Source organism: Blautia sp. ZXY-1-C6, assembly GCF_056339875.1.
The window spans coordinates 1-46,193 of record NZ_JBWJVQ010000258.1 but is presented as its reverse complement, the minus strand read 5'-3'; the positions used below and the strand labels follow the sequence as shown (position 1 = coordinate 46,193).

Below are 46,193 nucleotides of genomic sequence, written 5' to 3'. Positions count from 1 at the left end.
ATCTGCTGATCATAGATATTATGATGCCGAAGCTGGATGGCATCCGGGCTACTTTGAAGATAAGGGAAGAGAATCCTCTTCCGATCATTATTCTTTCTGCGAAATCAGAGGATGCAGATAAGATCCTTGGATTAAATGTAGGGGCAGATGATTATGTAACCAAGCCCTTTAATCCCCTGGAACTGGTGGCAAGGGTGAAATCACAGCTTCGAAGATATACAAGGCTGGGAGCAGCAATACCTGTGGAGAATGCTCATATCTACGAGACAGGAGGTCTGAGCATAAACGATGACCTGAAGGAAGTCAGGGTGGACGGTGATGTGGTGAAGCTGACACCTATTGAGTACAATATCCTGTTTCTTCTGATGAAGAATCAGGGAAGGGTATTTTCCATTAATCAGATCTACGAAAACATCTGGAATGAGGAAGCAGTTGCAGCAGATAATACAGTGGCAGTGCATATCCGGCATATCAGAGAAAAAATTGAGATTAATCCAAGGGAGCCAAGATACCTGAAGGTTGTGTGGGGGCTTGGATATAAGGTGGAAAAAATTTAACCAAATCAAGTAAGTCCCCTGCTTCAATTGCGAAAAGCAATAAGCAGTGGGTGGGGACTTGCTTGTATCAGGAGGCGTGCAAGCGCATTCTGATAAACTGCGAAGCAGTTATTTGGTTATGAGCAAGTAGCAAAGCGGATTGCGAATATCCGCTTGACAAAGTAATAAATTAAATAAAAAAGGAAAGGGACAAACATTATGAAGGGAAAAGGATACAGAAGCAGTTCTGTCAAGGCAATCTGGATCGTGATCGCGCATCTGGCAGCAGTTGCAGCAGCAGTCTGTGCAGCTATGTTTGTGATGATCTATCAGACTGGAATCCGCCTGGATGACAGAGGCAAAAGTTACACAGAATCAGAAGCATTTGAGAAACAGGTCAGCAACAGAGGATCAGATATTCTGGTCAGTCTGGCAGCGCAGGATGACATTAACTATCTGAAAAATGCTGGTTCATCGGCAGTGATTGATCTGGCAGAATTTGAGGAAAAAGGAAACACCCGTGATTCCATCAGAGACCTTTCTCTGAAAAATACTTCCGGGCTTGCGTACTCTGTAAGTGATCTTCTGGAGTGGGGAAAAGACTGGGAGGCAAACTATTATGAAGGTGTTTATGACGAAGATTCACAGGTCATAAGATGTGAATCTTCTGACGGAACCAGCCACTATTTTTATCGGACTGACTTTAAAAAGATGGTGGCAGATGGAACACTGAAAATTAATTACAATACAGATTTTCTTGAAGAAGATGATTTCGAATCAAAGACCGAGTCCGAGAAACTGGATACCGTAGCAGATGAACTTTATTACAGATATACCTCACAATCAGAGAATATCGGCAACGTTACGGATACCAGAACAAACACAGAATATCCGGGATGTTTTTTCGTAGAACTGAGTCAGCTGGACGAGAAATTTGCACCACAGGGAGCTGAGAATATCCTGGATGCGGTAAACAAAAGCACGGAATGGAATGGGAGACTGGAGGATGCATATAAGGAGTTATTCACACTTCTGGACTGCATCCGTGCCATACAGTCAGATGAACAGTTCAATGATTATGAAACATCACTGGCATCCGTCTTTCACAGCGTGGGAGACTATACCGAAGGGAGTACCAACCTCACATATCTTTTCGCAGATAAAGAAACACAGACAATCTATACAAATAAAAAAGCGTACAGCAGTTACGCACAGCTGGAGCAGAACCTTGAGAAAATATTTAAGGAAAAAGCATATGCAGTTGTTTACCCGGAATTAAGTGAGTGTGTTACAAATATTCCGGGTGCAGATCTGCAGGTGTGGAATCATACCATTGATCAGAGCTTTGACACAAAGGATTTTGTATTTGCAGTTTCGGTTGATACGAAATTTTCTGTGGCAGATTCCATGGCTGATGAGGCAGAGAACTATGAGACATATTCAAAGCTTATGTTTCCGATGCTGGCAGGAGCAATCTTCGGAAGTGTGCTCTGGCTGATCGGTATGGTGTGGCTGACTGTGACAGCAGGAAGGAGACCAGAGGATGAAGAAATACATCTGAATGGATTTGACAGATGGTATACAGAAATTGCGGCAGGAACAGTAATCGGTATATGGCTGGCAGGAACGATCATATCGGGAACCTTGATCGCCAACTCATCATTGGGTTACAGTCATGTAGTAGTGACAGTGATTGTTATCTGTCTCATATGTGGGACTTATACAATGGCATGGTTTCTGATCGGATATCTCAGCCTGGTAAGAAGAATAAAGGCAGGAACCTTATGGAAAAACAGTCTGATTAGAAAAGTTCTGAAATGGATTGGAAAATGCAGTGGGAAGCTTGCCGATTTTGCCAGAGCTTTTTCCAGAAATACAGCAGAAAAAATAAAAGTTCTGCTTGTGGGAGGTGCATTTTTATTTTTGCAGTTCCTGATCATCGGCTGCGTATTCAGTGGTGCAGGAGTATTCCTGCTGGCATTGATGGCTGTAGATGTGGCTGTTATGATTTTCGCCATCAGAAAAGCAGACGGACTGGATCTTATTATGGATGGTCTGAAAAAAATAAGCGATGGAGAACTGCAATATAAGATCAAAACAGATACACTTACCGGAAAACAGAAGGTGATGGCAGAATATATCAACAATATTGGCAGTGGTCTGGATGCTGCTGTGGAGAACAGCCTGAAAAAAGAAAGGATGCAGACAGAGCTGATCACAAATGTTTCCCATGACCTGAAAACACCTCTGACTTCCATTATCAATTATGTAGATCTGATGAAACGGGAAAATCCGACAGATCCGAAAATACAGGAATATTTACGCATCCTGGATGAGAAATCTCAGAGACTGAAGGTGCTCACAGAGGATGTGGTAGAGGCATCCAAGGCAAGCACCGGAAACATCAAGCTGGAGATGAATGATATTGATTTTGTAGAAATGGTGCAGCAGGTGATCGGAGAATTTGAAGAGAAATTCCAGGAGAAGAACCTGACTATGATGGTACATTTCACAGACGAACCGTCCATTATCTACGCAGACGGTCAGAGAATGTGGCGTGTTCTGGAAAATGTATTCGGCAATGTTGTGAAGTACGCAATGGAAGGCACCAGAGTTTATGCAGAGATCAGCAACAGAAATAAAAAAGTAACCTTTTCCCTGAAAAACATTTCAGCACAGCCTTTGAATATCTCTGCGGATGAACTGACAGAACGATTTATCAGAGGAGATGTGGCGAGAAATACAGAAGGAAGCGGACTGGGACTCTCTATCGCAAAGAGTCTGACAGAGCTGCAGGGAGGTGAGTTTAAGCTATACCTGGATGGGGATCTGTTTAAGGTGATGATCACATTTGTAGCAAAGAATTACAGTAAATAATATAACGTAGAACAAAGATAAGGCATAGGCCAGTTTATAAAAACTGTTTTATGCCTTATATTTTTGGCTTGTTATAATAATAGAAAAGAAGTATATTAAAAAATCATAGCGACATAAGAAAAGGGGACATAAAAAATGAATTACAGTTTTAACAGCAGAGTCAGATACAGTGAGACAGGTGAGAACGGCAAACTGACATTACCGGGTGTTTTGAATTATTTTCAGGATTGCTGTACATTTCATGCGGAGTCGGTCGGGCTTGGAGGAGACGTGCTGAAGGCAAGAGACAGAGCGTGGGTTCTTTCTTCCTGGCAGGTAATTGTGGATGAATATCCTGCTATGGGAACGGAAATCAGGATCACGACAGCACCTTATGATTTCAAAGGATTCATGGGTATGCGTAATTTCACCATAGAAACAATGGATGGGAAGAAGCTTGCCTGGGCGAACTCCAACTGGACACATCTGGCCATCAGTACAGGGATTCCGGTGAGACTGACACCTGCAGATACAGACAATTACATACTCGGCGAAAAGCTGGAAATGGATTATGCACCGAGGAAAATCAAACTTCCGGATGACATGACTTCACAGGAATCATTCACAGTGCAGAAGCATCATCTTGACACTAATCATCATGTAAACAACTGTCAGTATATCTGTATGGCAGAAGATTTCCTGCCGGAAGATTTCAAAGTATACCAGATGCGTGCAGAGTATAAGATGCAGGCAAAACTTGGAGATATAATCTGCCCGAAAGCAAAAGCAGAAACAGGAAAGGTGATTGTATCGCTTGATGATACAGACGGAAAAGCATACGCAATTATAGAATTTCAGCAAAAATAACGGTAAAAATCTTCTGAACAGGATGAATAGCAGGACAGAATTGACAAAGATATTTCGGAATTGATGTGTGGTTTTGTGAGAGATTTTTTGAATAAATTATTTACAAACAACAAGAAACAATATATAATACATTCATAAACAACAAGAAACAATATATTGTTAAAAACAAACAACATAAAACCACAAAAAGCGGAGGGTATATATATTATGAAAATTCTGGAATCTAAATTTGTACAGGGATTTATCAAAATGGCAAATGACGGTTATCTTCAGGGATGGCATGAGAGAAACGGCGGAAACTTAAGCTATCGTCTGAAACCGGAGGAAGTAGAGATGATCCGTCCCCGTCTGAATACACCTGGAGAATGGATACCGATCGGGGTAGAGGTTCCGGGATTAGCAGGAGAGTTTTTCCTTGTAACGGGAAGCGGTAAATATTTCAGAAATATTATCGTGGATCCGGAAGTATGTCTTGCGATCATTGAACTGGATGAGACAGGAACAAATTACAGAATCCGCTGGGGCCTGGTTGAGGGCGGCAGACCTACCAGTGAGCTTCCGACTCATCTGATGAATCATGAAGTGAAGAAGAAACTGACAAACGGAAAACATCGTGTTATTTATCATGCACATACGACAAATACAATTGCTCTGACATTTGTTCTGCCACTGGATGATAAGATCTTTACAAGAGAGTTATGGGAATCTGCTACAGAGTGTCCGGTTGTATTCCCGGACGGCGTAGGTGTTGTCGGCTGGATGGTACCGGGTGGAAGAGAAATTGCCATAAAAACAGCAGAATTAATGAAGAAATATGATGTTGTTATCTGGGCACATCATGGAATGTTCTGCTCAGGTGAAGATTTTGACCTGACATTTGGTCTGCTCCATACGGTAGAAAAATCTGCAGAGATTCTGGTGAAGATTCTTTCTATGACTCCAAATAAACTTCAGACTATTACACCGGACAATTTCCGTTCACTTGCAAAAGATTTCAAGGTAAGTCTGCCTGAAGAGTTTTTGTATGAGAAACAGTAAAATAATCAACATACAAGTTGGTACATGTACCGTACAAGTGCTATAATACAGATATTAAGAGATTTTCCGGGTGGGATATGCAGAAAAAAGCCGGAACATCTGAAAGCTGTTGTAAAAGAATATCTGAAAAGCAAAAGGAGAGGTACGAATCATGCTGGAGAAATTAAAAGAGGAAGTTTACAAAGCAAACATGGATCTTCCAAAATACGGACTTGTTACATTTACATGGGGAAATGTAAGCGGAATCGACAGAGAATCAGGACTTTTTGTCATCAAACCAAGTGGGGTTGATTATGATCTGCTGACACCGGATGATATGGTTGTTGTAGACCTGAATGGAAATAAGGTAGAAGGAAAATACAATCCATCTTCTGATACAGCAACTCATGTAGAACTGTACAAAGCATTCCCGAATATCGGAGGAGTTGTACATACACATTCTTCATGGGCAACAAGCTGGGCACAGGCCGGAAGATCAATCCCATGTTATGGAACCACACATGCAGATTATATTTATGGTGAAGTTCCATGTGCACGCTGCCTGGAAGGCAAGGAATTTGAAGAATATGAGAAAAACACAGGACTTCTGATCGTAGACCTGTTTAAGGACAAAGATTATGAAGCAGTACCTGCAGTACTTTGCAAAAACCATGGACCATTTGCATGGGGCAAGGATGCTCATGAAGCAGTACATAATGCAGTTGTTCTTGAGGAAGTTGCCAAGATGGCATCCCGCTGTGAGCTGATCAATCCACAGGTAAAACCTGCACCACAGGATCTGCAGGATAAGCACTACTTCAGAAAACATGGTGCAAATGCATATTATGGACAGGGAAATAAATAATTGCTGATCTGAAAATAAAAGATATGAACTTGTTAAAGATATAAAAAATCTCCCGGATAAGAGTAAGCGCTTCTCTTATCCGGGAGATTTTTTGTAGCAGAAGAAACAAGGAAAATTCTTCTGCCATATTGCAGAAAGTCCGGGCAATTTTCTGCAACTTTATCGAAGGAGGAGAACGTTTCAGGGCAGACCGTTAGCATGAATGCAAAAGATGTCATGATCCTTGAAAGATAATAACAGCTGAACTTTAATATTGTATGGTTCGTTTAATTTGCAGTAAACGGGACAGCAACATTTTATTTTGCACCTTAACAATTACATATATTTACCTTATAATGAACTCATAAGAAAATGCAAGAAATTAGGTTGATATACCGGAATAGTAACAGTAAGGATTTCAGACAACCGGAGGAAATGCATATGAAAGAGCAGCAGGAAAAAATAAGAGTATTAGATCCACATATAATACTGATATTATTTATATCAGCGTTTGTATTCGGCATAGGAATGCTGATGATTTTCCTGGAAAGAAAGGAAATAAGAACAGAGGGATATGAATTTATAATTTTTAGTGTGGAAATATTAATGTTGCTGTTAATCTTGTATTATATGAGAACTGTTGTGCTGAGCAGAGAAGGCTGTACGGTATCCTGGCTGTTTTGGAAGAGAAATTATAAATGGGAAGAGCTTGCTGTTATCAGAGAGGATGTCTGGTATACATATGGTAAAGGAGGGAGCATACGTTATCAGGGGATTGTATTTTCCAAATATGCAGTAAATAAGAAGAAAAAGAAATATACTACCAGGATGATCGTTGATGCGTTTCCGCTTTCAGATTGTTTTTACATTACTTTTGATGAACATGGCAATGTTTTTTCTTATAAATTAGAAAAAGGAAAAAAGCAAGTTATTAGAAAAATGTACGTAAATGTTCGTGAAAAAATGAAGGAATGGGGAGTGGAGGCAGAAAAAGGAGAGGGAATAAAAGAAGAAGAAAAACAAAGACAATATGATGAAATGATAGAATTGAGGAGGCAACAAAGAAAAAAAATTCAAAGCAAAGGAGCAGACTGTACAAATTTAAAAGAATATCAGCAAGAAGTAATAAAGATCAGAGATTTTTTGCAGATAACCATGGTAATACTTATTACGGTACTGCTTATTTGGACAGGGCTGTCTGCTGAAGAGGGAGAAAGAATTCCAATATTGATTCTTGAGTTTTTGATTGATGCACCATTATTGTTTTTCTCTTCAAAAGTCGTAACATTAAGTAAAGAAGGCTGCAAAATATCGTATCTGTTTTTCAAAAAAATGTATAAATGGGAAGAACTTGAAATTATACGTGAAGATTATTTTCCAAGTTTCCGAGACAGGAGAAGCAGAGGGATTGTTTTTTCTAAAAGAAAAAAGAATAAAGCGGGATATATATATACAACACGGGAAATTGTAGGATCAGGTCATATTTTAGAGTGTTTTTATATTGTTCTTGATGCAGATGGAAATATACATTTATATAAGCGTCTGGCAGCAAAGGATGGCAAAACAAAACTGAGAAAAGTAGCTGTAAATATTCCCCAAAAATTAGCGGAATGGGGAGTAGAAATGGAAAAAATGATGAAATATACAGGAGGAACTTATGATTTATAAGAAGATTGAAATTGCAGTAGACGGATATAAAGAAACTGCAGATTTATACACTTATTTTCTGGATAATTCCATTGAAATGCATATCAACAGAAAGCGTCCGGTAGTTGTGATCTGCCCGGGAGGCGGGTATGCTATGACTTCTGACAGAGAAGCAGAACCGATCGCCATGCAGTATCTGGTAAGGGGATATCATGCAGTGATCCTGCGCTATAGCGTAGAACCTGCCAGATATCCACTGGCACTCTTGCAGCTTGCGAAGTCTGTTGCTTTTTTAAGAAAAAATGCTGCAGAGTTTCATATTGATACGAATAAAATTGTTCTGCAGGGCTTTTCCGCAGGTGGTCATCTGGCAGCAAGTCTTGGCGTTTTCTGGAAGAAAGATTTTATTGCACAGACACTTGGGGTAACTTCTGATATGGTGAAACCAAATGGTATGATCTTAAGTTATCCGGTGATCACTTCCGGTGAGTTTGCACATACAGGTTCCTTTGAATGCTTGCTTGGAGAGGATTATAATGATCTTGATAAGAGAAAAGAACAGTCTCTGGAATTCCAGGTATCTAAAGATACACCAACCACATTCCTGTGGCATACAGTGACAGATGATTGTGTTCCTGTAGAGAATTCTCTGTTGTTCTTCAATGCGTTGCGCAAATTTGAAATTCCGGTAGAAATGCATCTTTATCCGGTTGGCGGACATGGTTTAAGTCTTGCAAACGAAGAGACAAGCCACGAAGACGGCGGCTGTGTACAGAAAGAATGCCAGTCCTGGATAGAACTGGCATGCAAGTGGATGCAGAATATATAATACACGATAAAGAATCTGTCTGAGTGTATGTGAAATCGAGTTGGAATAAAATACATTCTGATCTATAGTGAACAGTAACGTAAAATAAGATAATAAAAAATAATAAGGCGGCATTGTGCCGCCTTTATTATTTATGTTATACTGAAATATAAAGCTAATGTCAGAGGATGATGAAAGTATAGTATATTTTTAATTTTCTTTAAAAAGATACTATCACAACAGAAATGGAGATTATATGATTGAGTTAGGAAAAAAACAGAAATTAACAGTAGTAAAGTCCGTAGATTTTGGTGTATATCTGGGTGAGGATATGCAGGCAGATGCAAAGAACCGTGTTCTTCTTCCGTCCAGACAGGTTCCGGAAGGAACAAAAGAAGGCGACAGCATTGAAGCATTTATCTACAAGGATTCTCAGGATCGTCTTATTGCAACAACAAAAGAACCGAAGCTTCAGGTAGGTCAGACAGCAGTTCTGAAAGTCTCTCAGGTAACAAGGATTGGTGCATTCCTTGACTGGGGACTGGAGAAAGACCTTCTGCTTCCATATCATGAACAGACTCTGAAAGTAAGAGAGGGAGAAGATGTGCTGGTAGCACTCTATATTGACAAGAGCAGTCGTCTCTGCGCAACTATGAAGGTTTATCATTATCTTTCCACCAGAACTCCTTATGTAGTGGGAGATATGGTGAAGGGCCGTGTTTATGAGATCAGCGACAGATTCGGTGTATTTGTGGCAGTTGATGATAAATATTCCGCACTGATCCCTGCAAGAGAAGCCAAGGGAAAATACCGCCCGGGCAAGATCCTTGAGCTGCGTGTCAGCGAAGTAAAAGAAGACGGAAAAATGAACGTCACAGATCGTCAGAAAGCATATCTTCAGATCAATGAGGATGCGGAGAATGTCCTTGAAGTAATCAATGAATTTGCAGGTGTTCTTCCATTTGATGACAAGGCATCACCGGAAGTGATCCAGCGAGAATTTGGTCTGAGTAAGGGAGCATTTAAACGTGCCATTGGCCATCTGATGAAGGAAGGCAAAGTAGAGATTAAGGACAAGAGAATCTACGCGAAATAGTAACAGACAAGCAAGTCCCCACCCAATGATTATTGCTTTTCGCAATTGAAGCATGGGACTTACCTGATTCAGTTAAATTTATAAAAATATGCTGCGATAAAATTGCAGATATTAGAACAGGAGAGAAATAGAGTTGGAGTTTACACATCTTCACGTCCATACAGAATACAGTCTGCTGGATGGTTCCAATAAGATAAAAGAATATGTAGCCCGTGTCAAAGAACTTGGCATGGACAGTGCGGCGATCACAGATCATGGAGTTATGTATGGTGTGATTGATTTTTATCGTGCAGCAAGAGCCGAGGGAATCAATCCGATTCTGGGATGTGAGGTTTATGTAGCCCCCGGCTCCCGATTTGACCGTGAAGCAGGAAGCGGCGAAGACAGATATTACCACCTGGTTCTTCTGGCAGAAAATAATCAGGGGTATGCCAACCTGATGAAGATAGTATCAAAGGGTTTCACAGAAGGTTTCTATTATAAACCTCGAGTAGACCTTGCGGTATTAAAAGAGTACCATGAGGGAATTATCGCATTAAGTGCCTGTCTGGCAGGTGAGGTTGCCAGATATCTTCAGAGAGGCATGTATGAGGATGCAAAGGCAGCAGCTCTTCGTTATCAGGATATTTTTGGAAAAGGCAATTTCTTCCTGGAATTACAGGATCATGGAATTCCTGCGCAGAGACTGGTAAATCAGGAACTTCTCCGTATGCACGAAGAAACAGGGATTGACCTTGTGGCAACCAATGATGTGCATTATACAAGGGCGGAGGATGCTGATCCTCATGATATTCTTCTCTGTCTGCAGACAAACAAGAAACTGGCAGACGAGGACAGAATGCGTTATGAGGGCGGCCAGTATTATGTGAAATCCCCGGAAGAAATGGCAGAACTTTTCCCATATGCTTTGGAGGCCCTGGAGAATACTCATAAGATTGCACAGAGATGTCATGTTGAGATTGAATTTGGCGTGACTAAGCTTCCAAGATTCGATGTGCCGGATGGTCTTACATCCTGGGAATATCTGAACAAGCTATGCTTCGAGGGACTGGAGGAACGTTATCAGCCGGTTACAGAGGAATTAAAAGCTCGTCTGAATTACGAATTATCTACTATAAAAAATATGGGCTACGTGGATTACTTCCTTATAGTATGGGATTTTATTAAATATGCCCGCGATCATGACATTATGGTAGGACCGGGACGTGGCTCTGCAGCGGGAAGTCTGGTTGCTTATACCTTGGGCATCACACAGCTTGATCCTATTCGCTATGATCTGCTCTTTGAGCGATTTCTGAATCCGGAACGAGTATCTATGCCTGATATTGACGTTGACTTCTGCTTCGAAAGAAGGCAGGAGGTTATTGAATATGTCCGCCGTAAATATGGGGATGATTGTGTGGTTCAGATCGTTACTTTTGGTACGCTGGCAGCCCGTGGTGTGATCCGGGATGTGGGCCGTGTACTGGATATGCCTTATGCACAGGTGGATTCCATTGCGAAAATGATCCCGCAGGAATTAAATATTACTATAGATAAAGCCCTTACTATGAACCCTGAGCTGAAAAAAGCATATGAAGAGCAGGATGAAATTCATTATCTGATCGATATGGCAAGACGTCTGGAGGGACTTCCAAGACATACTTCCATGCATGCAGCCGGTGTGGTTATCAGTCAGAAAGATGTTTCTGAATATGTACCGCTTTCCAGAGCGTCGGATGGTTCCATTGTCACACAGTTTACCATGACAACACTGGAAGAATTGGGACTTTTGAAAATGGACTTCCTGGGACTTCGTACCCTGACTGTGATCCAGAATGCAGTAAAGCTGATCCAGAAGGATGCAGGAGTGACTCTGGACATGCAGAAAATCAATTATGATGATAAAAAGGTTTTGGATTCCCTCGGCACCGGTCGTTCTGATGGTGTATTTCAGCTTGAAAGTGCGGGAATGAAAAACTTCATGAAGGAACTGAAGCCTCAGAGCCTGGAAGATGTGATCGCAGGAATTTCTCTTTACCGTCCGGGTCCCATGGATTTTATCCCTCAGTATATCCGGGGCAAAAACCGTCCGGATACCATCCGTTACGACTGCCCTCAGCTGGAGCCAATCCTGAAGCCTACTTATGGGTGTATTGTCTATCAGGAACAGGTTATGCAGATCGTTCGTAACCTGGCAGGTTATACTCTGGGCCGAAGCGACCTGGTGCGCCGTGCAATGTCCAAAAAGAAGGCCTCTGTCATGGAAAAGGAGCGCCAGAACTTTGTTTACGGAAATGAAGCAGAGGGAGTTCCAGGCTGTATTGCAAATGGAATTGATGAGGCAACGGCAAATAAAATCTATGATGAAATGATTGATTTTGCCAAATATGCCTTTAATAAGTCCCATGCAGCAGCCTATGCAGTTGTTTCCTACCAGACAGCCTATCTGAAGTACTATTATCCTGTAGAATTTATGGCTGCACTTATGACATCGGTTATTGATTTTCCCAATAAGGTTGCAGAATATATTTTGGTCTGCAGACAGATGGGGATTAAGATCCTGCCGCCGGATGTGAACTGTGGAATGTACGGATTCTCTGTAGATAATGGTGCGATCCGATATGGTCTGTCCGCTATAAAGAGTGTGGGACGTCCGGTTATTGAAAGCTTGGTAAGAGAGAGGGAAGAGAACGGACAATATCGTTCCCTGAAGGATTTTATGGAACGAAACTCTCCGCAGATGAATAAGCGAGCAGTAGAAAACTTTATCAAAGCAGGTGCGCTGGATTGCCTGGATGGTAACCGCCGCCAGAAAATGCTGGTTTATCAGAAGATTTCAGACAGTATCAGTCAGGATAAGAAGAATTCACTGGCAGGCCAGATGAGCCTTTTTGATCTGGTAAGCGAGGAGGACAAGAAAGAATTTGAAATCCGTATGCCCGATGTGGAGGAATTCGGAAAAGAGGAACTTCTGGGATATGAGAAGGAAGTTCTGGGAATCTACCTCAGTGGTCATCCTCTGGAAAATTACCGGGAAATGATGGAGAAAACCATTTCTGCGAAAACCTCGGATTTTCAGCAGGATGAAGAAACAAATCTTCCGAAAGTCATGGATGGTCAGAAAGTAATTATCGGTGGAATGATTACGGATAAAACCATCAAATATACAAAGAATAATAAGGTTATGGCATTCCTCACAGTGGAGGATCTGGTAGGAACAGTGGAGGTAGTTGTGTTTCCCAGAGATTATGAGAAAAGTCAGCAGTTCCTGAATGAAGAAGGCAGAGTATTTATTCAGGGCAGAGTATCTGCAGAGGACGATCGCGCCAGTAAACTGATCCTTGAAAAAATCCGTCCCTTTGACAATATGCCAAGGGAAATCTGGATACAGTTTGACAATAAAGAAAGCTACACACAGCAATCTCAGGAATTGCTTGCAGACCTCAGACGTTCACCGGGTGACAGTGCTGTTGTGATCTACCTGAAAGACGTAAAGGCCATAAAGAAGCTTCCGGTTGGATATCATGCACAAATTCAGGACTCATGGCTGAACTATATGTACGAAAAATATGGTAAAACCAATGTTAAAGTTGTAGAAAGAGGATTGAAAAACTTATAGAAATGCGCTAAACTATACCCGAATATGTGTATAGTAAAAATGAGATAGATTCAGAAGATGGAGGAAGAAAAGATGGCAGAAAACAAGATAAAAACCATTGGTGTCCTTACCAGCGGTGGTGACGCACCTGGAATGAATGCTGCAATTCGTGCAGTTGTCAGAAGAGGTTTAAGCAATGGATTAAATGTAAAAGGTATTCTGAAAGGATACAATGGTCTGTTAAACGAAGAGATTATTGACATGAGCGCAAAAGATGTATCTGATACAATCGAGCGTGGAGGTACAATCCTTTATACAGCACGTTGTGCAGAATTCCGTACAGAAGAAGGCCAGAAACGTGGAGCAGAGATCTGCAGAAAACATGGAATTGACGGACTTGTTGTCATCGGTGGTGACGGATCCTTCGCAGGTGCTCAGAAGCTTGCGAATCTCGGAATCAATACAATCGGTCTTCCTGGAACAATCGACCTTGACATTGCATGTACAGAATATACCATCGGATTTGATACAGCTGTAAACACAGCAATGGAAGCAATTGATAAAGTACGTGATACTTCCACTTCTCATGAGAGATGCAGTATCATCGAGGTTATGGGACGTGGTGCAGGATATATTGCTCTGTGGTGCGGTATTGCCAACGGTGCTGAGGACGTTCTGGTTCCTGAGAAATATGACTATGATGAGCAGAAGCTGATCAATAACATTATCGAGAGTCGTAAGAAAGGCAAAAAGCATCACATCATCATCAATGCAGAAGGTATCGGTCATTCTGAAGCAATGGCAAAACGTATCGAAGCTGCCACAGGTATCGAAACACGTGCTACAATCCTTGGACACATGCAGCGTGGTGGAAGCCCGACATGTAAAGACCGTGTATATGCATCTATGATGGGTGCTCTGGCTGTAGACCTTCTTATTGCAGGCAAGACATGCCGCGTTGTCGGATATCGTCACGGTGAATTCGTAGACTTCGATATCAATGAAGCACTTGCTATGCAGAAGGGTATCTCTGACTATCAGTGGGAAGTATGCCAGTCACTTTCTCATAACTATGATAAAAACAACAAATAACAAATGAATAAAAAGATGCAGTTATATAACAGACTGCATAAATTAAATACTGCTCAGATAATTACCCTCGGTTTTGCGGGAGTGATTATCTTAGGGGGATTACTTCTGTGGCTGCCGTTTTGTACGGCACCCGGATACCACACATCTTTTACAGATGCCATGTTTACTGCAACCACAAGTATATGTGTAACAGGGCTTGTGACAGTTGTTACGGCAACTCACTGGACTCTGGCAGGCAAGCTTATTATTCTTGTCCTGATCCAGATCGGAGGTGTGGGACTGATTTCCCTGGGCAGTATTATTTTTATAAGTCTGAGAAAGAAAATATCGCTGAGGAACCGGCGTGTTATCCAGGAGTCCTATAATATGGACAGAATGGGTGGAATGGTCAGGCTGGTGAAGAAAGTTCTGATCTGTGTGTTTGGAGCAGAAGGAATCGGTGCAGTGTGTTATGCAGTTCGATTTATTCCGCAGTTCGGTCTGGCAAAAGGTCTGGGATACTCTGTTTTTACGGCAGTATCTGCATTCTGTAATGCTGGTATTGATCTGCTGGGAGAGGATAGCCTGGCTCAGTATGTTGCTGATCCGATCGTAAACTTTACAAGTGTAGGATTGATCATTATGTCAGGTCTTGGGTTTGTGGTCTGGTGGGATATCTGGGATAAGATCAAACGAGTCATCAGAGGGAAACTTCCTGTGGGACGTGTGTTTAAAAATCTCCGTCTTCACAGTAAGATCGTGTTGATGATGACGCTGATACTTGTTGTGGGCGGTACAGTACTGATCTTTCTGTTTGATCATGGAAATCCTGAAAGTATCGGGACATATTCGCCGGGAACGAAGTGGATGGCATCTTTGTTCCAGTCAGTTACCACAAGAACAGCCGGATTTTTCACTGTAAGCCAGGAGAGATTTTCCAATGCAACTTATATGCTGTGCCTGATATTGATGTTGATCGGCGGTTCCCCTATGGGAACAGCAGGTGGAATTAAGACAACAACAGTTGCGGTCCTTCTGCTGAGTCTGAAATCCAATCTTCAGGGAAAACGGGATGTGGAAGTACACCACAGGAGAATCAGAGACAGCTATATCCGTTCTGCCATCGTAGTGACAGGTATGGTACTTACAGTACTTATTCTCATGAGTATGCTGTTGTGTGCAGCCATGCCGGAAGCACCTGTAGAAGATGTTGTTTATGAAATTACATCTGCGGTTGCAACGGTAGGACTTAGCAGAGGGCTGACACCCTGCCTGAATACAGCAGGCAAATGGATCGTGATCCTGACTATGTATCTGGGAAGAATCGGTCCGCTGACTCTGGGAACTGCAGTGACTGTACGTGTACAGAAAATGCCGGCAGATTCACATCTGGCAGAAGAAGATATTATGATTGGATAGTAACGGTTTGGCAGTCAGGCGGATATTCGCAGAGGATAACGAATACATGTTCAGAAAGAGAAATGAGGAAGAAAATGAAGAACAAATCTTATGCAGTGATCGGTCTTGGGCAGTTCGGGATGACGGTAGCCCTTACTCTGGCAGAGGCGAACTGCGATGTACTTGCCATTGACGATAAAGATGATAATGTGCAGGATATCGCAGAGAAAGTTTCCTATGCTGTCAAGGCAGATGTGCGTGATCCGGGAATTTTGGAATCGCTTGGAGTTCAGAACGTAGATGTTGCGGTCATCGCAGTAGCCGAGAATATGGAGGCCAGTATTACAGCAACGATGCAGGTGAAAGAACTTGGAGTTCCTTTTGTCATGGCGAAGGCAATGAATCCTCTTCATGGCAGGATACTGGAGAAAATAGGGGCAGATAAGGTGATTTATCCTGAACATTCCATGGGTATCAGAGTTGCAAGAAATCTTCTCTCCAGTGGATTTGTCGATATGTTTGAGCTTTCTTCTGATTTCAGTATGGCAGAATTTAAGATCCCGCGGGAATGGATAGGAAAAACACTTCGGGAGCTGAAGGTCAGGGAAAAGTATAACATCAATCTGATCGGTCTGAAGCATGGCGATAAGATGAATATGAATGTGGCGCCGGATGAAGTGTTTCCGGCAGACTGCACAGTTGTTGCAGCAGGAGCAAACAGTGACCTGAATAAGGTTTCGGAAAATTGAGGATAAGATATGATCACCAGTGTAAATAACGGACAGGTAAAAAATATCATACAGCTGAACCAGAAAACAAAAGCCCGCAGAGAACAAGGGCTTTTTGTTGCAGAAGGAAGAAAAATGTTCGGCGAAGCACCTAGGGATTGGATTTCGAAGGTGTATGTATCAGAAGCTCTCAGCGGTGATGCAGAACTGATGGCTCAGGTGGAGAAACTTCCATATGAAATAGTAACAGATTCTGTTTTTCGACAGATGAGCGATACGCAGACGCCGCAGGGAATTATGACAGTGCTTAAGAAACCTTCCTATATAATGGAAGATATTCTCGGCGGGAAAAATCCGCTGGTTATGATCCTGGAAGACCTGCAGGATCCGGGAAATGCGGGAACTATTCTCCGTACAGGAGAAGGCGCCGGAGTAAGCGGAGTTCTTCTGACAAAGACCTGCGTGGATATCACAAACCCGAAGGTTATACGATCAACCATGGGTTCTGTCTACAGAATGCCTTTCCTATATGTGGAAAGTGTGGTATCATTAGCACAGGAACTGAAAGACAGAAATATCCGCACATTTGCAGCGCATCTGCATGGTAAGAACTCTTATGATCAGGAATCCTACACAGGAGGAACTGCTTTCCTGATCGGCAATGAGGGAAAAGGACTGACAGATGAAGCGGCAGACAGTGCTGATTGTCTGATACGGATTCCTATGTGTGGAAAAGTAGAATCTCTGAATGCTGCCATGGCATCCGGAATTCTCATGTATGAAGCTGCTCGTCAGAGACGATAGCAGACGAAAGGAGGAGTTTCATGCAGCCTTTGATCTGGCTTGGGATTCTTGCGTTATTGCTGGTTGTAGAGGCAATTACGGCAGGACTGACCACCATCTGGTTTGCCGGCGGCGCACTGGTCGCTGCTATTGCATGTTATGCAGGAGCGAACCTCACTGTACAGATATTGCTGTTTCTGTGTGTTTCATTGGTACTTCTCATCTTTACCAGACCACTGGCAATGAAGTACTTCAACAAAGAAACCATACAGACCAATGCAAACAGTCTGATTGGAAAGAAAGCAGTTGTGATTCAGGAGATTGACAATCTGGCGCAGACAGGCCAGGTTCGTATCAATGACATTGAATGGACTGCACGTTCTGCTGATGACGAAAAAATCGGCGAAGGCACCGTTGTAACGATCGAAGAGATCCGAGGTGTGAAACTTATCGTAAAACAGAATAAGGAGGATTAGTTATGGGCGTGGTTTTTCTGATAGTTATTATCGTTATTGCGGTATGGGTCCTTGCATCCTGCGTCCGCATTGTACCACAGGCATATGCAGTAATCCTGGAACGTCTGGGAGCTTATCAGGCGACCTGGAGTACAGGAATTCACTTCAAGGTTCCGTTTATTGAACGAGTAGCCAGAAAGGTAAATCTGAAGGAACAGGTAGTGGATTTTCCACCGCAGCCGGTTATCACAAAGGATAACGTAACCATGCAGATCGATACTGTCGTATTCTTTCAGATTACAGATCCGAAGCTTTATACTTACGGTGTGGAGAATCCGATCATGGCAATCGAGAATCTGTCCGCAACAACCTTAAGAAATATTATCGGTGACATGGAACTGGATGAGACACTTACATCACGTGAGACGATCAATACCAAGATGAGAGCTTCTCTTGATGAAGCTACTGATCCATGGGGAATCAAGGTCAATCGTGTGGAACTGAAGAACATTATTCCTCCGGCAGCTATCCAGGATGCAATGGAGAAACAGATGAAAGCTGAGCGTGAACGTCGTGAAGCAATCCTGATCGCAGAAGGTCAGAAGAAATCTACGATCCTTGTTGCAGAAGGTAAGAAACAATCCGCAATTCTGGATGCAGAAGCTGAGAAACAGGCAGCAATCCTCCGCGCAGAGGCTCAGAAAGAGCGTATGATCAAGGAGGCAGAAGGACAGGCTGAGGCAGTTCTGAAAGTTCAGAATGCCAATGCAGAGGGTATCCGCATGATCAGAGAGGCAGGAGCAGATGAGGCAGTTCTGACACTGAAGAGTCTGGAAGCATTTGCCAGGGCAGCAGACGGTAAGGCAACCAAGATCATCATTCCGTCGGATATTCAGGGAATTGCAGGTCTGGCAAGTTCGCTGAAAGAGATCGTCACTGATCCGAAAGCGGAGACAGACAAATAACAAAAGAGAATAAATGACATCGGGGAGAGAATTATTATGAACTTAAAAGGAAGAAACTTTCTGACACTGAAAGACTTTACACCGGAGGAGATCACATATCTTATTGATTTATCCGCAGAACTTAAAGCAAAGAAGAAAGCCGGCGAGCTTCACGAATATTACAGAGGCAAAAATATTGCACTTATTTTTGAAAAAACAAGTACAAGAACCCGCTGCTCTTTTGAGGTAGCTGCCCATGATCTTGGAATGGGAAGCACATACTTGGATCCGACAGGTTCTCAGATCGGTAAGAAAGAAAGCATTGCAGATACAGCAAGAGTTCTGGGAAGAATGTATGATGGTATCGAATATCGTGGATTTGGTCAGGAAGTCGTAGAAGAGCTTGCAAAACATGCAGGTGTTCCGGTATGGAATGGCCTTACGAACGAATATCATCCGACACAGATGATCGCTGATATGCTGACAATCCGTGAGCATTTCGGAGATTTAAAAGGACGTAAGCTTGTATACATGGGTGATGCCCGTTACAATATGGGTAATTCCCTGATGATTGCCTGCACAAAACTTGGCATGCATTTCGTAGCCTGCACAACTAAGAAATATTTCCCGAATGCAGAGTTAGTTGCTCAGTGCGAGGAATATGCAAAAGCATCCGGCGGAAGCATCACTCTGACAGAGGATGTTCAGGAAGGAACAAAGGATGCAGACGTTATCTATACAGACGTATGGGTATCCATGGGTGAGCCGGATGAGGTATGGACAGAGAGAATCCATGATCTGACACCTTATAAAGTAACAAAGGACGTTATGAAGAACGCGGGAGAGAAAGCAATCTTCCTTCACTGTCTGCCTGCATTCCATGACCTTAAGACAAAGATCGGCAAGGAAATGGGCGAGAGATTCAATCTGACAGACATGGAAGTAACAGACGAAGTATTTGAATCTGAGCAGTCCAAAGTATTTGATGAGGCAGAGAACCGTATGCATACCATCAAAGCTGTTATGGTAGCAACATTAGGAGAGCCGGAGAACAAATAATGGCACATCTGTATAATGAAGAAACAATTTCACAGGCGATAGACACAAAATGGGCGGGCAAAACCGTCCATTTTGCAAAAGAAACAGATTCTACCAATTCATGGATCAAGCGTCTGGCAAAAGATGGTGCAGAGCATGGAACTCTGGCAGTTGCGGAATTTCAGTCTGCGGGAAGAGGGCGTTTTGACAGAAGATGGGAAGCGCCGGAGGGCAGCTCTATTATGATGACACTGCTCTTACGTCCGGAATTTTCACCGCAGTATGCGTCTATGCTGACACTGGTTATGGGAATGGCAGTGGCACAGGCAGCAGAGGAACTGGGGTTTAACGTAAGTATTAAATGGCCCAATGATATTGTGATCTCTAAGAAGAAAATCTGTGGTATCCTGACCGAGATGGGAACAAATGGTGTGAAGATCAATTATGTTCTCATCGGAGTAGGAATCAATGTAAACCTGAAAGAATTTCCGGAAGAAATGCAGGACAAAGCGACTTCACTGATTCTGGAGGGCGGTCATGAATATGACAGAAATCAGGTGATTGCACTGGTGATGAAATATTTCGAGATCAACTATGAGAAATTTATCCAGACCTGTGATTTTACTCATCTGCTGGATGATTATCACAGAATCCTTGCAAATCTGAACCAGCCGGTCAGAGTGATCGATGGTGACAGAAGTTTCGAAGGAATCTGCAGGGGGATTGATGAAAAAGGTGAACTGCTTGTGGAAAGGCAGAATAAAGAAGTTGTGAAAGTCAGCGCAGGAGAGGTTTCGGTGCGTGGACTTTACAGCTATGTATAAAGATTCTGAATAATTTCGAAAGAGGGAAACAGTAATTTATGTATCAGGACAACATTACTCTCTGCGGCGCAAGCGCCTATGAGAAGAAATTTTATTTTAATCAGGATTTCAATGCACTTCCGGATCATGTGAAGAAAGAACTTCAGATCATGTGTGTTCTTTACACAGAGGATGTAGGAGGAATCCTGACTCTGGAATTTGACGAAAACGGCAGACTTCAGTTTAAAACAGAAGCTCTGGAAGCAGATGCCCGCTACGATGAGATCGGAAGCGGACTGAAGATCAAACAGCTTCAGCAGGACAAGAAAGAACTTCTGGAATCTCTGGAAATGTATTATAAAGTATTCTTTCTCGGAGACATCCCGGAAGAAGAACTGAAGAAAACATCGGGCAGTGAGGACTGAATCCATGCGGACAAGGAATGAGCCGGTACGGGCAAGAGAACCATTCATGGAGATGCAGTGGAAAATAGGAAACGTACAGATTGATAATCCGTTTGTTCTTGCACCAATGGCAGGTGTCACAGACCTGCCATTTCGAACGCTCTGTAAAGAGCAGGGGGCCGGACTGATCTGTATGGAAATGATCAGTGCAAAAGCGATTTCTTTTCACAATAAGAACACCATTGCCCTGATGGAGATTGATCCATGTGAGCACCCGGTTTCCATGCAGCTTTTTGGCAGTGAACCGGATCTTATGGCAGAGGTTGCGAAATCCATTGAGGACAGAGATTTCGATATCCTGGACATCAATATGGGATGCCCTGTGCCGAAGGTTGTCAATAACGGTGAGGGATCTGCATTATTGAAGAACCCGAATCTGATTGAAGAGATCGTTCGAAAAGTATCATCTGCGATCAGTAAACCGTTGACTGTCAAGGTGCGAATCGGATTTGAGAATGAACCGGTAGATATTGTTGAGATCGCGAAACGTATTGAGGATGCGGGAGCAGCAGCACTTGCAGTGCATGGGCGCACCAGACAGCAGTACTATTCCGGCACTGCAGACTGGGATACGATCCGCAGGGTAAAAGAAGCGATTACCATTCCTGTAATTGGAAACGGAGATGTAGATTCTCCGCTGAAAGCAGAAGCACTGGTAAAACAGACCGGATGTGATGCTGTTATGGTGGGACGTGCAGTAAGGGGAAATCCCTGGTTGTTCCGCGAACTGAACCATTATTTCCGGACAGGGGAACTGTTGGAACGTCCGTCTGTAGAGGAAATACGTGAAATGATCCTGCGTCATGCCAGAAAACAGATTGAATTAAAAGGGGAGTTCGTAGGAATCCGTGAGATGCGTAAACACGTTGCCTGGTATACTGCAGGTATGCGTCACAGCGCAGGGCTCAGAAGAGAGTCAAACACCATAGAAAGTTATGAAGCTCTGGAGGCGCTTTTATCAAGATTATAATAAAAGTTAAAACAATGTGAAATGAGAAATATAAACAATAGCAAAGGCGCTCGGAATGCTTGACAATCCGGGTGCTTTTTTGTATAATACAGAAATTGTGAATATCCTAGAATAAGTCTGCCCTTTTTCAGGTATGATGTATCAGGAAGCACATAAATCCATGTAGTGATCCGGGGCGAAAAGAAACGCAGAAGACTATACCGGATGTTGAAAGGGAGTAAGGTTATTATGGAAGAAAAGAAAAACTTACTAACTTATGCAGGACTTAAAAAATTAGAAGAAGAGCTGCATGATTTAAAGGTAGTAAAGAGAAAAGAAGTAGCAGAGAAAATTAAGGAAGCCAGAGAACAGGGCGACTTATCTGAGAATGCGGAATACGATGCAGCGAAAGACGAACAGAGAGACATTGAAGCACGTATCGAAGAAATCGAGAAGATCTTAAAGAATGCTGAAGTTGTTGTAGAGGACGAAGTAGATCTGGACAAGATCAGCGTTGGATGTAAGGTTAAAGTACACGATTTTGAATTCGAAGAAGACATCGAGCTGAAGATCGTAGGTTCCACAGAGGCTAACAGCCTTGAAGGCAAAATCTCCAACGAATCTCCCGTAGGAAAAGCACTTATCGGTGCGCATACAGGCGATGTAGTAGAAGTAGAGATGCCGGCAGGAATCATGAAATACAAAGTTCTGGAGATTCAGAGAAACGTATAAGAGACAGATGACTGAGGTGCGCGTAGAGATTTATCATGCAAAGGCATAACGCGCACCTTTCTCTGACTATATAAGCAGATAATAAGAAGACAATAAGAAGTTTGTTATTTCTTATTTTTGTCTGTATATCTGATAAATTGATATTTGAAAATACAGGATTCTGTTGAATGGAATTTTCTGTTACATCTGATATCACATGGAAATGTAGAATAAATGTAACTATTCAGTAGTCTACTATCCCGCGAGGTGTTTTGGCACGTAAGTACCAAAATCCCGAGACATACAAGCCAAAATGCCATCACCGCAGGTGATTTTTAATGCATTTTGGCTCGTAACTGTGAAGGTACTGAACAGTTATGAACAAATAATAATTATACAAGTATATAAGGAGGAACCAAGGTGGCACAGCAGAAGCAGGAACAGGATTTAAACCAGTTACTGAAGGTACGTCGCGATAAACTGGCAGATCTTCAGGCTAATGGAAAAGACCCATTTCAGATCACAAAGTTTAACCAGACTCATCACTCAATGGAAGTGAAGAGTCTTTATGAAGCACATGAGGCAGAACTTCTCAAAGATCGTGCAGAAGTAGATGTAACAGGTCTTGATGAAGAACAGGCAAAGGAAGCTGTTAAGAAAGATTACGAAGAGAGAAGAGAAATCATGGACGCAAGCCCGATCCACGTAGCGATCGCAGGCCGTATGATGTTCAAGAGAGTTATGGGTAAGGCTTCTTTCTGCAATATCCAGGATTTACAGGGAAATATTCAGGTATATGTAGCAAGAGATGCGATCGGAGCAGATTCTTATGCAGATTTTAAGAAATCCGATATCGGTGATATCTTCGGACTGGAAGGTTTTGCATTCAGAACAAGAACAGGTGAGATTTCTATCCATGCAGAAAGCATGACTCTTCTTTCCAAGAGCTTACAGATTCTTCCTGAGAAATTCCATGGACTGACAGATACAGATATGCGTTATCGTCAGAGATATGTAGACCTTATCATGAATCAGGACAGCAAGAACGTATTTATCAAACGTTCCCAGATTCTGAAAGAAATCCGTAACTTCCTTGCAGACCGTGACTTCATGGAAGTGGAAACTCCGATGCTGGTTGCAAATGCAGGCGGTGCTGCAGCAAGACCGTTTGAAACTCATTATAATGCACTGAACGAAGATGTTAAGCTTCGTATTTCTCTTGAACTTTATCTGAAGAGACTGATCGTTGGTGGTCTTGAGAGAGTTTATGAGATCGGACGTGTATTCCGTAATGAAGGTGTAGATACCCGTCATAATCCGGAGTTTACTCTGATGGAGCTTTATCAGGCATATACAGATTATGAAGGCATGATGGAACTGACTGAGTCTATGTTCCGTTATCTGGCAGAGAAGGTTTGTGGTTCTGCGAAGATTTCCTACAATGGTATCGAGATCGACCTCAGCAAACCTTTTGAACGTCTGACCATGAATGATGCGATCAAGAAATATGCAGGAATTGACTTTGATGAAGTTGCAGATGATGAAGCAGCTAAGAAGCTTGCAGATGAGCATCATATTGAATATGAAGAACGTCATAAGAAGGGTGATATCATCAACCTGTTTTTCGAGGAATACTGTGAAAAAGAACTGATCCAGCCAACATTTATCATGGATCATCCGATCGAGATTTCTCCGCTGACAAAGAAGAAACCTTCTGATCCGAATAAGGTAGAGCGTTTCGAGCTGTTCATTAATACATGGGAAATGTGTAACGCATATTCCGAGCTCAATGACCCGATTGACCAGAGAGAGCGTTTCAAAGCACAGGATGCTCTTGCTGACGCAGGAGATGAGGAAGCAAACCACACAGATGAAGACTTCCTGAATGCACTGGAGATTGGTATGCCGCCTACAGGTGGTATCGGATACGGAATCGACCGTCTGGTTATGCTGCTTACAGACAGCCAGGCAATCCGTGACGTACTGCTGTTCCCGACAATGAAGTCCCAGGGCGCTGCTAAGAACGAAGCAAACAACGTTGCGCAGGCTAAAACGGTTTCAGAAAAGCCCGTTGAGAAGATCGATTTTTCAAAGGTAGAAATCGAACCATTGTTCAAAGATGAGGTAGATTTTGAGACTTTCAGCAAGTCCGATTTCCGTGCAGTAAAGGTAAAAGAGTGTGTCGCAGTGCCGAAGTCAAAGAAACTTTTACAGTTTACTCTGGATGATGGAACAGGCGTAGAACGTACCATTTTAAGCGGTATTCACGCATTCTACGAACCAGAAGAACTGGTAGGTAAGACACTTATAGCTATCACAAATCTGCCACCTAGAGCAATGATGGGAATTGAATCTTGTGGAATGTTACTTAGTGCAATCCATGAGGAAGAGGGCGAAGAAAAACTTCATCTTCTGATGGTAGATGACCATATTCCGGCTGGTGCAAAATTATATTAATATCAGGACACTTCGCTTTTAGTGAAATACTAAAGGCGGAGTGTTATTTATGTTATAGGAAATTACTCTGTAATGTTCCTATAACATAAATAACACTCCGGGCAGGATCGCACTGCGATGGAGAGTAATGATACTGCTGCAGGTATGCCATATATGGCATATATAAGGCACAAAAAGGAATATGTCAATATCCCCCCGCAGGGCTTACTGATGTCAGAATTGTCTGATATCATAAAAGCCAGTTACCAATAAAGAAAAAGCGAGGGAACATGAAATGAAAAAGGGTTTATTGACAATGGCCGGAGTGCTTCTGACTGTATCACTGGTCAGTGCCGGAACAACAGTGCCTGTACTGGCAGAGGAAGAAACAACACTGGTATACGGAAGCGGAGATTATACCAGGATCAATCCTGCTATGGATGAACATGGAGAGATCAATATTCTGATCTTCAACGGTTTAACTGCACATGACGGAGATAATCAGGTAGTTCCGGGACTGGCAGAGAGCTGGGATTTTGATGATGAAACCAATACTTATACATTCCATATGGCAGAAGATGCCAAGTGGCAGGACGGCGAACCTGTGACAGCAGAGGATGTTAAATTTACTATTGAAGCGATCATGGATCCGGAAAACGGTTCTGAGAATGCACCCAACTACGAGGACGTAGAAGAGATCAATGTTATTGATGATCATACGGTTGCGTTCAAGCTTGAGGACAAAAACGTTGCATTCCTTGACTATATGACAATGGCGGTTCTTCCTAAGCATCTGCTTGAGGGAGAAGATATGCAGACTTCTGACTTCTTCCGTAATCCGGTAGGAACAGGTCCATACAAGATTGAATCCTGGGATGAGGGACAGGTGATCACCCTGGTTAAGAACGAAGACTATTTTAAGGGTGAGCCTTCCATTGATAAAGTTGTATTCAAGATCGTACCGGATGACAATGCGAAAGCACTTCAGTTAAAATCCGGAGAACTTGATATGGCATTATTAACACCAAAGGATGCGGCGACTTTTGCAGATGATGATGCATATACATGCTATGATATGAAGACTTCTGACTATCGTGGAATCATGTTTAACTTTGGAAATGAATACTGGCAGAAAAACCGTGATCTGATCCCGGCAGTATGCTATGGACTTGACCGCCAGGCAATCATCGACGCAGTTATCCTGGGACAGGGAATGCCGGCTTATGGTCCTCTTCAGAGAAATATCTATAATTATGAAGATGTAGAGCATTATGATTACAATCCTGAAAAAGCAAAAGAAATTCTGGAAGCTGCAGGATGCGAGATGGGTGATGACGGATTCTATTATCGTGACGGCGAAAAAGTGGGATTTGTAATCAGCGTAAGTGCAGGAGATCAGGTACGTATTGATATGGCTCAGATCGCAGCACAGGAACTGAAAGAGATTGGCATGGATGTATCAGTAGAGATCCCTGCACAGACAGACTGGGCAGGACAGATGGCATTCCTGATCGGATGGGGAAGCCCATTTGACGCTGACGACCATACATACAAAGTATTCGGAACAGATAAGGGAGCAAACTACTCCGGCTACTCTAATGCAGACGTTGACAAGTATCTGAAAGAAGCAAGACAGTCAGCTGATCCGGAAGTTCGTGCAGAAGCCTATGCTAATTTCCAGAAAGCTCTGGCAGAGGATCCGGCTTATGCAATGATCTGCTATATTGATGCCAACTATGTTGCTGACAGCAATATTAAAGGAATCGATCCTGATACAATTATGGGACATCATGGAGTTGGAATCTTCTGGAATGTAGCAGACTGGACTATTGAATAATAAAATGATATCAGGGTCAAAAGGTCAAAAAGCCATTCATGCTTGCGCCATAAGACCTTTGACTCTAACATCATAAAAAAGATAAAGGTTGTGACGGGGGCACTAAAGGTGCCCCCTTTTTACACGAGCGGAAAAAGGATTAAAAATGGAACATTTATTAGAGGTTAAAAATCTTTCAGTCAGCATTAACGGTCCTGCCGGAGAAGTCCAGGCAGTAAGAGATGTGTCTTTTTCATTAAAAAAGGGAGAGGTGCTGGCTATAGTTGGAGAATCCGGATGCGGGAAGAGTGTGCTTTGCAAAAGTATCATGAAGCTTTTGCCGCCAAGTGCAAAGATTAAAGAGGGAAGCATCTGTGTGAACGGACAGGATATCACCTGTTACAGGGAAAAGGAGATGCAGAAACTGCGTGGAAGAGTTTTTTCCATGATCTTTCAAGATCCTATGACATCCCTGAATCCAACTATTAAAATCGGAAAACAGATTGGGGAAGCAGTGGTGATCCACAATAAGAATTACACGAAGGAACAGGTAAATAAGAAGGTTCTGGAACTTATGGAACTGGTAGGTATCTCCCATCCAAAGGAACGATATCATCAGTATCCCTGGCAGTTCTCCGGAGGAATGCGTCAGAGATGTGTTATGGCCATTGCTCTGGCAGCAGATCCGGATATTTTATTTGCAGATGAACCAACTACTGCATTGGATGTGACCATACAGGCACAGATCCTGGATCTTCTGCGGGAAATACAGATGAAGCTTGGAACAGCTACCATACTGGTATCCCATGATCTGGGAGTGGTTGCACGTGTGGCAGACAGAGTAGCAGTCATGTATGCAGGCAAGATCGTAGAGATCGGTACAGCAGAGGAAGTGTATTATGATCCCAGACATCCATATACATGGGGGCTGATGAGATCACTGCCTGCATTTGCAAATGGAAAAGAAAGCTTGTACACTATCCCCGGCATGCCTCCTACTTTGATAGATCCGCCGAAAGGTGATGCTTTTGCATGTCGAAATGAATATGCCCTGAATATTGATTATGAAGAAATGCCGCCGATGTTTAAGATAACAGATACTCATTATGCGGCAACCTGGCTGTTGGATCCAAGAGCACCGCAGATCAAATCACCTATGGGAGGAACAGCGCATGAGTAAAGAAGTTTTATTGGATGTCAGGCATCTGGCTCAGCAGTTTCATCTGACAAAAAAGATCAAGGTAAAGGCTGTAGATGATGTCTCATTTCAGATCCATAAAGGTGAGATCTTTGGTCTGGTAGGGGAATCCGGTTCAGGAAAGTCCACAGTTGCCAGATGTCTGATGAATATATATCAGCCGGCTCAGGGAGAAATCTGGTATAAAGATGTAAATATCTGCGACAAAAAGGAATTCAAAAAGCATAAAAAAATGCTGCAGACCCGCCGCCAGATGATATTTCAGGATTCCGCATCCAGTCTGAACCAGAAAATGAAGGTGTCAGATATTATTGCGGAACCAATGAGAATCCAGCATATCACACCTCCGAGAGGAAGCTTTGTGAAGGAAGCTGCTTTTCAGATGGAATATGTAGGACTTGAGAACAGTTTCCTGGACCGTTATCCATCTGAATTATCAGGGGGACAGAGACAGCGAGTGGCCATAGCCAGATCTCTGTGTATGGAACCGGAATTTCTGGTGGCTGATGAACCGATAGCTTCCCTGGATGTGTCCATACAGGCACAGATCGTCAATCTGTTCCGTCATCTGCAGGAGGAGCATGGATTTACATTTCTGTTTATAGCTCATGACCTGGCTATGGTTGAGTATCTCTGTGACCGTGTGGGAGTTATGTATCATGGAAAACTGGTAGAACTGGCGCCATCAGAAGAATTGTATTCCAATCCGGTGCATCCTTATACAAAAACATTGCTGTCTGCAATTCCTGTTCCTGACCCGATCAGGGAGAGAAAAAGAGTTCTGCAGTACTATGATGGCGAAGGAATGGAAAACAGCGTGTGGACAGAAGTGTCACCCGGACATTTTGCAATGCTTCCGGCTGAAGGAAAGGGGTGCAGTATATAATGAGACAAAAAAAGTTAGTCTACTATGGTAAAAAATGCCTGATATTCCTGATCTCAGTATTTATATTGTCTGTAGCTGTATTTTATGTAGCCCGTCTTGCACCGGGAGATCCGCTGATCTCCTATTATGGTGACCGTACAGAGAAGATGAGTCCGGAAGAACGTGAATGGGCTATGGGAAAACTGGGATTGAACGAACCGATTTCTGTGCAGTATGTGAAGTGGGTAAAAAATGCCTTTCATGGAGAATTTGGAATTTCATTTAAATATAAACAGGATGTGGTAGAAGTGATCGGCGGCCGTATTGGCAATACACTTGTACTTGGAGGAATCGGATTTATCATTATGTTTGCCGGAGCCCTGCTCCTGGGAATCCTGTGTGCCTGGTACGAAAACCGGCTGGCAGACCGGATCCTGTGTAAGCTGGGAACCATATCCAGTTGTATTCCTGAGTTTTGGATGGCTCTGGTCCTGATCCTTGTTTTTTCCGTAAATCTTAAGATCCTGCCAAGCAGTGGAGCTTACAGTACAGGAAATGCAGGAGATATCGGTGACAGAGTGCTGCATCTGATCATGCCTCTGACCATCGTGGTCATGGAGCATTTATGGTATTATGCTTACATGATCCGAAATAAGATCCTTGAAGAGGTTCGCGCAGATTATGTACTTTTGGCAAAGGCAAAAGGCCTGGATAAGAAAAAGCTTATGTTCAGACATTGTGTCCGAAATGTAATGCCTGCTTATCTGAGTATTATGGCCATTGCAGTCCCCCATGTACTTGGAGGAACCTATGTGGTAGAAAGTGTATTCTCTTATCCCGGAATCGGAGCTCTGTCCTATGAGAGTGCCAGATATCATGATTACAATCTGCTGATGCTGCTTTGTATGATGTCAGGAATCCTGGTTATTTTCTGTAATATCGTCAGTCAGACTATTAATGAACAGATAGATCCCCGTATGAAGGATGAAGTAATAACCGAGAAATCGGAGGTAGTAGAAGGATGACCAATCATTTATTTGAACTGGCAGGAAACAGAAAGACAGAAACCGTAATTCCCAAATCAAAGAAAAAGTGGTATCAGGGAAAACCCGTTGTTTCAGCAGTAATCCTGATTCTTATCGTACTGGGCTGTCTGTGTGCGGAACTGATCATGACAAAGGATCCTACTTATATGGATCTGTTAAACTATAATAAAGCTCCTGACAGGGAGTTCCTTTTTGGAACAGATACTATGGGAAGGGATATTTTTTCCATGATCTGGTATGGAGGAAGGATCTCGATCCTGATTGGTGGATTAGCCACTGTTATTTCTACTTTTATTGCAGTGGTAGTCGGCGCCTTCAGTGGTGTGGCACCTGGGTGGCTGGATGAACTGATCATGAGATTTACAGAGATATTTTTAAGTATACCAACTCTGCTTCTGATCATTTTGCTGCAGGCTATTATGGGAGATGCAAATATCCTGAGTCTGTCCTTTGTGATCGGTGTGACCAGCTGGACCAGTATTGCGAAAGTAGTACGCACAGAGGTACGGCAGATACGAAACAGTGAGTATATCATCGCTGCAAGATGTATGGGAGCAGGATTTTTCCGTATTTTGTGGAAGCATCTGGTGCCGAACTTTTTCTCATCCATTATGTTTATGGTAGTTATGAACGTAAGAACTGCAATGATCTCTGAGGCTACTTTAAGTTTTATGGGTATTGGACTTCCGATAGAGGTTATCACATGGGGAAGTATGCTGTCTCTGTCAGATAAGGCATTAATGACAGGTTCCTGGTGGATCATTCTGATCCCGGGACTTTTCCTGATCACCACAGTGCTCTGCCTGACCAATATAGGAAATGCCTGCAGAGAGCAGACAAACAGAAAAGAAAGTAACTTTTAAAATTTGATTGAAATCTCGCTGTCTTGTTGCTGATTTGTCTGATTTATGATATTATGAAAATATCTTAAAAAATCTAAAAAACAAGGCAGGAGTGGTCAAAATGTATCAGGAAGAATACAAACGTTGGTTGGCAGCAGATCTGCAGGATGCGGATCTTAATCCGGAATTATCCAAAATCGAAGGAAACGATGAAGAGATCAAAGATCGTTTCGCAGTAGCGCTGAAATTTGGAACAGCCGGACTTCGCGGAGTACTTGGAGCCGGAACCAACCGTATGAATATTTATGTAGTTCGCCAGGCAACACAGGGACTTGCGAACTGGGTAAAAACACAGGGCGGTAATCAGACAGTAGCCATCAGCTATGACAGCCGTCTTAAGAGTGATGTATTTGCAAAAACAGCAGCAGGCGTACTGGCGGCAAATGATATCAATGTCAGAATTTATGACGCACTGATGCCTGTACCTGCACTTTCCTTTGCAACACGTTACTATGAATGCAATGCAGGTATTATGGTAACAGCATCCCACAACCCGGCTAAGTACAACGGATACAAAGCATATGGTCCTGACGGATGCCAGATGACAGACGATGCAGCTGCCATTGTATATGAAGAGATCCAGAAAACAGACGTACTTACAGGTGCGAAATATATGTCCTTCGCAGAAGGCGTAGAACAGGGAAAAATCCGTTTTGTAGGAGATGACTGCAAGCAGGCTCTCTATGAAGCTATCGAATCCCGTCAGGTTCGTCCGGGTCTCTGCAAGACAGCAGGACTGAAACTGGTTTACAGCCCGTTAAACGGATCAGGACTTGTACCTGTAACTCAGGTATTAAAAGATATCGGAATCACAGATATCACAATCGTTCCGGAACAGGAATATCCGAACGGATACTTCACAACCTGCAGCTATCCGAACCCGGAAATCTTTGCAGCTCTGGAACTTGGATTAAATCTCGCAAAAGAAACAGGTGCAGACTTAATGCTTGCAACTGACCCGGATGCAGACCGCGTTGGTATTGCAATGAAATGCCCGGATGGTTCCTATGAACTGGTAACAGGTAATGAGGTAGGTGTACTCCTTCTTGATTATATCTGTGCAGGCCGCATTGAAAAAGGCACAATGCCAAAGAATCCGGTAGCAGTGAAATCCATTGTTTCCACACCACTTGCAGATGCAGTGGCAGAGCACTATGGAGTAGAACTCAGAAGCGTACTTACAGGATTCAAGTGGATCGGCGATCAGATCGCACAGCTTGAAGCAGCAGATGAAGTAGACAGATTTATCTTCGGATTTGAAGAGAGCTACGGATACCTTGCAGGACCATATGTACGTGACAAGGATGCTGTTATCGGATCTATGCTGATCTGTGAAATGGCTGCATATTACAGAAGCATCGGAAGTTCCCTGAAACAGAGAATGGAAGAGATCTATGCACAGTACGGACGTTACCTGAACAAAGTAGACAGCTTCGAATTCCCGGGATTAAGCGGAATGGATAAGATGTCAGCTCTGATGCAGGGACTTCGTGACAAACCTCTCACAGAGATCGCAGGTCATACTATAGTAAAAGTAACAGATTACCAGAAACCGGAAGAAACAGGACTTCCTGCAGCAAACGTACTGATCTACAAGCTGGATAACGGCGAGACAGTAGTTGTCCGCCCATCCGGAACAGAACCAAAGATCAAGATCTATTACACAACTCTCGGCAAGAACCTGGAAGAGGCAGAAGCTGAGAAAGAGAAGCTTGCAGAAGCATTAAAACCGATCATGGCATAAGCAATTGTAAGCAGAACTGAATAAAATATACTAAACCGGAAAGGCTGTGCTCATTGGAGGTGCAGTCTTTCTTTTTGTAACCCGCAGGGGCCTTACTGTTACTGTGAACAGTAACGACTTACTTGATTCGGTTAAATAGGATTGATATAATTAACACTCTTTGCTACAATAAAAAACAGCGAAAATAAGAATAAGACTGCTTATAAATGAAAGGAAAACATACTATGGAAGAATATGAAGTAATCAGCATCCCGGTATCTGACGGAACAGAACGGGATTTTGCAATCATGGATACCTTTGAATTTGAAGGACAGGGATATCTGGCAGTTTCTCTGATCGAAGGAGATGAGATCCAGGAGGGCGTTTACATTTACCGTTACCACAATGCAGAAGATGGAGATGTTGTGGTAGAGCAGATTACTTTGCCTGCAGAATACAAAAAGGTGACAAAATTTTACGAACAGATGTAAGCAAAAAAATATCTCGAAAAGAACCTGCATCTTGTGATAAAATAAAAAAGAAAATCAAATTTTGGTCAATAAAAACAGGAGGAAAAAACGATGGAGAAATCAACCGTTTATTTTACTGATTTCAGATGTCCGGTTGGCACCAGCCAGCTTGATAAACTGAAGAAACTCTGCGTTACAGCCGGAATCAAAGACATTGATATGGATGGAAAATTCGTGGCTATTAAAATGCATTTCGGAGAACTTGGCAATCTGGCTTTCCTGCGCCCAAATTACGCAAAAGCAGTAGCTGATCTCTGTAAAGAGCAGGGAGGACTTCCGTTCCTCACAGACTGCAACACTCTTTATCCGGGAAGCCGTAAGAATGCACTGGAGCATCTGGAGTGCGCAAATCTCAACGGATTTAACAGCATTTCAACAGGATGCCAGATCATCATCGGTGATGGCTTACGCGGTACAGACGAAGTAGAAGTACCGGTAGTTAACGGTGAATATTGTCAGACTGCACTGATCGGACATGCGATCATGGATGCAGATATTTTTATCAGCTTAAGCCACTTCAAAGGTCATGAAGCAACCGGCTTCGGCGGTGCTCTCAAGAACATCGGAATGGGATGCGGAAGCCGCGCTGGTAAGATGAAACAGCATGCCAGCGGAAAACCTGCAGTAAATGAAGAACTCTGCCGCGGATGCCGTCGCTGCGCGAAAGAGTGCGGAAGTGATGCGATTACATATCCGAATAAAAAAGCAGTCATTGATTATGATAAATGTAAAGGCTGCGGCCGTTGTATCGGAGCCTGCGGTTTTGATGCAGTATACAATCCAAACAGCAGTGCGAATGAACTTCTTGACCGTAAGATGGCAGAATATGCACAGGCAGTCTGTCATGGCCGTCCGCATTTCCATGTAGCACTTGTTCAGGATATCAGCCCGAACTGTGACTGCCATGGCGAAAATGATGCACCAATCCTTCCTGATATCGGAATGTTTGCAAGCTTTGACCCGGTTGCTCTGGATCAGGCCTGCGCAGATGCCTGTCTGAAAGCAACTCCGATCGAGAACAGCCAGCTTGGAGAACATCTGGCAAAACCTGACTGGCATTGCCACCACGACCATTTCAAAGATTCCAACCCGAACATTGAATGGCAGGCAACACTGGATCAGGCAGAGAAGATTGGTCTGGGAACCAGACAGTATGAACTGAAGATTGTGAAATAATATGTTTATCAGCAGTGGAAAATAAATGCGAAAAAGTAATGAACAAAAAGGACTGGATGAATGAACTATATTGTCTTTGACCTGGAATGGAATCAGAATCCTTCGGGAAAGAAAACACGTAACGACAGGCTTCCATTTGAGATTATCGAGATTGGGGCTGTAAAAGTAAACAGCAAAAAAGAAATAACGGATCATTTTCACCGACTGATCAAACCACAGGTCTATAAATGGATTCATGACAGCATCCATGAGGTAATTCATGTAGATTATAAAGATCTTATGAAAGGAGTGCCCTTTGAGCAGGCAGTCAGGGAATTTATTGACTGGTGCGGAGAAGACTGGTACTTTTTTACCTGGGGAAATCAGGACGTGATGGAACTTCAGAGAAATATGAAGTTCTATGGCCTGCTGGATCTGCTTCCCGGACCTGTGACCTATTATGATGTGCAGAAACTATACAGTATCAGTTATGATGACGGTACACACAGGTGTGCATTGGAGCATGCAATCGATGAGCTGAAAATAGAGAAATCCAGGGGATTTCACCGGGCGCTTGCAGATGCCTGGTATACAGCGAAAGTCCTGGAGAAAATAAATAACATAATCATCATCAATCATCCGTCACTGGATGTTTACCAGAATCCAAAGAAGAAAAAAGACGAGATACATATTTCCTATCCGGATCATGACAAATATGTATCCAGAGAATTTGCCACAAGAGAGCGAATCATGAAAGACCGCGAGGTGACTAGCACCAGATGTCCGGTCTGTCATCTGCCTGCAAAGCGCAAACTCCGATGGTTTATGAATAATCCAAAGGTTTATTACAGCATATCCAATTGTGAAGAACATGGACTGATAAGAGGCAAGATCCGCATCCGAAAAACAGAAGATGAGAAATATTTCGCTGTGAAGACATTGCGTTTCACAGATACAGAAGAAGCAGAGGAACTTCGTGAAAGAAAAGAAGTCCTCCGCCTCAGGCGAAAACTAAAAAGAAGCGTTGAGAAGGAAATCTGAAAGGATCTCCTTTTCATATTGCATTCCATATCCGACCATATGGCCGTCTAAATAATATTTACTTTTAATTCGCTTTGGACCGACAGAATTGTTCAGAAGTTTCTGCTTCTTTACAAGCTGGCTCACATCGGTTCCTGTGGGGACAGTTACGTACACATGCCTCATATAATAGAAGGAACACAGATTATTCCAGTCCTTTAACAGGTGCTTTTCGCATGGGAGAAATACTGCCGGTACCGGATCGGTATCTATATTCAAGTCTACTTTTTCAAAATTGTCGAAGCCGTAATCCAGCAGAGAAGTTGTGTCAGGAAAAGCACCGTTTGTAGAATTCAGCACAACTGCAATGAGAATGGAATTTCCTCTCTTGGCATAGGTGACAAGCGTACTTCCCGCTGCATCGGTGTATCCGGTCTTTCCTCCCAGAACCCCATCGTATGCATAAGACTGTCCGGGCATCATCTTATGGTGATTGAGAAGATAACGGGTTTCAGACTGCTTATTAGTCGGAGGAATCTCATAAACCTGTGTGGTCACAAATTTACGGAATCTGGGATTATACCAGGCTGCCTTTGCAATCTTCATCATATCACCTGCGGTGGTATAATGCGTCTCATCCGGAAGACCATTTGGATTATTAAAATGGGTGTTCTTACAGCCAAGCTGAGCTGCCCTCTGGTTCATCAGTTCAACAAACTTCTTTACAGAACCGCTTGTTTTTTCTGCCAGAGCAAGAGCCATCTCATTGGCGGATTCCAGCATCAGAGCCATCAGGGCCTGCTCTACTGTGAAAACTTCTCCTGTTTCTGCGTAAATGCTGGAGCTTCCGGCCTCAATCCCATAAGCCGCTTCCTGCGACATGGTGATCGTATCGTTCATATCCAGATATTCACAGGCCAGAAGAGCGGTCATGATCTTAGTGATACTGGCGGGATATAGCTTATCTTTGGCATTCTTGGAATAAAGAATAGTATCAGTGACTGCATCCATCAGCACTGCGGACTGTCCCTCGATATTAGGACCTGTGGGCCATCCTTTGACAGAATCGATATCTGAGGCCTGTGAATAGGTTTCTGAATGACCGGCTTCAGGAGTGGCAGAGGTCTCGGCAGCGTAAGTGACTGCAGGCTGAGAGGTCAGAATCCCTGCACAAAGCATTCCGGTGAGGAAACGTTTCATTAATTTATGAAATTTTGTTTTAAACATTTGAAATTACCCTTCATTAAATATACATAGTAGTTGCTTTCCATATCCTAGTACATCGTTTTAAATGACGTTCGGACAAAATATTCTACCTTATTATATCATTAATTACAATGCCTGTGTAAAATTTATATGATAGTATGTTAACAGTGTGTTACTGTTCGGGAGTTTGACAGTAACCAGTGTTATTAAACAGTAACAGGATTACCCTAATATTCAAAAAAATACTTGACACAGTGAATTTTGTGACCTTATAATGAATCCGCATAGTTAAATAAATGATATGTCCACAAAAACGTTGATGGAGAGAGTAACTGCAGGGGAAAGCAGACAGCGAACCGGGGAGGGTGTGAGCCCGGTGGTGAGTAAATGCAGTGAAGATCACTCCGGAGTTGCAGCTCTGAAGGGTGTACAGACAGGTAAGAGCTGACGGAAATCCCCGTTAAAAGATTCATGTATCGGCAGAGGATGCCCGTACAATGTAACAGGTGGTATAGCGAACGTCAATAAACCTTCGTCCTTTTACAAAAGGGCGATTTTTTTATGGGCTTATTTTCGTTCTTAAAGGACACTGGAAATATTTTTCAGCGTATATAAACGTCCTGCATATTTTCAGGTGTCTGATACAAATAATTTAAACAGGAGGTAAATTACTGTGTACCAGAAAGTTGATACGAACTTAAACTTTGTAGACCGTGAGAAAAAAGTAGAAGAATTCTGGAAAGAAAACCATATCTTTGAGAAAAGTATGGAGAACAGAAAAGAGGGAGAAACCTATACATTCTACGACGGACCGCCTACTGCAAACGGTAAACCGCACATCGGCCATGTACTTACCCGCGTTATCAAGGATATGATCCCGAGATACCGTACAATGAAGGGCTACATGGTTCCGCGTAAAGCAGGATGGGATACTCACGGACTTCCGGTAGAGCTGGAAGTAGAGAAGAAACTTGGTCTGGATGGCAAAGAGCAGATCGAAGAATACGGTATGGAGCCATTCATCAAACAGTGTAAGGAAAGCGTCTGGAAATATAAAGGAATGTGGGAGGATTTCTCCTCTACTGTTGGTTTCTGGGCTGATATGGAACATCCATACGTAACTTACTATGACGATTATATTGAATCCGAATGGTGGGCATTAAAAGAAATCTGGAACAAGAAGCTTCTGTATAAAGGCTTCAAGATCGTTCCTTACTGTCCAAGATGCGGTACCCCTCTTTCCGCACAGGAAGTATCCCAGGGATACAAAACTGTAAAAGAGCGCTCCGCAGTTGTAAGATTCAAGGTTGTTGGTGAAGATGCATACTTCCTTGCATGGACAACAACACCATGGACACTTCCGTCCAACGTTGCACTCTGCGTAAACCCGGATGAGACTTACTGCAAAGTAAAGGCAGCAGACGGATATACCTATTATATGGCAGAAGCACTCCTTGACAAAGTCCTTGGCAAACTTGTAAAAGAAGAAGGCGAGAAAGCATATGAAGTTCTGGAAACCTACAAAGGAACAGACCTGGAATACAAAGCATACGAGCCGCTTTTCGCATGTGCAGGAGAGGCAGCAGCAAAACAGAAAAAGAAAGCTCATTTCGTAACCTGTGATAACTACGTTACTATGAGTGATGGTACAGGTATCGTTCACATCGCACCTGCATTCGGTGAAGACGACAGCAGAATCGGACGTAACTATGAACTGCCATTCGTACAGTTCGTAGACGGACAGGGTAACCTGACAAAAGAGACACCATACGCAGGCGTTTTCGTAAAGAAAGCAGATCCTATGGTCCTCACAGATCTGGACAAAGAAGGCAAGCTCTTCGATGCTCCGAAATTCGAGCATGATTATCCACACTGCTGGAGATGTGACACACCACTGATCTACTATGCAAGAGAATCCTGGTTCATCAAGATGACAGCAGTTAAGGATGACCTGATCAGAAATAACAATACAATCAACTGGATCCCTGAGAGCATCGGTAAAGGACGTTTCGGCGACTGGCTTGAAAACGTTCAGGACTGGGGTATCAGCCGTAACCGTTACTGGGGAACTCCACTGAACATCTGGCAGTGTGAATGCGGACATATGCATTCCATCGGAAGCCGTCAGGAGTTATTCGAGATGAGCGGTGATGAGAGAGCCAAGACAGTAGAGCTTCACCGCCCATACATTGATGAGATCACACTGAAGTGTCCGGAGTGCGGTGGAGAAATGCATCGTGTACCGGAGGTTATTGACTGCTGGTTCGACTCAGGAGCAATGCCTTTTGCACAGCATCATTATCCATTTGAAAACAAAGAATTATTTGAGCAGCAGTTCCCTGCAAACTTTATCTCCGAGGCAGTAGACCAGACTCGTGGATGGTTCTACTCACTCCTTGCAGAATCCACACTGCTCTTCAATAAAGCACCATACAAGAACGTAATCGTTCTGGGACATGTCCAGGATGAGAACGGACAGAAGATGAGTAAGTCCAAAGGAAATGCAGTTGATCCATTCGATGCATTGAACAAATACGGCGCAGATGCCATCAGATGGTACTTCTACATCAACAGTGCTCCATGGCTTCCGAACCGTTTCCATGGCAAGGCAGTTGTGGAAGGACAGCGTAAATTCATGAGCACACTGTGGAATACTTACGCATTCTTCGTATTATATGCAGACATCGACAACTTCGACCCGACCAAATATGAACTGAACTATGACCAGCTTCCTGTTATGGACAAATGGCTCCTTAGCAGATTAAACACAACAGTTCAGGCAGTTGACAATGACCTGGCTAACTACAAGATCCCGGAAGCAGCAAGAGCACTCCAGGAATTCGTAGATGAGATGAGTAACTGGTATGTAAGAAGAAGCCGTGAACGTTTCTGGGCAAAGGGAATGGAGCAGGATAAGATCAATGCTTACATGACTCTGTACCATGCACTGGTAACCATCGCCAAGACAGCAGCTCCGATGATCCCGTTCATGACAGAAGACATCTATCAGAACCTGGTAAGAAGCGTGGACAAAGATGCTCCGGAGAGTATCCATCTCTGCGACTTCCCAACTGTAAACGAAGCATGGATCGACAAAGATCTGGAAGCAGACATGAAAGAGCTTCTGGAGATCGTAGTTCTGGGACGTGCCTGCAGAAATACAGCAAACATCAAGAACCGTCAGCCGATCGGAACCATGTATGTAAAAGCTGAGAAGAAAATGAGTGAATTCTACACTGACATCATCGCAGACGAACTGAATGTCAAAGAAGTAAAATTCGCAGATGATGTAGAATCCTTTATCTCCTACAGCTTCAAACCACAGCTTCGTACAGTAGGACCGAAATACGGTAAGCTCCTTGGAGGAATCAGACAGGCTCTCACAGACATCAATGGAACAGCAGCAATGAACGAACTGAGAACCAACGGTGTCCTGAAACTGGATATCAACGGAAACGATGTAGAGCTTACAGAAGAAGACCTTCTTATTGAAACAGCACAGACAGAAGGCTATGTATCCGAATCTGACGGTGAAACATCCGTAGTTCTTGATACAAACCTGACACCTGAACTGATCGAAGAGGGATTCGTACGTGAGATCATCAGCAAGATCCAGACCATGCGTAAGGAAGCCGGCTTCGAAGTTATGGACAAGATCGTAGTATACGCTCACGGAAACGACAAGATCCAGGATGTCATGAAAGCACACGAAGATGAGATCAAGTCAGAAGTACTTGCAGACGAAATGGTACTTGGCGAGACCGATGGTTATGTGAAAGAGTGGAACATCAACAAAGAAGCAGTAACTATGGGTGTTAAGAAACTGTAATTGACAACATTCGGTCAACTACTGACAAGGTAATGATAAGTTACAGGTATTTCACAGGAAATATACTACTTTCGCAATGCACGATAAAAAAAATGTTATAAAATTCGGCAATTATACACATGACAGACTGTCGAAAAAAGAGTATCATTATCCTTGACAGTCTGATTTCAGAGAGGAAATTGGAGGCAGAGATTCTTTGCCCCCAATTTCTCTGATATGAGAAAACAGAAGAGTTGACGGAATGAAGAGGTTCACCGGCAATATCCGCAAGGTGTATTGCTGAGAATAAAGTGAACAGTGAAACCATTACGGGAGGTATGAAATGACAAACGAAATGTTCAAGAAAGAGGCATTCAAGAAAAGCGTAAAAGACAACGTAAAATTCCTCTATCGAAAAACAATTGAAGAAGCTACACAGGAGCAGATTTTTCAGGCAGTAAGCTACTCTGTAAAAGATGTTATCATTGATAACTGGCTTGCAACACAGAAAGCTTATGACGAACAGGATCCGAAGATCGTATACTATATGTCCATGGAATTCCTGATGGGACGTGCTCTCGGAAACAACCTGATCAACCTTTGCGCTTACGGTGAAGTAAAAGAAGCTCTCGAAGAACTGGGATTTGACCTTAACTGTATCGAAGATCAGGAACCGGATCCGGCACTTGGAAACGGTGGTCTGGGAAGACTGGCTGCATGCTTCCTTGATTCTCTCGCAACTTTAAATTACGCAGCATATGGCTGCGGAATCCGTTACCACTACGGAATGTTCAAACAGAAAATCCAGAACGGTTATCAGATCGAGGTACCGGATAACTGGTTAAAGAACGGCTACCCATTCGAACTGCGTCGTCCGGAATATGCCAAGGAAGTACACTTCGGCGGATATGTAAGAGTAGAGTACGATCCTGAAAAGGGCGGAAGCAAATTTATCCATGAAGGATATCAGGCAGTAAAAGCCATTCCTTATGATATGCCGATCACAGGATATGACAATGATGTAGTAAACACACTTCGTATCTGGGATGCAGAGCCGATCGTAGACTTCGAGCTTGATTCCTTTGACAAGGGTGATTACAAGAAAGCTGTAGAGCAGGAGAACCTTGCCCGCAATATCGTAGAAGTTCTTTACCCGAACGACAACCACTATGCAGGTAAAGAGCTGAGACTGAAACAGCAGTACTTCTTTGTATCTGCAAGCCTCCAGGCAGCAATTGCCAAATATAAAAAGAAACATGGCGATATCCATAAATTATATGAAAAAGTAACCTTCCAGATGAATGATACACATCCGACTGTAGCAGTAGCAGAGTTAATGCGTATCCTCATGGACGAAGAAGGACTCGGATGGGATGAAGCATGGGAAGTAACAACCAAATCTGTTGCTTACACAAACCATACTATCATGTCCGAAGCACTTGAGAAATGGCCGATCGAGCTCTTCTCCAGACTGCTTCCGCGTGTATACCAGATCATCGAAGAGATCAATCGTCGTTTCATCCTTGAGATCCAGGCAAAATATCCGGGAAATTACGAGAAGATCAAAAAGATGGCAATTATCTACGATGGACAGGTTAAGATGGCTCACCTTGCAATCGCAGCAGGCTATTCTGTAAACGGTGTTGCACGCCTTCATACAGAAATCCTGAAGAATCAGGAATTAAAAGACTTCTATGAAATGATGCCTAAGAAATTCAACAACAAGACAAACGGTATCACTCAGAGACGTTTCCTGCTCCACGCAAATCCACTCCTTGCAGACTGGATCACAGAGCACATCGGACCGGACTGGGTTACAGACCTTCCACAGTTAAAGAAACTGGCAGTTTATGCTGATGATGAGAAAGCACTCCAGGAATTCATGAACATTAAGTTCAAGAACAAAGAGCGTCTGGCTAAATACATCCTTGAGCACAATGGCGTAGAAGTAGACCCGCACTCCATCTTCGATGTACAGGTTAAGAGACTTCACGAGTACAAACGTCAGCTCCTGAACATCCTGCATGTTATCTATCTGTACAACCAGATCAAGATGCATCCGGAAATGGAATTCTATCCAAGAACATTCATCTTCGGTGCAAAAGCATCCGCAGGTTACGCAACAGCCAAGAAGATCATCAAACTCATCAACTCCGTAGCAGATGTAGTAAACAATGACGCTTCCATCAACGGCAAGATCAAAGTTGTATTCATCGAAAACTACAGAGTATCCAACGCTGAGTGGATCTTCGCAGCAGCAGACGTTTCCGAGCAGATCTCCACAGCAAGTAAAGAAGCATCCGGTACAGGTAACATGAAGTTCATGCTCAACGGTGCTCCTACACTTGGAACAATGGACGGTGCCAACGTAGAGATCGTAGAAGAAGTTGGCGCAGAAAACGCATTCATCTTCGGTTTAAGCTCCGACGAAGTAATCAACTACGAAAACAACGGCGGATACGATCCAAACGTAATCTACAACACAGACGAAGAAATCCGTCAGGTACTGATGCAGCTCATCAACGGAACCTTCTCCAATGATACAGAACTCTTCCGTGACCTGTACGATTCACTTCTCAATACAAAGAACACAGACAGAGCAGACCGCTACTTCATCCTCGCAGACTTCCGTTCCTATGCAGACGCACAGAAACGTGTAGAAGCAGCATACAGAGATGAAAAAGGCTGGGCTAAGAAAGCACTCCTCAACACAGCATGCAGCGGTAAGTTCACATCCGATAGAACTATCCAGGAATATGTAGATGATATCTGGCATCTGGATAAGGTTATTGTCAGAAAGAAATAATACGCTATATTTATAGAAGTAATTGCTTCTGAATAAAAATAAAGCCCCTGGCAGTACAGTTATCAGGACTGTATTGCAGGGGCTTTTTGCTACAGTAGTGACATAATACATTAATTCATTTGTGCGGGAAAATTTTGCGTACAGACATATAATATAAAGGAACAAAAAGTTCTTGAAAACATAGATTTGACTGGAAAAATGAGAAGGCATCTGTTACAATAGAAAATACAAAACAGAGTGCAAAGAGGGTGATCGAAAACAAAAACACTTTGCACAAAAGATAAAATTTCATAGATGCGAAGCATCTGGAAATAAGAATACGTCCGAAAACATAATCAAAATACAAAAGCGAACGATAACTAACAGCCAGGAAAGGTGTATCAGATGGCAAATAACACCATATTTGATAATGTTTTCAGAACAATGCTGGAGAAAATGCCAGAGCTTGTAGTGCCGCTGATCAACGAGGTATTTGGCACAAATTATCCCGCAGATATAGCAGTTGAGCAGCAGAGAAACGAACACCAGACAAAGAACGGAGAAAAGATTACAGATTCCCGGTTAAAAATAGCAGACAAGATCTATCATATAGAATGTCAGAGCACCGGAGATGCAGAAATGGTAATCCGAATGATAGAATATGATTTTGCTGTCAGTCTGGAAACAAAGCAGATTGAGAATGGACGGTACAAAATATATTTTCCTCATTCCTGTGTATTATATTTACGTGGAAAAGGCAGAAAAGATACTCTTGGAATGGATATTATCATGCCGGATGGGCGGGTAATAAAATATGAGTTGCCGGCTATTTACATAGAAAGATATACACAGGATGTAATCTTTCAGAAGAAACTACTCTTTTTCCTGCCATTTTATGTGATGAGATATGAAAAAAGCAGAGAAGATATAGAGAAAGATCCAGAAAAACTTCAGAAATTGCTGGATGAATATGTGACAATATCCAGAAGACTGGAAGAAAGTCTGCTTGAATAACTGCGTGTCGCATTCTCGTTACTTTCAGTGATGAGTTAGACGCGCAAATTTTTTTACTAAACAACAGAACAAATGTTTACATAAACCAATACATATGGTACAATATTTATATGGAAAAAGATATATTTAATATAGATAAAAACAAACTTTCATATGGTAGGGGGATATGTCTATTCCTTGCAGTATCATCTTGTCTGGTGTACAAAATACAGAAAAAAGGTTTTAAAAAACGGAATCGATACAGAATGCAAAGAAATGTTACAGAATCTTGCAGAAGAATATAAATTTCAGATTCTGGCAATGGAGGTGATGCCGGATCATATCCATCTGCTTGTGGACTGTAAACCTCAGTTTTATATTTCAGATATGATCAAGATCATGAAAGGAAATCTTGCACGCCAGATGTTTCTTGCGTATCCGGAGTTAAAAAAGGAACTGTGGGGTGGGCATCTGTGGAATCCGTCTTACTGTGCCATAACGGTCAGTGACAGGAGCAGAGACCAGGTGCTTGCCTACATACATCGAAGGACAAAAGGAAAAAGAAAAGAAAAAAGCCTGACAGAAGAAATGATTTGTTGGAGGAAAAGAGATGCAGACCGTATCCAGCTATGGCGTAGAATTACGAAAACAGAATATCCCAGTCCGCCAGACACTGGAAATCTACCGGTCTGCGGTCTATTACCTGACAGAAATATATGAGCAGGTGTGGGAAGAACTGGCAGAGATACCGGATGCCAAAAGGCGGTTTAATGCTGCAGAGCATCTGGTGCATACTACAAAAAAGAATCCTGCACGCTTTGATTTTGATCTTCGCTTTCCGAAGATGCCGTCCTACCTGAGGCGAGCCGCAATCCAGCATGCATTGGGAAGTGTATCTTCTTACGAAACACGGATGGACCTGTGGGAAAAGTCAGGAGAACAAGCAGGGAAACCCAGACTGGCGTATGAGAATCATGCCATGCCTGTTTTTTATCGTGATGTCATGTACAGAGAGGAAAAAGAAGGAAAAGACGAAGCATACCTGAAACTGTATGATGGTCATGACTGGAAATGGTTTTGTGTGCGTTTAAATCACACAGATATGGAATATCTGCGCAGGAACTGGTCGGGGAAAAAGGCATCAGCCCCGACACTGGAGAAAAGGCACCATAAATATTTCCTGCGTTTTTCTTATACGGAAGAAGTGACACTTACGAAGACACCGGTAAAAGAACAGATCATCTGTAGTGTGGACTTGGGAATCAATACCGATGCGGTCTGTACCATTATGCGGGCAGACGGAACTGTCCTGGGGAGAAAATTTATCAATCATCCCAGTGAAAAAGACCGGATGTACCGAACACTGGGCCGAATCCGAAGATTCCAGAGGGAACACAGCTCTGCGCAGTCACGGGGAAGATGGGCATATACGAAACGCCTGAACATAGAGCTGGGAAGAAAAATTGCAGGAGCGATCGTAAAAAATGCAGAAGAGAACCATGCAGATGTGATCGTATTCGAGTATCTGGAAATGCAGGGAAAGATATCCGGAAAGAAAAAACAGAAACTGCATCTGTGGAGAAAACGGGATATCCAGAAACGCTGTGAGCATCAGGCACACAGAAAAGGAATGCGGGTATCCAGAGTCTGCGCATGGAATACGAGCAGGCTTGCATACGATGGCTCCGGAAGTGTGTCCCGTGACCCGAAAAATCACAGTCTTTGTGTATTCCAGACAGGAAAAAGATATAACTGTGACCTGTCGGCATCGTATAATATCGGAGCAAGATATTTTATCAGAGAACTTTTAAAACCCCTTCCGGTAACGGAAAGGTCTTTGCTGGAGGCAAAAGTCCCTTCGGTAAAGCGTAGAACCTCATGTGTTTATGCAGATCTGAAAGAACTTCATTTACAAATGGAAATCTTAAAGGCAGCATAAATGCAGGCAGATATACAGCGGACTACCTGCAATGTGGGAACCTGCCATATCTGGCATGGAAAAATGCGCATAACTGCGCTGGCCTAAGTTACAGGCGTATCCGCCGATATTTAGTCTGACGCCTAAAGCGTCTGGAAGCACGCGACTTCAGTCGTGTGAGGATAAAGTTTTTAATT

At 43.0% G+C, this 46,193-nt stretch carries 35 protein-coding genes, 1 pseudogene and 1 other annotated feature; of the genes and pseudogenes, 35 read left to right on the top strand and 1 reads right to left on the bottom strand.

All coding sequences use genetic code 11. The features are described 5' to 3' along the window. From AC075J_RS16800 to AC075J_RS16655, 30 genes are all read left to right on the top strand, one after another. A partial coding sequence (locus AC075J_RS16800; RefSeq protein ID WP_476390523.1) for a response regulator transcription factor occupies nt 1-557 on the top strand: 557 nt, incomplete at its 5' end. Nucleotides 558-755: 198 nt separating this feature from the next. After that, complete coding sequence (locus tag AC075J_RS16795; protein ID WP_118569757.1) at nt 756-3,413, top strand: sensor histidine kinase; 2,658 nt, start codon at nt 756-758, stop codon at nt 3,411-3,413. 135 nt (nt 3,414-3,548) lie between these two features. Beyond that, nucleotides 3,549-4,259: an acyl-[acyl-carrier-protein] thioesterase gene (locus AC075J_RS16790; protein WP_008707812.1), complete on the top strand. Its 711-nt coding sequence runs from the start codon at nt 3,549-3,551 to the stop codon at nt 4,257-4,259. Between the two features lie 207 nt (nt 4,260-4,466). Continuing rightward, the gene (gene rhaD, locus AC075J_RS16785) at nt 4,467-5,297 is read left to right on the top strand and encodes a rhamnulose-1-phosphate aldolase (protein ID WP_118569758.1); all 831 of its coding nucleotides are present in this window, start codon (nt 4,467-4,469) and stop codon (nt 5,295-5,297) included. Between the two features lie 151 nt (nt 5,298-5,448). Continuing rightward, nucleotides 5,449-6,141 carry an L-ribulose-5-phosphate 4-epimerase gene (locus AC075J_RS16780; protein ID WP_055053591.1) on the top strand — a complete coding sequence of 231 codons (693 nt, stop codon included), beginning with the start codon at nt 5,449-5,451 and terminating at the stop codon, nt 6,139-6,141. 420 nt (nt 6,142-6,561) lie between these two features. After that, nucleotides 6,562-7,788 carry a hypothetical protein gene (locus AC075J_RS16775; protein ID WP_055053590.1) on the top strand — a complete coding sequence of 409 codons (1,227 nt, stop codon included), beginning with the start codon at nt 6,562-6,564 and terminating at the stop codon, nt 7,786-7,788. Beyond that, complete coding sequence (locus tag AC075J_RS16770; protein WP_055058294.1) at nt 7,778-8,596, top strand: alpha/beta hydrolase; 819 nt, start codon at nt 7,778-7,780, stop codon at nt 8,594-8,596. Before AC075J_RS16775 ends, AC075J_RS16770 begins: the two co-directional genes overlap by 11 nt. A 235-nt stretch (nt 8,597-8,831) precedes the next feature. Beyond that, entirely contained in the window at nt 8,832-9,671 is an 840-nt protein-coding gene (locus AC075J_RS16765) for a CvfB family protein (protein WP_008707806.1), read from the top strand. A 133-nt stretch (nt 9,672-9,804) separates the two neighbouring features. Next, nucleotides 9,805-13,272: a DNA polymerase III subunit alpha gene (locus AC075J_RS16760; RefSeq protein ID WP_055060113.1), complete on the top strand. Its 3,468-nt coding sequence runs from the start codon at nt 9,805-9,807 to the stop codon at nt 13,270-13,272. A gap of 72 nt (nt 13,273-13,344) precedes the next feature. Then, nucleotides 13,345-14,343: a 6-phosphofructokinase gene (gene pfkA / locus AC075J_RS16755; protein ID WP_020993323.1), complete on the top strand. Its 999-nt coding sequence runs from the start codon at nt 13,345-13,347 to the stop codon at nt 14,341-14,343. Between the two features lie 3 nt (nt 14,344-14,346). Then, nucleotides 14,347-15,741, top strand: a complete 1,395-nt coding sequence (locus tag AC075J_RS16750; protein WP_070100676.1) for a TrkH family potassium uptake protein — start codon at nt 14,347-14,349, stop codon at nt 15,739-15,741. A gap of 74 nt (nt 15,742-15,815) precedes the next feature. Then, complete coding sequence (locus AC075J_RS16745; protein ID WP_055060112.1) at nt 15,816-16,469, top strand: potassium channel family protein; 654 nt, start codon at nt 15,816-15,818, stop codon at nt 16,467-16,469. Between the two features lie 9 nt (nt 16,470-16,478). After that, on the top strand, nt 16,479-17,252 hold the full coding sequence (locus AC075J_RS16740) for a TrmH family RNA methyltransferase (RefSeq protein ID WP_025579019.1): 774 nt from the start codon (nt 16,479-16,481) through the stop codon (nt 17,250-17,252). Between the two features lie 20 nt (nt 17,253-17,272). Continuing rightward, nucleotides 17,273-17,707 (top strand): NfeD family protein, encoded by a 435-nt coding sequence (locus AC075J_RS16735; RefSeq protein ID WP_008707795.1) that lies wholly within the window; start codon nt 17,273-17,275, stop codon nt 17,705-17,707. Between the two features lie 2 nt (nt 17,708-17,709). Beyond that, nucleotides 17,710-18,651 (top strand): SPFH domain-containing protein, encoded by a 942-nt coding sequence (locus AC075J_RS16730; protein WP_008707794.1) that lies wholly within the window; start codon nt 17,710-17,712, stop codon nt 18,649-18,651. Between the two features lie 36 nt (nt 18,652-18,687). After that, entirely contained in the window at nt 18,688-19,689 is a 1,002-nt protein-coding gene (gene argF / locus AC075J_RS16725; RefSeq protein WP_008707793.1) for an ornithine carbamoyltransferase, read from the top strand. Continuing rightward, the gene (locus AC075J_RS16720; protein WP_055058296.1) at nt 19,689-20,492 is read left to right on the top strand and encodes a biotin--[acetyl-CoA-carboxylase] ligase; all 804 of its coding nucleotides are present in this window, start codon (nt 19,689-19,691) and stop codon (nt 20,490-20,492) included. Before argF ends, AC075J_RS16720 begins: the two co-directional genes overlap by 1 nt. Before the next feature lie 38 nt (nt 20,493-20,530). Further along, a complete protein-coding gene (locus tag AC075J_RS16715) occupies nt 20,531-20,896 on the top strand; it encodes a DUF6145 family protein (RefSeq protein ID WP_008707791.1) in 366 nt (121 codons plus the stop codon). 52 nt (nt 20,897-20,948) lie between these two features. Then, nucleotides 20,949-21,905 (top strand): tRNA dihydrouridine synthase DusB, encoded by a 957-nt coding sequence (gene dusB / locus AC075J_RS16710; RefSeq protein WP_055053599.1) that lies wholly within the window; start codon nt 20,949-20,951, stop codon nt 21,903-21,905. Nucleotides 21,906-22,133: 228 nt separating this feature from the next. Further along, complete coding sequence (gene greA / locus AC075J_RS16705) at nt 22,134-22,616, top strand: transcription elongation factor GreA (protein ID WP_008707789.1); 483 nt, start codon at nt 22,134-22,136, stop codon at nt 22,614-22,616. Nucleotides 22,617-23,015: 399 nt separating this feature from the next. After that, nucleotides 23,016-25,052 (top strand): lysine--tRNA ligase, encoded by a 2,037-nt coding sequence (lysS, locus tag AC075J_RS16700; RefSeq protein WP_008707788.1) that lies wholly within the window; start codon nt 23,016-23,018, stop codon nt 25,050-25,052. Between the two features lie 274 nt (nt 25,053-25,326). Further along, the gene (locus tag AC075J_RS16695; protein WP_118569712.1) at nt 25,327-26,868 is read left to right on the top strand and encodes an ABC transporter substrate-binding protein; all 1,542 of its coding nucleotides are present in this window, start codon (nt 25,327-25,329) and stop codon (nt 26,866-26,868) included. Between the two features lie 145 nt (nt 26,869-27,013). Continuing rightward, nucleotides 27,014-28,027, top strand: a complete 1,014-nt coding sequence (locus AC075J_RS16690) for an ABC transporter ATP-binding protein (RefSeq protein ID WP_118569711.1) — start codon at nt 27,014-27,016, stop codon at nt 28,025-28,027. Further along, nucleotides 28,020-28,931, top strand: a complete 912-nt coding sequence (locus AC075J_RS16685) for an ATP-binding cassette domain-containing protein (protein WP_118569710.1) — start codon at nt 28,020-28,022, stop codon at nt 28,929-28,931. The genes AC075J_RS16690 and AC075J_RS16685 overlap by 8 nt, the downstream gene beginning before the upstream one ends. After that, complete coding sequence (locus AC075J_RS16680) at nt 28,931-29,935, top strand: ABC transporter permease (RefSeq protein WP_008707781.1); 1,005 nt, start codon at nt 28,931-28,933, stop codon at nt 29,933-29,935. The genes AC075J_RS16685 and AC075J_RS16680 overlap by 1 nt, the downstream gene beginning before the upstream one ends. Next, complete coding sequence (locus tag AC075J_RS16675; RefSeq protein WP_055060108.1) at nt 29,932-30,819, top strand: ABC transporter permease; 888 nt, start codon at nt 29,932-29,934, stop codon at nt 30,817-30,819. The genes AC075J_RS16680 and AC075J_RS16675 overlap by 4 nt, the downstream gene beginning before the upstream one ends. Before the next feature lie 100 nt (nt 30,820-30,919). Further along, nucleotides 30,920-32,602, top strand: a complete 1,683-nt coding sequence (locus AC075J_RS16670) for a phospho-sugar mutase (protein ID WP_008707777.1) — start codon at nt 30,920-30,922, stop codon at nt 32,600-32,602. A gap of 224 nt (nt 32,603-32,826) precedes the next feature. Then, the gene (locus AC075J_RS16665) at nt 32,827-33,072 is read left to right on the top strand and encodes a DUF1292 domain-containing protein (protein ID WP_026649908.1); all 246 of its coding nucleotides are present in this window, start codon (nt 32,827-32,829) and stop codon (nt 33,070-33,072) included. A gap of 90 nt (nt 33,073-33,162) precedes the next feature. Further along, entirely contained in the window at nt 33,163-34,287 is a 1,125-nt protein-coding gene (locus tag AC075J_RS16660) for a DUF362 domain-containing protein (RefSeq protein WP_055060107.1), read from the top strand. A 60-nt stretch (nt 34,288-34,347) separates the two neighbouring features. Then, nucleotides 34,348-35,307 (top strand): 3'-5' exonuclease, encoded by a 960-nt coding sequence (locus AC075J_RS16655; RefSeq protein ID WP_008707772.1) that lies wholly within the window; start codon nt 34,348-34,350, stop codon nt 35,305-35,307. Here AC075J_RS16655 and AC075J_RS16650 read toward each other — a convergent pair. Next, nucleotides 35,278-36,513 carry a D-alanyl-D-alanine carboxypeptidase family protein gene (locus tag AC075J_RS16650; RefSeq protein ID WP_055060106.1) on the bottom strand — a complete coding sequence of 412 codons (1,236 nt, stop codon included), beginning with the start codon at nt 36,511-36,513 and terminating at the stop codon, nt 35,278-35,280. The two genes, AC075J_RS16655 and AC075J_RS16650, sit on opposite strands and share 30 nt — an antisense overlap. 286 nt (nt 36,514-36,799) lie before the next feature. Next, nucleotides 36,800-37,035, top strand: a binding site (T-box leader). 130 nt (nt 37,036-37,165) lie between these two features. Between AC075J_RS16650 and ileS the strand changes: the two genes are divergently transcribed. The 5 genes and pseudogenes from ileS (at nt 37,166) to AC075J_RS16625 (ending at nt 46,017) form a co-directional block, all read left to right on the top strand. Continuing rightward, the gene (gene ileS / locus AC075J_RS16645; protein ID WP_476390522.1) at nt 37,166-40,321 is read left to right on the top strand and encodes an isoleucine--tRNA ligase; all 3,156 of its coding nucleotides are present in this window, start codon (nt 37,166-37,168) and stop codon (nt 40,319-40,321) included. 322 nt (nt 40,322-40,643) lie between these two features. Beyond that, on the top strand, nt 40,644-43,106 hold the full coding sequence (locus AC075J_RS16640) for a glycogen/starch/alpha-glucan phosphorylase (protein WP_026650155.1): 2,463 nt from the start codon (nt 40,644-40,646) through the stop codon (nt 43,104-43,106). A 384-nt stretch (nt 43,107-43,490) separates the two neighbouring features. Then, entirely contained in the window at nt 43,491-44,099 is a 609-nt protein-coding gene (locus AC075J_RS16635; protein ID WP_055060104.1) for a hypothetical protein, read from the top strand. 153 nt (nt 44,100-44,252) lie between these two features. Beyond that, nucleotides 44,253-44,618: pseudogene (gene tnpA, locus AC075J_RS16630) on the top strand (IS200/IS605 family transposase); the annotation flags it as partial. Between the two features lie 70 nt (nt 44,619-44,688). Continuing rightward, nucleotides 44,689-46,017: an IS200/IS605 family accessory protein TnpB-related protein gene (locus AC075J_RS16625; RefSeq protein WP_476390521.1), complete on the top strand. Its 1,329-nt coding sequence runs from the start codon at nt 44,689-44,691 to the stop codon at nt 46,015-46,017. The last annotated feature ends 176 nt before the right edge of the window (nt 46,018-46,193 follow it).

What these genes read in the sequence shown, in the direction of transcription:
- AC075J_RS16790 (WP_008707812.1), top strand. Translation starts at nt 3,549, where the DNA reads ATGAATTACAGTTTTAACAGCAGAGTCAGATACAGTGAGACAGGTGAG.
- AC075J_RS16670 (WP_008707777.1), top strand. Translation starts at nt 30,920, where the DNA reads ATGTATCAGGAAGAATACAAACGTTGGTTGGCAGCAGATCTGCAGGAT.
- AC075J_RS16715 (WP_008707791.1), top strand. Translation starts at nt 20,531, where the DNA reads ATGTATCAGGACAACATTACTCTCTGCGGCGCAAGCGCCTATGAGAAG.
- AC075J_RS16780 (WP_055053591.1), top strand. Translation starts at nt 5,449, where the DNA reads ATGCTGGAGAAATTAAAAGAGGAAGTTTACAAAGCAAACATGGATCTT.
- AC075J_RS16625 (WP_476390521.1), top strand. Translation starts at nt 44,689, where the DNA reads ATGCAGACCGTATCCAGCTATGGCGTAGAATTACGAAAACAGAATATC.
- pfkA (WP_020993323.1), top strand. Translation starts at nt 13,345, where the DNA reads ATGGCAGAAAACAAGATAAAAACCATTGGTGTCCTTACCAGCGGTGGT.
- dusB (WP_055053599.1), top strand. Translation starts at nt 20,949, where the DNA reads ATGCAGTGGAAAATAGGAAACGTACAGATTGATAATCCGTTTGTTCTT.
- AC075J_RS16655 (WP_008707772.1), top strand. Translation starts at nt 34,348, where the DNA reads ATGAACTATATTGTCTTTGACCTGGAATGGAATCAGAATCCTTCGGGA.
- AC075J_RS16735 (WP_008707795.1), top strand. Translation starts at nt 17,273, where the DNA reads ATGCAGCCTTTGATCTGGCTTGGGATTCTTGCGTTATTGCTGGTTGTA.
- AC075J_RS16740 (WP_025579019.1), top strand. Translation starts at nt 16,479, where the DNA reads ATGATCACCAGTGTAAATAACGGACAGGTAAAAAATATCATACAGCTG.
- AC075J_RS16665 (WP_026649908.1), top strand. Translation starts at nt 32,827, where the DNA reads ATGGAAGAATATGAAGTAATCAGCATCCCGGTATCTGACGGAACAGAA.
- greA (WP_008707789.1), top strand. Translation starts at nt 22,134, where the DNA reads ATGGAAGAAAAGAAAAACTTACTAACTTATGCAGGACTTAAAAAATTA.
- AC075J_RS16640 (WP_026650155.1), top strand. Translation starts at nt 40,644, where the DNA reads ATGACAAACGAAATGTTCAAGAAAGAGGCATTCAAGAAAAGCGTAAAA.
- AC075J_RS16675 (WP_055060108.1), top strand. Translation starts at nt 29,932, where the DNA reads ATGACCAATCATTTATTTGAACTGGCAGGAAACAGAAAGACAGAAACC.
- AC075J_RS16650 (WP_055060106.1), bottom strand. Translation starts at nt 36,513, where the DNA reads ATGTTTAAAACAAAATTTCATAAATTAATGAAACGTTTCCTCACCGGA.
- AC075J_RS16685 (WP_118569710.1), top strand. Translation starts at nt 28,020, where the DNA reads ATGAGTAAAGAAGTTTTATTGGATGTCAGGCATCTGGCTCAGCAGTTT.
- AC075J_RS16745 (WP_055060112.1), top strand. Translation starts at nt 15,816, where the DNA reads ATGAAGAACAAATCTTATGCAGTGATCGGTCTTGGGCAGTTCGGGATG.
- AC075J_RS16690 (WP_118569711.1), top strand. Translation starts at nt 27,014, where the DNA reads ATGGAACATTTATTAGAGGTTAAAAATCTTTCAGTCAGCATTAACGGT.
- rhaD (WP_118569758.1), top strand. Translation starts at nt 4,467, where the DNA reads ATGAAAATTCTGGAATCTAAATTTGTACAGGGATTTATCAAAATGGCA.
- AC075J_RS16680 (WP_008707781.1), top strand. Translation starts at nt 28,931, where the DNA reads ATGAGACAAAAAAAGTTAGTCTACTATGGTAAAAAATGCCTGATATTC.
- AC075J_RS16765 (WP_008707806.1), top strand. Translation starts at nt 8,832, where the DNA reads ATGATTGAGTTAGGAAAAAAACAGAAATTAACAGTAGTAAAGTCCGTA.
- AC075J_RS16695 (WP_118569712.1), top strand. Translation starts at nt 25,327, where the DNA reads ATGAAAAAGGGTTTATTGACAATGGCCGGAGTGCTTCTGACTGTATCA.
- AC075J_RS16770 (WP_055058294.1), top strand. Translation starts at nt 7,778, where the DNA reads ATGATTTATAAGAAGATTGAAATTGCAGTAGACGGATATAAAGAAACT.
- AC075J_RS16730 (WP_008707794.1), top strand. Translation starts at nt 17,710, where the DNA reads ATGGGCGTGGTTTTTCTGATAGTTATTATCGTTATTGCGGTATGGGTC.
- argF (WP_008707793.1), top strand. Translation starts at nt 18,688, where the DNA reads ATGAACTTAAAAGGAAGAAACTTTCTGACACTGAAAGACTTTACACCG.
- AC075J_RS16660 (WP_055060107.1), top strand. Translation starts at nt 33,163, where the DNA reads ATGGAGAAATCAACCGTTTATTTTACTGATTTCAGATGTCCGGTTGGC.
- AC075J_RS16750 (WP_070100676.1), top strand. Translation starts at nt 14,347, where the DNA reads ATGAATAAAAAGATGCAGTTATATAACAGACTGCATAAATTAAATACT.
- AC075J_RS16635 (WP_055060104.1), top strand. Translation starts at nt 43,491, where the DNA reads ATGGCAAATAACACCATATTTGATAATGTTTTCAGAACAATGCTGGAG.
- AC075J_RS16795 (WP_118569757.1), top strand. Translation starts at nt 756, where the DNA reads ATGAAGGGAAAAGGATACAGAAGCAGTTCTGTCAAGGCAATCTGGATC.
- AC075J_RS16720 (WP_055058296.1), top strand. Translation starts at nt 19,689, where the DNA reads ATGGCACATCTGTATAATGAAGAAACAATTTCACAGGCGATAGACACA.
- AC075J_RS16775 (WP_055053590.1), top strand. Translation starts at nt 6,562, where the DNA reads ATGAAAGAGCAGCAGGAAAAAATAAGAGTATTAGATCCACATATAATA.